The 47,823-nt window shown below is 70.3% G+C and carries 41 protein-coding genes and 1 pseudogene; 25 read left to right on the top strand and 17 right to left on the bottom strand.

Annotated features, from left to right (window positions below):
• Positions 1-125: 125 nt before the first annotated feature.
• The 4 genes from AB0J64_RS43440 to AB0J64_RS43425 all read right to left on the bottom strand — a co-directional run bounded on the left by AB0J64_RS43440 (position 126) and on the right by AB0J64_RS43425 (position 2,290).
• A complete protein-coding gene (locus AB0J64_RS43440) occupies positions 126-326 on the bottom strand; it encodes a hypothetical protein (protein ID WP_364041362.1) in 201 nt (66 codons plus the stop codon).
• Complete coding sequence (locus tag AB0J64_RS43435) at positions 323-931, bottom strand: hypothetical protein (protein WP_364041360.1); 609 nt, start codon at positions 929-931, stop codon at positions 323-325. The genes AB0J64_RS43440 and AB0J64_RS43435 overlap by 4 nt, the downstream gene beginning before the upstream one ends.
• An 84-nt stretch (positions 932-1,015) precedes the next feature.
• The gene (locus AB0J64_RS43430) at positions 1,016-1,735 is read right to left on the bottom strand and encodes a GntR family transcriptional regulator (protein ID WP_364041358.1); all 720 of its coding nucleotides are present in this window, start codon (positions 1,733-1,735) and stop codon (positions 1,016-1,018) included.
• 3 nt (positions 1,736-1,738) lie between these two features.
• A complete protein-coding gene (locus AB0J64_RS43425; protein WP_364041356.1) occupies positions 1,739-2,290 on the bottom strand; it encodes a UTRA domain-containing protein in 552 nt (183 codons plus the stop codon).
• Positions 2,291-2,462: 172 nt separating this feature from the next.
• Here AB0J64_RS43425 and AB0J64_RS43420 point away from each other — a divergent pair, with 172 nt between their 5' ends.
• On the top strand, positions 2,463-2,861 hold the full coding sequence (locus tag AB0J64_RS43420; RefSeq protein ID WP_364041354.1) for a hypothetical protein: 399 nt from the start codon (positions 2,463-2,465) through the stop codon (positions 2,859-2,861).
• A gap of 634 nt (positions 2,862-3,495) precedes the next feature.
• On the opposite strand, the gene trpS is transcribed toward AB0J64_RS43420, so the two are convergent.
• Positions 3,496-4,500, bottom strand: coding sequence for a tryptophan--tRNA ligase (gene trpS, locus AB0J64_RS43415; RefSeq protein ID WP_364041352.1), 1,005 nt, complete (start codon positions 4,498-4,500; stop codon positions 3,496-3,498).
• 14 nt (positions 4,501-4,514) lie between these two features.
• Positions 4,515-5,828, bottom strand: a complete 1,314-nt coding sequence (locus AB0J64_RS43410) for a hemolysin family protein (protein WP_364041350.1) — start codon at positions 5,826-5,828, stop codon at positions 4,515-4,517.
• 86 nt (positions 5,829-5,914) lie between these two features.
• Between AB0J64_RS43410 and galE the strand changes: the two genes are divergently transcribed.
• Together galE and AB0J64_RS43400 are read left to right on the top strand one after the other, a co-directional pair.
• Positions 5,915-6,865, top strand: a complete 951-nt coding sequence (gene galE, locus AB0J64_RS43405) for a UDP-glucose 4-epimerase GalE (protein ID WP_364041348.1) — start codon at positions 5,915-5,917, stop codon at positions 6,863-6,865.
• Positions 6,866-6,899: 34 nt separating this feature from the next.
• Positions 6,900-7,040, top strand: a complete 141-nt coding sequence (locus AB0J64_RS43400; RefSeq protein ID WP_364041346.1) for a hypothetical protein — start codon at positions 6,900-6,902, stop codon at positions 7,038-7,040.
• Positions 7,041-7,076: 36 nt separating this feature from the next.
• Here the strand turns inward: AB0J64_RS43400 and AB0J64_RS43395 are convergent, their stop codons facing one another.
• Together AB0J64_RS43395 and AB0J64_RS43390 are read right to left on the bottom strand one after the other, a co-directional pair.
• Positions 7,077-8,048, bottom strand: a complete 972-nt coding sequence (locus tag AB0J64_RS43395) for a malate dehydrogenase (RefSeq protein ID WP_364041344.1) — start codon at positions 8,046-8,048, stop codon at positions 7,077-7,079.
• 58 nt (positions 8,049-8,106) lie between these two features.
• Positions 8,107-10,113, bottom strand: coding sequence for a transporter substrate-binding domain-containing protein (locus tag AB0J64_RS43390; RefSeq protein ID WP_364041342.1), 2,007 nt, complete (start codon positions 10,111-10,113; stop codon positions 8,107-8,109).
• A gap of 262 nt (positions 10,114-10,375) precedes the next feature.
• On the opposite strand from AB0J64_RS43390, the gene AB0J64_RS43385 reads away from it, so the two are divergent.
• Complete coding sequence (locus AB0J64_RS43385; RefSeq protein ID WP_364041340.1) at positions 10,376-11,521, top strand: saccharopine dehydrogenase NADP-binding domain-containing protein; 1,146 nt, start codon at positions 10,376-10,378, stop codon at positions 11,519-11,521.
• Here AB0J64_RS43385 and AB0J64_RS43380 read toward each other — a convergent pair.
• From AB0J64_RS43380 to AB0J64_RS43370, 3 genes are all read right to left on the bottom strand, one after another.
• Positions 11,515-12,546 carry a polysaccharide deacetylase family protein gene (locus tag AB0J64_RS43380; protein ID WP_364041338.1) on the bottom strand — a complete coding sequence of 344 codons (1,032 nt, stop codon included), beginning with the start codon at positions 12,544-12,546 and terminating at the stop codon, positions 11,515-11,517. The two genes, AB0J64_RS43385 and AB0J64_RS43380, sit on opposite strands and share 7 nt — an antisense overlap.
• Positions 12,547-12,625: 79 nt before the next feature.
• Positions 12,626-13,750, bottom strand: coding sequence for an alcohol dehydrogenase catalytic domain-containing protein (locus tag AB0J64_RS43375; RefSeq protein ID WP_364041366.1), 1,125 nt, complete (start codon positions 13,748-13,750; stop codon positions 12,626-12,628).
• A gap of 2 nt (positions 13,751-13,752) precedes the next feature.
• Complete coding sequence (locus AB0J64_RS43370; RefSeq protein WP_364041336.1) at positions 13,753-14,463, bottom strand: GntR family transcriptional regulator; 711 nt, start codon at positions 14,461-14,463, stop codon at positions 13,753-13,755.
• A gap of 239 nt (positions 14,464-14,702) precedes the next feature.
• Between AB0J64_RS43370 and AB0J64_RS43365 the strand changes: the two genes are divergently transcribed.
• Genes AB0J64_RS43365 through acnA form a run of 9 tightly spaced genes read left to right on the top strand, consistent with a single transcriptional unit; the run spans position 14,703 to position 25,894 of the window.
• Positions 14,703-15,845: an extracellular solute-binding protein gene (locus tag AB0J64_RS43365; protein WP_364041334.1), complete on the top strand. Its 1,143-nt coding sequence runs from the start codon at positions 14,703-14,705 to the stop codon at positions 15,843-15,845.
• 10 nt (positions 15,846-15,855) lie between these two features.
• On the top strand, positions 15,856-17,604 hold the full coding sequence (locus AB0J64_RS43360) for an iron ABC transporter permease (RefSeq protein ID WP_364041332.1): 1,749 nt from the start codon (positions 15,856-15,858) through the stop codon (positions 17,602-17,604).
• Positions 17,597-18,706, top strand: coding sequence for an ABC transporter ATP-binding protein (locus AB0J64_RS43355; protein WP_364041330.1), 1,110 nt, complete (start codon positions 17,597-17,599; stop codon positions 18,704-18,706). The genes AB0J64_RS43360 and AB0J64_RS43355 overlap by 8 nt, the downstream gene beginning before the upstream one ends.
• Positions 18,707-18,711: 5 nt before the next feature.
• Entirely contained in the window at positions 18,712-19,782 is a 1,071-nt protein-coding gene (locus tag AB0J64_RS43350; protein ID WP_364041328.1) for an isocitrate/isopropylmalate dehydrogenase family protein, read from the top strand.
• Entirely contained in the window at positions 19,779-20,426 is a 648-nt protein-coding gene (locus tag AB0J64_RS43345) for an aspartate/glutamate racemase family protein (protein ID WP_364041326.1), read from the top strand. Before AB0J64_RS43350 ends, AB0J64_RS43345 begins: the two co-directional genes overlap by 4 nt.
• Positions 20,423-21,655 (top strand): 3-oxo-tetronate kinase, encoded by a 1,233-nt coding sequence (otnK, locus tag AB0J64_RS43340; RefSeq protein ID WP_364041324.1) that lies wholly within the window; start codon positions 20,423-20,425, stop codon positions 21,653-21,655. The genes AB0J64_RS43345 and otnK overlap by 4 nt, the downstream gene beginning before the upstream one ends.
• Positions 21,652-22,248, top strand: coding sequence for a 3-oxo-tetronate 4-phosphate decarboxylase (gene otnC / locus AB0J64_RS43335; protein WP_364041322.1), 597 nt, complete (start codon positions 21,652-21,654; stop codon positions 22,246-22,248). Before otnK ends, otnC begins: the two co-directional genes overlap by 4 nt.
• Positions 22,245-23,288 carry an Ldh family oxidoreductase gene (locus tag AB0J64_RS43330; RefSeq protein WP_364041320.1) on the top strand — a complete coding sequence of 348 codons (1,044 nt, stop codon included), beginning with the start codon at positions 22,245-22,247 and terminating at the stop codon, positions 23,286-23,288. The genes otnC and AB0J64_RS43330 overlap by 4 nt, the downstream gene beginning before the upstream one ends.
• A 50-nt stretch (positions 23,289-23,338) precedes the next feature.
• Positions 23,339-25,894, top strand: coding sequence for an aconitate hydratase AcnA (gene acnA, locus AB0J64_RS43325; protein WP_364041364.1), 2,556 nt, complete (start codon positions 23,339-23,341; stop codon positions 25,892-25,894).
• A 57-nt stretch (positions 25,895-25,951) separates the two neighbouring features.
• On the opposite strand, the gene AB0J64_RS43320 is transcribed toward acnA, so the two are convergent.
• Genes AB0J64_RS43320 through AB0J64_RS43310 form a run of 3 tightly spaced genes read right to left on the bottom strand, consistent with a single transcriptional unit; the run spans position 25,952 to position 28,656 of the window.
• A complete protein-coding gene (locus tag AB0J64_RS43320; protein WP_364041318.1) occupies positions 25,952-27,169 on the bottom strand; it encodes an NADP-dependent isocitrate dehydrogenase in 1,218 nt (405 codons plus the stop codon).
• Positions 27,170-27,222: 53 nt separating this feature from the next.
• The gene (locus tag AB0J64_RS43315; protein ID WP_364041316.1) at positions 27,223-27,525 is read right to left on the bottom strand and encodes a DUF3017 domain-containing protein; all 303 of its coding nucleotides are present in this window, start codon (positions 27,523-27,525) and stop codon (positions 27,223-27,225) included.
• 9 nt (positions 27,526-27,534) lie between these two features.
• Positions 27,535-28,656, bottom strand: a complete 1,122-nt coding sequence (locus tag AB0J64_RS43310) for a citrate/2-methylcitrate synthase (protein WP_364041314.1) — start codon at positions 28,654-28,656, stop codon at positions 27,535-27,537.
• Between the two features lie 237 nt (positions 28,657-28,893).
• Between AB0J64_RS43310 and AB0J64_RS43305 the strand changes: the two genes are divergently transcribed.
• Entirely contained in the window at positions 28,894-29,541 is a 648-nt protein-coding gene (locus tag AB0J64_RS43305) for an FHA domain-containing protein (RefSeq protein WP_106236302.1), read from the top strand.
• A 197-nt stretch (positions 29,542-29,738) separates the two neighbouring features.
• Here AB0J64_RS43305 and AB0J64_RS43300 read toward each other — a convergent pair whose 3' ends face one another.
• On the bottom strand, positions 29,739-31,271 hold the full coding sequence (locus AB0J64_RS43300) for a family 10 glycosylhydrolase (RefSeq protein WP_364041311.1): 1,533 nt from the start codon (positions 31,269-31,271) through the stop codon (positions 29,739-29,741).
• Between the two features lie 88 nt (positions 31,272-31,359).
• On the opposite strand from AB0J64_RS43300, the gene AB0J64_RS43295 reads away from it, so the two are divergent.
• The 5 genes and pseudogenes from AB0J64_RS43295 (at position 31,360) to AB0J64_RS43275 (ending at position 37,055) form a co-directional block, all read left to right on the top strand.
• A complete protein-coding gene (locus AB0J64_RS43295; protein ID WP_364041309.1) occupies positions 31,360-32,796 on the top strand; it encodes a glycoside hydrolase family 3 N-terminal domain-containing protein in 1,437 nt (478 codons plus the stop codon).
• Positions 32,781-33,653 (top strand): MurR/RpiR family transcriptional regulator, encoded by an 873-nt coding sequence (locus tag AB0J64_RS43290; protein WP_364041307.1) that lies wholly within the window; start codon positions 32,781-32,783, stop codon positions 33,651-33,653. Before AB0J64_RS43295 ends, AB0J64_RS43290 begins: the two co-directional genes overlap by 16 nt.
• Before the next feature lie 210 nt (positions 33,654-33,863).
• Positions 33,864-33,974 (top strand): annotated as a pseudogene (locus tag AB0J64_RS43285) (ABC transporter ATP-binding protein); the annotation flags it as partial.
• Positions 33,971-35,584, top strand: coding sequence for a thiamine pyrophosphate-dependent enzyme (locus AB0J64_RS43280; protein ID WP_364041305.1), 1,614 nt, complete (start codon positions 33,971-33,973; stop codon positions 35,582-35,584). The pseudogene AB0J64_RS43285 and the gene AB0J64_RS43280, both read left to right, overlap by 4 nt.
• Before the next feature lie 10 nt (positions 35,585-35,594).
• Positions 35,595-37,055, top strand: coding sequence for a benzaldehyde dehydrogenase (locus AB0J64_RS43275; protein WP_364041303.1), 1,461 nt, complete (start codon positions 35,595-35,597; stop codon positions 37,053-37,055).
• An 89-nt stretch (positions 37,056-37,144) separates the two neighbouring features.
• Here AB0J64_RS43275 and AB0J64_RS43270 read toward each other — a convergent pair whose 3' ends face one another.
• Positions 37,145-37,993: a bifunctional methylenetetrahydrofolate dehydrogenase/methenyltetrahydrofolate cyclohydrolase gene (locus AB0J64_RS43270; protein WP_357616695.1), complete on the bottom strand. Its 849-nt coding sequence runs from the start codon at positions 37,991-37,993 to the stop codon at positions 37,145-37,147.
• A gap of 222 nt (positions 37,994-38,215) precedes the next feature.
• On the opposite strand from AB0J64_RS43270, the gene AB0J64_RS43265 reads away from it, so the two are divergent.
• From AB0J64_RS43265 to AB0J64_RS43240, 6 genes are all read left to right on the top strand, one after another.
• On the top strand, positions 38,216-42,484 hold the full coding sequence (locus tag AB0J64_RS43265; protein WP_364041298.1) for an NEW3 domain-containing protein: 4,269 nt from the start codon (positions 38,216-38,218) through the stop codon (positions 42,482-42,484).
• Positions 42,481-43,482 carry a hypothetical protein gene (locus tag AB0J64_RS43260; protein WP_364041296.1) on the top strand — a complete coding sequence of 334 codons (1,002 nt, stop codon included), beginning with the start codon at positions 42,481-42,483 and terminating at the stop codon, positions 43,480-43,482. Before AB0J64_RS43265 ends, AB0J64_RS43260 begins: the two co-directional genes overlap by 4 nt.
• A complete protein-coding gene (locus AB0J64_RS43255) occupies positions 43,482-44,405 on the top strand; it encodes an ROK family protein (protein ID WP_364041294.1) in 924 nt (307 codons plus the stop codon). The genes AB0J64_RS43260 and AB0J64_RS43255 overlap by 1 nt, the downstream gene beginning before the upstream one ends.
• Before the next feature lie 90 nt (positions 44,406-44,495).
• On the top strand, positions 44,496-44,768 hold the full coding sequence (locus AB0J64_RS43250) for a DUF4190 domain-containing protein (RefSeq protein ID WP_364041292.1): 273 nt from the start codon (positions 44,496-44,498) through the stop codon (positions 44,766-44,768).
• A 136-nt stretch (positions 44,769-44,904) separates the two neighbouring features.
• Complete coding sequence (locus AB0J64_RS43245) at positions 44,905-46,002, top strand: ThiF family adenylyltransferase (protein ID WP_364041290.1); 1,098 nt, start codon at positions 44,905-44,907, stop codon at positions 46,000-46,002.
• Positions 46,003-46,169: 167 nt separating this feature from the next.
• Positions 46,170-47,360, top strand: a complete 1,191-nt coding sequence (locus AB0J64_RS43240) for a hypothetical protein (RefSeq protein ID WP_364041288.1) — start codon at positions 46,170-46,172, stop codon at positions 47,358-47,360.
• 18 nt (positions 47,361-47,378) lie between these two features.
• Here the strand turns inward: AB0J64_RS43240 and AB0J64_RS43235 are convergent, their stop codons facing one another.
• Positions 47,379-47,555 carry a hypothetical protein gene (locus tag AB0J64_RS43235; protein WP_364041286.1) on the bottom strand — a complete coding sequence of 59 codons (177 nt, stop codon included), beginning with the start codon at positions 47,553-47,555 and terminating at the stop codon, positions 47,379-47,381.
• Between the last annotated feature and the right edge of the window lie 268 nt (positions 47,556-47,823).

Raw genomic sequence — 47,823 nt, 5'->3', positions numbered from 1 at the left:
CCGAAGCCGCGCTCCCCGCTACAACCTGGGGAAAGTCAACAAGCGGCCCACGTCCCTGACCACCAAACGCGATCTCGGACCTTAAAGAACAAGCTGAGGCAAATCTCCTGGCTAAGGCAGCGCGGCTACTGATCGTCTGGTGGTGGCTCCTCTGCGGTTCGCAGGCATGCCGCGTCCTGGTATGCCCGCGTCACGGCAGCGATCATGGCGAGCAGCGCAACGGCGGGCGCGATGAGCAACACCGTCTCCCCGGGGATGTACCAGGCGGGAATCAATTGCGCCACGGCCAGGAAGATCCAGAAGCCGGACGTTCCGGGAACTCTCAAAACCGGCTCTCCCATATGTACCAAGGACCTCGGATGTGGGTGTACCCGGTGTGGGACTCGTCCGACGGCTCGCCGCCAGGGCTCCACGCGAAGCCGTAGTGGTCAAGGAACCCGGTGTCGCTCACCAGGAACCGCGCCCCGCCTTCAATCCGCTCGATCGATGTCAGCGGGTAGAGCCCTGCCCATTGATCGTCATACTCGGTGGACTCGTCCCCCGAGGCGACCGTGCGGGCGACCTGCTCCAGGCTCGACTCCGAGAGCGCGAACCGGGCGGTGAAGGGCAGATCCGCAAATACGATGCCAACTACGGCTACCCCCATGACCGGCGCGCACGCCCAGCGCACCCAGTGCCGGCGCAGCCCGGAGCGGCCGTCCGAACGCAGCAGGCCCACGACGAACCGGGCGGTCCAGACGACGACTGTGGCGAGCCCCAGCATCAAGCCCGTCACCATCAGCGAGAGGGAACCGCCGCCCGGCAGGCTCCAGTAGTTCAAGATGATCAGCGCGAGCAGAGCGACAAGGGGAAGCAGCACCTTTCCGGGCGGACCGATCAGAATCCGGGTGAGCTCCGGTAACGGAGGTTGCGCGGTGGCATTGTCGGACATGCCGCGAGCGTATCGCGGCGTGCCCGCTACAACGTAGGAGGAATTGCCGGCCCGCGTCGAAATGCGTGAGCCCGCCATCGGGAGCTAACGGTCGGCGGCCTGGTGGTACGAAAGCTCATAGAGGTGTCCGCCTTTGATGAGAATCGAAACCTCCACCGGTCGTTGGGAGTCGCTGTAGATGACCCGGAATTGCCGGAACACCGGCACATCGGCCGGCAGGTCCAGGCCTTCTGCTTCGTGCACGGTGGGTTGCCGGACAGAGATGCGATCATCGAAATACCGCTCAGGAAACCCGAGGTCCGCCAGGACCCGCGGTGCGCCGCCACGGATCTTTTTGCGGCTTGCCAGAGGGCTCCCAACAGCGATGTCCACCGGATAGAACGACCACGAGAGCTCAACGGGGTCGCCGTCACGCAGCAACAGCCGATGGCGCATGATGACGCTGCCACCGGGAGACATCGCGAATGCCGCGGCGACATCGTTGGGCGGCTCCACCTCGCCGACGTCGAGCAGTTCATAACTGTAGCCACGCGGGCCCGGGGACTTGTACGTGGTGGCTTCGACCACGAATTGCCGACCCTCTCGGACGAACACCCCTTTACCAGCATGGCCGCGTACGAATCCCTCGTCCTTCAGTGATTGAAGGGCGCGTTGAATCGTCGCGTTGGCCGCCTCGAAACGCGCAACCATCTGGGGCGTCGAAGGAAGTTGCTCGCCCGGCTTCAGCGCGCCGGACATGATCTCGGCTCGCAACTCCGCAGCGATCTGCTGGTGACGAGGACGTGGGTCCGGGCGCCTTGCCAAGTGTCAGGTCCCCTCGTTGATGATCATTCTGTAGCGTAGCTCACGCCCGTCGGCGACCATCGTCATGACGGTGGCCTCGATCGGCCTTCCAGTGTCCGTGCGCAACACTCTAGTGAGGACCAGCACCCAGTCTTCGGGGCGGATATCAAGCGCATCCTGTTCAGGCATGGTCGAAGGCCGGGCCGTTACGGACTCCTCGGCGCTATGGGGCAGGTAACCGAGTTCGGCCAGAGCGGTGAGGGCCCCGCCTGAGATCTTGCGCTCTTCGGCCAGCCGCGTGTCGTGGGCGATCGACGACGGGTAATAGGAGTCGGCCAATTCCGTCGGCCGCCCGTCGAGGAGTACCAGCCTGCGCCGGACGACCGCTGTCCCCTCTGGACCGAGGTCGAGCACATCAGCCACCTCTTGGGGAGGGCGCACCTCTTCCACGCCGCACAGCCGGTTCGTACCGACATGACCATGCGCGGCCGCCTCCTCTGTCCAGGCATCCGCTTCGCCGGGCCGCCGCGGCCTTACGTAAGGGGTGGAGACGCTGGCCCAGCCTGTGTCTGGCATGTGCTCCTCCATCGAGACGAAAGGGACCACTAGCACGCCACTGTCCGGGTTCGTACGTGACGCCTGGATCAAAGCCTACTCAGGTCACTTCCATAAAGCCTTGATGCCTTTCGGGAATGGCATTAAGGTTTGAGTGGATAGACGGCAGGCAGACGACCGGAAGGCTGAAGCGATGACGGGCACCGAACTGGACGGCCTCATTCCTGTGGCCGCTCAGGACATGCGCCAAGTCGTAGCGCAGGCGGCGCTCCTACAGGACTGGGCAGGCCGCCAGCTTTCGACATTGCGAAACACTTATCCGGCGTGGGACATCGAACGCGAGCGTGATGCCTCCGGCCAGATGTGGTGGACCGCCAGGCTGCGCCAGCAGCTCAATCTCGACATGGTGGCGGCCGGGGTGTTGCAGACCGTCCGGCAGCCGGACGCCATCGCGCTCGCTGCAGCACTGGCCTGGCAGACGGCTTTCTTGCAGAACGCCCGGACCCGTGTCGGAACGTGGCGAGCATGCCAGTCCGAGGAATCCAACCAAAGACCCGGCCTTATGGAAGGAAGCCATCCCGCGACCTCATAGGTCCGGCAAGGAGAGATCCATACGGGCTCTATAAGTCGGAGCCCAGGCGCCATGAGCAGGCGGGCGGTGTTTCCCTTCGACCGGTCCCATCGCCACGCCACGAGATGTCCGGCAGTGCTCCGGAGTCCTGCCGGTGGCCCCGCCGTCCGGGTCGGGCGGGGCCACCCTTCTACCGCCGTGCGACGGACTTAGCCTGCGGAATCACACCGTTGGCCCCCGACTAAGCCCTGGGACGGTGCCTCACACCTCGGGCCCCACGGAAGCGATGCATCATGTACCGCTGGAACCAGCACATCCCTCACAGCCCACAACTCCGTGTACGCCAAACGTCCTGTTGCGGCGAATACGAACTTGCCTCCGAGGGAGGCCAGTTCTTCGTCCTCCGGCCGACCATGGACGGCGGTTACGAGGAGACCGCAAGAGGCCTGTTCGCTCTCGCTGCACGGGTGTTCACCGAACTCGCCTCACTGCACCGATGCCGCCGATGCCCTTGAGCGGGTCAGCGCAGCCCGAACATGAGCAGGGTCCCAGCCGGACGTGCGCCGGACGGCTGCACCATCACGACCCGCCCACTGCCGAAGGCTGCCCTAGGGAGAGCAGCTTGTAATTGGGCAACAGGTGGGGGGTGGGTGACCTACAGCGTGGGGAGGAAGCCGACCTTGTCGCGGACGTCGGCCATGGTCTGCCTGGCCACCGCCGACGCGCGTTCCGCGCCGATCGCGAGCAGGCGGTCGAGCTCCGCCTCGTCCGACAGCAGCTTCTCCGTGCGCTCCCTGATGGGCGTGAACGTGTCGGCCACCGCCTCCGCCACGTCCTTCTTGAACGTGCCGTACCCCTGCCCCTCATAGCGGGCCACCAGCTCGGGGATGGGGGTGCCGGTCAGCGCGGACTGGATGCGGAGCAGGTTGGAGATGCCGGGCTTGTTCTCCTCGTCGAAGAGCACCTCGGAGCCGGTGTCCGTGACCGCCCGCATGACCTTCTTGCGCAGCGGGCCGGGCTGCTCCAGGACGTCGAGGATGCCGGCGGGGCTCGAGGAGCTCTTCGACATCTTCGCCGTCGGGTCCTGGAGGTCGGTGATCTTCTCGACCTCCTTGAGGATGTACGGCTCCGGCAGCGTGAACGTCTCGCCGAAGCGGTGGTTGAAGCGCTGGCCCAGGTCGCGGGTGAGCTCCAGGTGCTGCTTCTGGTCGGCTCCCACGGGGACGCGGTCGGCCTGGTAGAGCAGGATGTCGGCGGCCTGCAGGATCGGGTACGTGAAGAGGCCGACGCTGGCCGCGCTCTCGCCGAACTTGGCCGACTTGTCCTTGAACTGGGTCATCCGGCCCGCCTCGCCCATGCCGGTGAGGCAGATCAGGATCCACGCGAGCTCGGTGTGCTCGCGTACGTGCGACTGCACGAAGACGGTGGACCGCTCGGGGTCGAGGCCGGCGGCGAAGAGCTGGGCGGCGGCCACGCGGCTGCGGCGGCGCAGCGCGGCGGGCTCGGTCGGCACCGTGATCGCGTGGAGGTCGACCACGCAGTAGAAGGCGTCGTGGGTCTCCTGCAGCGTGACCCACTGGCGGACCGCACCCAGGTAATTGCCCAGGTGGAAGGAGTCCGCTGTGGGCTGGATGCCGGAGAGAACACGAGGTCTGGCCATAGCAGCCAATTGTGTCAGGAATCCCGCTCAGGCGGCGACTCGGTCACGGAACGTCGTTTTACTCTAACCCTGGAGATACGGCGCCCGTCCAGCTCGGTTACTGTCATCTCAAATCCCGTTATTTCCACCTTTTCCCCGACGGCTGGCACATGCCCCAGCATCGCCATGACGAATCCGGCCAGCGTCTCGTACGGGCCGTCGGGCAGCCGGAGGCCAGTCTCACCGGCGAAGTCGTTGAGGTTCGTGAGGCCGTCGATCTCGATCTCCCCGGCGGGCAGGATCACGACATCCTCCTCGACGTCGTACTCGTCCCTGATGTCCCCGATCAGCTCCTCGACCAGGTCCTCCATGGTCACGATGCCCGCAGTGCCGCCGTACTCGTCCACCACGATCGCCAGGTGCTGCCCCTCGTCGCGCATCTCGTTCAGGGTGCTGAGCAGCCGCTTGGACGCGGGCACGAACTTCGCCGGCCGGATCGGCACCACCGCGCTGATCGGCTCGGTCCGCCCGTTGAGCTCGGGGTCCAGCAGATCCCGTACGTGCACGAATCCGATGACCTCGTCGTACGTGTCCCGGTAGACGGGGAAGCGCGAGTGCGGGAGCCCGGCGGCCAGGCGGGCCGCATCGTCCAGCGGCGTGTCGGCGTCCATGAACTCCACCTCGGTACGCGGCAGCATCACCTCCCTGAGCTGCCGTTTCCCAGCCGCGAACACCTCGCCGATCAGCTTGCGCTCGTCGGCGGTGAGATCGGTGTGCCCGACCACCATGTCGCGCAGCTCCTCGGTGGTGACCTCCTCCCGGCCGGCCTCCGGGTTGCCGCCGAGCAACCGGACCACGAGGTCGGTGGACTTCGACAGCATCCAGATGATCGGCCGCGACAGGGACGCGATCCGGTCGAGGAACGGGGCCACGTACAGCGACAGGCCCTCGGCCCGCTGCAGCGCCAGGCGCTTGGGCGCCAGCTCGCCCAGCACCAGCGACGTGTACGAGATCGCCAGCGTCACCAGCACGAGCGCGAGCACGGGGGCGACGGCCGCGGGCACCCGCCACTGCTCGAGCAGCGGCACCAGTTGCCCGGAGAGCCGGTCGGCGCCGAACGCGGCCGACAGCATGGTGGCCACGGTGACGCCGATCTGGACGGCGGACAGGAAGCGGTTGGGGTCACGGGCGAGCTTGGCCACCCGCTCGCCCCGTCGGCCCCGCTGCGAGAGCTTGCGAACCTGGCTGTCCCGGAGGGAGACCATCGCGATCTCGGCGGCGGCGAAGAAGCCCCCGATCAGGATGAACAGCAGAACCAGGGCGATGTTGGCCGCGACGGTGTCAAACATGGTGGTTGGCAGCGTACTCGGCGACTTTCCCGCGTATGCTGAACGGCAAGCCGTACAAAATCAAACATATTTGAACAGGAGCGCACATGAGGCTACTGGTCACCGGAGGTGCCGGATACGTCGGCAGTGTCGTCGCGGCACAGCTCATCGAGGCAGGGCACGACGTGACCGTACTCGACGACCTGTCAACGGGACATCAGGACGCGGTGCCGGAAGGTGCCAGATTTGTCCAAGAAAGCATCACGGAGGCGCATGACGCGCTCGACGGCATGGACGCGGTGCTGCACTTCGCGGCCAAGTCGCTGGTGGGCGAGTCGGTGGAGAAGCCGGGGCTCTACTGGTCCAACAACCTCGGCGGCACGCTGGCCCTGCTCGACGCCATGCGCGACAAGGGGGTGGGCAGGATCGTGTTCTCCTCGACGGCGGCCACGTACGGCGAGCCCGAGCGCTCCCCGATCGAGGAGGACGACCCGACGCGCCCGACCAACCCCTACGGCGCCTCCAAGCTGGCCGTGGACACCGCGCTGAGCGCGTTCGCGGGGATCCGGGGCCTGGGCGCGGTGAGCCTGCGGTACTTCAACGTGGCCGGCGCCTACGGCCGCTACCGCGAGCGGCACACGATCGAGACCCACCTCATCCCGAACGTCCTGAAGGTCGCGACCGGCGAGCGCGAGTCCGTGAGCGTCTTCGGCACCGACTACGCGACGCCCGACGGCACCTGCGTGCGCGACTACATCCACGTGGCCGACCTCGCGCGGGCGCACCTGCTGGCGCTGGAGGCGATCGTGCCCGGCCGGCACCAGATCTACAACCTGGGCAGCGGCAGCGGGTTCAGCGTGCAGGAGGTGATCTCCGTCTGCCGCGAGGTCACCGGGCACGAGATCCCGGCCGTCGTCGCGGACCGCCGCCCCGGAGATCCGGCCGTGCTGGTCGCGTCGTCCGCGAGGATCCAGCGCGAGCTGGGCTGGAAGGCCGAGCGGCCGTCGCTTCGCGACATCGTGTCCGACGCGTGGGACGCGCTTTCCGCAAATGCGTGATACGGCACCCAGAAATGTGCTGTGATACCGAAATGTGAGGAACTTTTCACCAAGGGTCACGAAGCTGCTCTTCGGTGTCCTCATCGTGACCGGTAGCCTGCTGGCCGCCGCGGGCGTGGTCTTCGCCACACCGCAGGCCGCACCCGCCGAGCAGCGCGTGTCCTGTCCGCCCTGACGCCCCCCGCTCTCCGCACGGGGGGCGGGCCGGGCATCAGATCAGGCCGAGTTCCTTCACCGCGTCGCGCTCCTCCGCCAGCTCGCGCACGCTGGCGTCGATCCTGTCGCGGGAGAACGCGTCGATCTCGAGCCCCTGGATGATCTCGAACGTGCCGTTCGCCGCGCGGACGGGGAACGACGAGATGAGCCCCTCAGGGACCCCGTAGGAGCCGTCGGAGACGACGGCGGCGGAGGTCCAGTCGGTGCCGTTGACCCAGTCGTGGACGTGGTCCACGGCGGCGTTGGCGGCCGAGGCGGCCGAGGAGGCGCCGCGGGCCTCGATGATGGCGGCGCCGCGCTTGGCGACCGTCGGGATGAACGTCTCGCGCAGCCACTCGGGGTCGACCTGCTCGGCCGCGATCTTGCCGCCGACCTCGGCGTGGAACAGGTCGGGGTACTGCGTCGCGGAGTGGTTGCCCCAGATCGTCATCTTCTTGATCTCGGTGACCGGGACCTGCAGCTTGGCGGCCAGCTGGGACAGCGCGCGGTTGTGGTCGAGCCTGGTCATCGCGGTGAAGCGGTCAGCGGGCACGTCGGGCGCGCTCTGCTGGGCGATGAGGGCGTTGGTGTTGGCCGGGTTGCCCACGACCAGGACCTTGATGTCGTCGGCGGCGTGGTCGTTGATCGCCTTGCCCTGGGGGCCGAAGATGCCGCCGTTGGCGCCGAGGAGGTCGCCGCGCTCCATGCCGGCCTTGCGCGGCATGGCGCCGACCAGCAGGGCGACGTTGGCGCCGTCGAAGGCGACGTTGGGGTCGTCGGTGATCTCGATGCCGGACAGCAGCGGGAACGCGCAGTCGTCGAGCTCCATGGCGGTGCCCTCAGCGGCCTTCACCGCCTGCGGGATCTCCAGCAGGCTGAGCTTGACCGGGACGTCGGCACCGAGCAGCTGCCCCGACGCGATGCGGAACAGCAGTGCGTAGCCGATCTGGCCGGCTGCTCCGGTGACGGTCACCTTGACGGGCCCCATGGCCTTCCCCTCACTCGCGGGATATTCGCTGACGCTTTGGGATGTTACCCGCTTGTCATCAGCAGGTTTCCATCGCGGGCACCTTCAGCTCGGGTTTGAAGTCGACCCTGGCGAAATGCCTGGTGAGGAGCTGCTTCATGAAGCCCGTACGGTAGAGGTCGACGATCACGGCCTTGACCGCCTTGCAGGTCTTCACGTCACCGTTCCTGATGCCGACGGCGTAGCGCTCGTTGTTGAGCCTGGCGCCGAGGATCTTGTAACGCATGTTCTCGCGGGCGGCGAACCCGGCCAGGATCAGGTCGTCGCCGGGGATCGCGTCCACTTCGCCGCTCCTGAGCCGGTCCATACAGAGGGCGTAGTTGCCGGCGCTGACGGGCTCGACCTTCACCTTGTCCTGCACCTCGCCGACGGACGGGCTGTCGGGCGCGCAGAGCTTCTTGCCCGCCAGGTCGTCGAGGGAGTCGATGCCGCTGCCCGCGCGGACGAGGACGTCGTGGTGCGCCAGGTAGTACGGGCCGGCGAACTGCGTCTCGCTGTTGTCGACCGAGTACGTGGCCACGACCAGGTCGACCTCGCCGTCGGCCAGGGCACTGGCCCGGGTGTCCCTGCTGACCTGGACGAACTCAGGATCCTTCGCCCCTAACTCCGCGGCGATGCGCCTGGCGACCTCGACGTCGAAGCCCTCGAAGCCGCCGCCGTCCTGCAGACCGACGCCGGGCAGGTCGCCTTTGACGCCGATCACGACCTTCCCGGTCTGCGCCACCTTGTCCACGACTGTGGCGAACGTGCCGGGGAGCTCCTGATTGGCCGTCTCGCTCGGCTCCGGCTGCTCGCCGAACGCCAGGGGCCAGCCCTTCATCGCCAGCGCGGCGCCCGCCGCGGCGAGCAGGACGACCGCGGTGGCCAGCGCGATCCACACCTTCGCGCGGCGCGACCGCGCGGGCGTGGCGGGCTCGGTCAGCTGGTACGGCGCGGCCTCCGGCGGCGTCGTCACGGCCGCCTCGTTACGCACGGGCTCGTTACGCACGGGCTCGTTACGTGCCGGCTCGTTACGTGCCGGCTCGTTCGGGGCGGGTTGGTTACGTGCGGGCTCGTTCGGGGCGGGTTGGTTGCGGGAGGGCGGCGCCGCCGGGGCGGCGTCCTTCCGGGAGGGCAGGTCCGTGATCGACCCGGCCGACACCCTGCTGAACGGCGTGGTGTCGTCACTGGCGACCTGCACGCCCCGGGTGAGCACCGCCGTGGACGCCCCCACCGTGGACGGCTGGCCGAGCAGCCGCAGCAGGATCTGGTCGGCGGAGGGCCGGTCGGCCGGCGACTTGGCCAGCGCGGAGCGCACCACACCCTGCAGCGGCTCCGGCATCATGCCGACATCGACCTGGTGGTTGAGGATACGGTTGAGCACCACCGCGATGGAGTTGCCCTCGAACGCCTGCTTCCCGGTGGCCGCGAACGCGATGGTGGCGCCCCACGAGAACACGTCCGTATACGGCCCCACGTCGTCGCCGGCGATCTGCTCCGGCGCCATGTAGGCGGGCGTGCCGATGGCCCGGCTGGTGATCGTGCCGGTGGAGTCGATGATCCGGGCGATGCCGAAGTCCACCACGCGCGGCCCGTCGGCGGCGATCAGCACGTTGTCGGGCTTGAAGTCCCGGTGGACGATCGCGGCGTGGTGGATCGCGGTGAGCGCGGTGGCGGTGCCGATGGCCAAGCGGTCGAGCACGGTGCCGGTGAGCGGCCCGTCGGTCTCGACGATCTCCCTGAGCGGCAGGCCGTCGATGTACTCGCTCGCGATGTACGGCGTGTTGCCGTCGAGATCGGCCTCTATCACCCGGGCCGTGCAGAACGACGCCACCCGCTGCGCCGCCTTGAGCTCCCTCGCGAAACGCGACCTGGCGATCGTGTCACCGCTGAACTTCACGTGCAGGAGCTTGATCGCGGCGCGCTCCCCCTTGTCGTTGACGCCCAGGTAAACGATGCCCTGACCGCCTTCTCCGATCCGTCCGGACAACCGGAAGGACCCCAGATGGGCGGGATCGCCGGTGACCAGCGGCGAGATTTGCGGCATTCGTCATCCCCACGTGTGCTGAACCCCAATCACGCAAACTTTACGACGGTCAGCAACTTCTCAGGGATCCGTTAACCGTTCGTGACGTCACGGTTTTACTCGCCCGCGAGGGAGCGCCGTCGCCTGGACTGAGGAGCGTCGGGAGCGCAGCGACCAGAGCGACGAGGGAAGGCGACGGCTCAAAAGCGACCGAGCACGCCTCCACGGAGTGGAGGCCATGAAAGCTGAGTGTCCGGCCTGTCTGCGTGGGAGGGTGAGGATCATGGATCGCCCGTACGACATCGTGCTCTTCGGAGCGAGCGGCTTCACCGGCGCGCTCACCGCCGCCTACCTGGCCGGCGCCGCGGGCCCCGGCACGCGGTGGGCGCTGGCCGGGCGCGACCGCGCCAAGCTGGAGCGGCTCGGACTCGACGTGCCGATCCTGCTCGCCGACGCCACGGATCCGGCCTCGGTGGCCGGGCTCGCCCGTCAGACGCGCGTCCTGGCCACCACGGTCGGCCCCTACGTCACGTACGGCGAGCCGCTGGTGGCGGCCTGCGCCGAGGCCGGCACGCATTACCTGGACCTGACGGGCGAGCCCGAGTTCGTGGACCTGGTCTACGTCCGCTACGGCGACAGGGCGGCCAGGAGCGGCGCCAAGCTCGTGCACGCCTGCGGCTTCGACTCCATCCCGTTCGACCTGGGCGTGCTCCACACCGTCGGCCACCTGCCCGAAGGCGTCCCGCTCAAGGTGCGGGGCTTCCTGCGGGCGCGGATGAGCCCGTCGGGCGGCACGCTGGCCACCATGGCGTCCATCGTCGGCCGCGCCCAGCAGGCGGTGGAGCAGGGCACACAGCGCCGCTCCGCCGAGCCCAGGCCCGCCGGCCGCAAGGTGAGCTCCCTGCCCGGCGGCGTCCGTTACGTGGGCGGCTGGGCGCTTCCGATGCCGACCGTGGACCCGTTCATCGTCGGCTACTCCGCCCGCCTCCTCGACCGCTACGGCCCGGACTTCACTTATCGCCAGCACTACGCCGTCAGGACACTCCCCGCGGCCCTGGCCACGGCGGCCGGCGCGGGCGCCTTCGCCGCGCTCGCCCAGATCCCGCCCGTACGCGGCTGGATCCAGAGCCGCGTACGGCCCGGCGACGGCCCTTCGGCCGAGCAGCGCGCGCGGAACTGGTTCAAGGTCACGTTCCTGGGCGAGGGCGGCGGCGAGCGCGTGGTGACGGAGGTCGCGGGCGGCGACCCCGGCTACGGCGACACGGCGAAGATGTTCGCCGAGTCGGCCCTGTGCCTGGCCTTCGACGACCTGCCGGACCGGGCGGGCCCGCTCACGACGGCCTCGGCCATGGGGCAGCCGCTCATCGACCGGCTGCGCGCGGCGGGCATCACGTTCACCATGCTCCGGAACGCGCGCGTCCGTCAGTAGGGCAGGCCCCACTTCACGAACGTCTTGCGCAGATACGGCGTCTTGAACTTCGGGTACGCCACCGTGGTCACGTCCCCGTCCGACGTGTACCGCATGTCCGGGTTGCTCTTGAGCCAGTCCAGCCAGGCCTCCGAGCAGAACTGCTTGCAGTCGCCCTTCTTCTCCATGACCTTGATCCGCGGGATCGCCACCGGGTCGAACGCCTTGCTGAAGGGCGACGCGGCGGGCGTGTACCCCGCCAGGAACGCGCCCTGGTGGTTGTACTCCTTGCCGCCGTGCATGGCCCACTCCCTCTGGGTCGGCGCGTTGCCGTACGGCAGGGCGATCGTGGTCGGGTTGATGCCGGTCAGGGAGTTGATCTGCTTGGCGATCGAGCCGATCTGCTCCTCGACCTCCTTGTGCGAGCGTCCGCGCAGGTTGATGTGGTCACGGGTGTGGTTGCCGATGTCGAAGCCGTTCTCCTTGAGCCAGCCCAGCGTCTCGGCCTGCTCCTCGCGCACGGTCTTGCCGAACATGTCGCGGGTCACGTAGAACGTCGCCTTCGGGCGGAACCCTGGGTTCTTGGCGGCCACGTCCTTCAGGATCGCGACGGCCGTGTTGGGTGCGGGGACGCCCACCTCGTTGAGGGTGAGCTGCGAGGGAGACGAGTCATCAAATGTCAGGACCACGGGGTGCTTGCCGGCCGGGATGTCGATCTTGCCGGTCACCATCTCGGTGGCCGTGATCGGCACGTACCCCTCCCGGGCCAGCCGCTCCAGGTCCGCGCGGAACTGCTGCGGCGTCCTGTCGTCCGTCGTGGACGGCTTGTCGATGATCCGGTGGAACATGAGCACGGGGATCTGCCCCAGCTCGTTCGCCTTGACCTTGGCGGCGAACTGCGCCTTGGCAACCTTGGCCGCCTTGAGCTTGGCCGCCGCGTCGACCTTGGTGTCGGCCATCTTGACGGTGCTGGGCTGCGAGTCGCACCCGGTCAGGCTCGCCGCGGCGGCCAGCAGGCCCAGTCCACTGAGAATACGCAGTCGCATCCGAACCCCCCGAGACACGTACGACTGTTGCTGTGGGGGCTCTTACCCAGCTGATCAACTACGGCACGCCGTGTCACCGTCAAGAGATGGTCTGGGAAGCACGAAGGGGTGGGAGGGGGTCGCGGGCCAGGATGAGTTTGGTGGTCTTCGCGGCATATGCGGTCGGGGCGTCCTCCCAGTCGGCGGTCAGGGTGGTGACGTGCTCGGCGGGGAAGCCGGTGCGGTGGACGAAGTCGAGCAGGGCGGGCAGGTTCGCGCGGGCGTGGGAGACGCCGACGCGGAGGGTGGCGTCGGTGGCGTACATGCGCATGAGCGGCAGCCGGGTGCCGGTCGCCAGGTAGTAGCCGACCGCGGTGCAGGTCCCGCCGGGCGCCAGCGAGCGCAGCGCCGTCCGGAGCCCGCCGGCCCGTGAGGTCGCCTCCACGACGACGTCATACGCCCGGCGCGGCCGGCTGCCGGCGTGGGCCCGCGCGCCGAAGGACTCGGCGATGCGCCGTCGCGCGGGGTGGTCGTCGAAGTAGTCGACGAGGTCCGCGCCGAGGGCGACGGCCAGCCCCGCGGCGTACAGGCCGATGCTCTTGGCGCCGCCGCCCAGGATCAGCACCGTGCCACCGTCCCGGGTCAAGGGGGCGACGGCCCGCCAGGCGTCGGCGAGGTTGTCGCTGGCCGCGGCGACGCGTTCGACGGGGATGCCGTCGGGGACCGGGACGAGCATGTGGTCGGCGAACGGGACGCGGATCCGGTCGGCGACCATGCCGCCCCAGGGGCCGCTGGCCGGTCCGAACCCGAACGCCGCCAGCACATCGCCCCCGGCGCTGGTGGCGCATTTGGAGGTCAGACCGCGCACGCACGCTGGGCATGAGCCGCAGGAGACCGCCCACGGAACGACCACCGTCTGCCCGACGCGCACCTGGCTGACCTGCGGCCCGACGGCCGTGACCTGGGCGACGCATTCGTGACCGATCGCGAACGGCCCCCGGAAGGGGACCCTTCCGCAGATGCGCCCGACGACCGGGTCGATGAGGCCGAGCGCCATGCCCGCCTGCATGGCGCGGGAGACCGGCCGGTGGATCGGCACGGTGTCACCGTCGCAGCGCCCGGCCAGGAACGGGCGGACGATCGCGTCGCCGGGATCGACCGGCTCCGGAGCAGGGAGTTCGGCCCAGGCGAGCGTGCCGCTCCGGATGAACCGCAGCTCTCGCATCGTCAAAGCACGCCTCCCGGATCAGTGGAGTCCGATTCGGCGTGGTGCTTACGGAGGCGCCAGGCGGCCTGGGCGCCCAGGCTGGTGTCGATGTGCTCACGCATGACGGCGGCGGCCGATTCGGCGTCGCCCGCGATCACGTACTCCAGGAGTGCCTCGTGCTCGGTGGCCTTGCGGTCGCGGGCGTCCTGGCCGCGCTCGACCTCCAGGGCGAGGCGGCGGTAGCGGTCGGCCTTGTCCCACAGGCCGTCGAGGGTCTGGATGAGCAGATCGTTGTGCGAGGCGGAGTAGAGGGCGGTGTGGAACTTGCGGTGGGCGACGAGTTGCTCGTAGGCGGGGTTGCCGGGCAGTGGCCTGAGGCCGTCGTGGGCGGCACGCATGGCGGCGATGTCGGCCTTGGTGCGGCGTTCGGCGGCCAGCGCGACGGCCAGGGGGTCGAGGGAGCGGCGCAGCTCCAGCAGGTCGCGGGCCTCCTCGGCGGCCAGGGGCGCGACGCGGGCGTCGCGGTGGGCGTCGAGCTCGACCAGCCCCTCGCTCTTGAGCCGGCGCAGGGCCTCGCGCAGGGGGGTGGTGCTGATGCCGATGTCGCGGGCCAGCTGCGCCTGCGCGATGACGGAGCCGGGGAGCAGCGTCCCTGACAGGATCAGCTCCTTGACGCGCAGATAGGCGAAGTCCGCCTTCGTCGTGTAGAGGTCGGCCGCTGATTCGCTCATCGCTGTCCTGTCTCTTCGGTGACGGTTATAACCTACACCGCTGCCCTACCGAGTCGGCAAGAAACCCGACTCTCTGCCGCCCTGCCACGAGGCCGGATCGCCGCAGATATAAGCCGTTCACCACGCTGGTCGCGTTACATTCCAGAAACGAAGGGTTGACGTCATAGGTTATAACGAAGCAGAGTGTGCGGCATCGCAGGCGACGGCTGGTCGGTCTCGCCTGGTCTAGGAGGAAGCACATGACCACCTTCCACTCCACCTTCCGCGCCTTCGGCGTCGCCGTACTCGCACTCGGCCTGCTCACGGCCTGTGGCGGAGGTGGTGAGGCGAAGAAAGAGCCGCCGCCGAACGCGATCGCGACGGGGCAGGCCCCGTCGTACTACCCGGGCGAGTACTCGCAGCTGATCGAGGCGTCCAAGAAGGAGGGCGGCACCCTCACCATCTACTCCAACACCGACCAGGAGAACTGGGCGCCGATCTTCCGCGACTTCCAGAAGAAGTACCCCTGGGTGACGAAGATCGCGGCCAACAACCTGGACAGCGACGAGGTGTTCCAGCGAGTGCTCAGCGAGCAGGCCACCGGGAGTTCACCGGCCGACCTGGTCGTGTCGAACGCCGCCCAGGGCTGGGCCGACTTCGCCGGCCGCCAGGGCACGCTGATGGAGTACGCCTCACCGGAGAAGGGCAAGCTGCCCGACTTCGGCGAGCTGATGCCCAACGTGTACGCCATGTCGGTCGATCCGTTGTCGATCGCTTATAACACCTCGCTACTGCCCGAGAAGCCGACCGGGCTGAAGAGCCTGGCGGCGATCCTGGCCAAGGACCCCGCCCAGTACAAGGGCAAGATCACCACACGGGACGTGGGCGGGGCGTTCGGCTTCACCGTCTCGCACGCCTTCGCCGCCGCCCGTCCGGCCGCCTGGACCTCGCTGCAGTCGGTGCTGCCGCTGGCCAGGCCGGAGACGTCGTCCGGCACGCAGCTGGAGAAGATCACCTCGGGCGAGTACGTGGCGGGCTTCTTCGTCAGCGCCGCCCCGGCGTACCCGGTGGTGGACAAGAGCGGCGGCCTGCTGGCGATCTCCTTCCTCGACGACGGCACGGTCGTGCTGCCGCGCGGCATCGGCATCGCCGCCAAGGCGCCGCACCCGGCGACCTCGAAGCTGTTCGTGGACTTCGTGCTGTCGCAGGAGGGCCAGCGGGCAGTGGCCGAGGGCGGGCTCACCTCCTACCGGGACGGTGTCGCCGGCGACGGGCTGCATACCTACCAGGAGCTGGTGAAGGCCGTGGGCCAGGCCAACGTGATCTTCGCCAAGTACGCGAAGGTCCCCGACGCCGAGGTCAAGTCCTTCATCACCAAGTGGAACGGCCTGCTCGGCCGCTGAGAGGAACGCGATGACCACCCTGTCCCCGCCGCGTCCACCCGCGCATCCGCCACCGCGCTACCGCAGGCCGCTGGGGCTGGCCCGGGAGAGCTGGCTGCAGTACGCGGTGCTGCTCCTGCTGGCCGTCCTGGTGCTGGCGCCGGTCGTCCCGACGCTCTACCAGTCCTTCCTCGACCGCCCCCTGTACGAGGCGGGCGGCGTGCTCGGCGCCGGCAACTACGTGCGGCTGTTCACCGAGGCGGGGTTCGGCCGCGTCGTGCTCAACACGGCGCGCTTCGCCGGGCTGACCACCATGCTCAGCCTGCTCATCGCGGTGCCGATGGCCGTGGTCGTGGTGCGCACCAAGCTGCCGGGCGGCCGGATCTTCGCCGCCGCCATGCAGTGGCCGTTCTTCATCTCCTCGCTCATCCTCGGCTTCGGCTGGATCACCATGTACGGCCCGGCCGGGTTCGTCAGCGTCGAGGTACGCCGGTTCCTCGGCTTCCTGCCGTGGAACCTGTACTCCATCCCCGGCATGGCCCTGACCGAGGCGGTGGCGCTGGCGCCCATCGCCTACACCTTCTGCGCCAACGCGCTGCGCCAGAGCGACGCCTCGCTGGAGGCCGCCGCCCAGGTGTGCGGGGCCGGGCCGCTGCGGGTGCTCCGGTCGGTGATCCTGCCGCTGCTGCGCCCGCCCGTCGTCTACAGCTCGATCCTGGTGATCAGCATGTCGGTGGAGACGCTGAGCGTGCCGCTGCTGTTCGGCCAGCCGGTCGGCATCGACGTCTTCTCGACGTTCCTGTACCGCAACGGCCTGCAGTCCATCCATCCGGACTACGGGGTGCTCGGCGCGGCGTCGGCGATCATCCTGCTGGTCACCGTCGGCCTGGTCGCGCTGCAGGCCAAGCTGCTGAAGAACGCCCAGCGGTTCGTCTCGGTGCGCGGCAAGGCCACCCGTCCGCGTCCCCTGGACCTCGGCTGGCTGAAGTGGGTGAGCGTGGCCGCCATCGCCTTCTACGTGGTGATGGGCGCCCTGGTGCCCATCGGCGGGCTGGTCTTCCGTTCCTTCACACAGGTGTTCACGCCGCTGCAGTCGCCGTTCAGGACCCTCACCGGCGACAACTACGAGCGGATCTTCACCTACCCCGTGTACGTGCAGTCCATCGTCAACAGCCTGCTGGTGGCCGCGATCGGCGCGGTCCTGGTCAGCGTCCTGTCGCTGGTGGCGGTCATGGTGGCCAGGCGCTCGACCTTCCGCTTCGCCCGCGCGGTGGAATATCTGGCGCTCGCCCCGCAGGCGATGCCCGGCATCATCGTCGGCATCGGCCTGTTCTGGGCGCTGGCCTTCGCGCCCTTCGGGCTGGGCGGCCTGATTCAGGGCACGCTGTGGGCGCTGATCATCGGATTCGGGCTGCGCGCGCTGCCCAGCGGATTCGGCTCCATCTCGCCGTCGGTCATGCAGATCGGCCGGGAGCTCGACAGCGCCGCCCGGGTGTCCGGGGCCGACTGGGTACGCACGTTCACCCGTGTCCTGGCGGCGCTGCTGCGGCCGGCCTTCGCCGGGGCGCTGATCCTGACGTTCGTGACGCTGCTCAAGGAGTACTCCCCCGCGGTGTTCCTGGCCTCGGCCGACTCCAACATCATCGGCACGACCATGCTGGAGCTGTGGGTGCAGGGCAACACGGGCTCCGTGGCCGCGCTGGCCGGCCTGCAGATCGCCATCACGGCGACCTTCGTCGGGCTCGCCGGACTACTTCTCAGAGGACGTAACGATGCCTGAGGTCAAGGTCGCCAACCTGTCCAAGCAGTTCGGGGAGAACGCCGTCCTGCACGACATCACCTTCACCATCGCCGACGGCGAGTTCTTCACCCTGCTCGGCCCCAGCGGCTGCGGCAAGTCCACCACCCTGGCCTGCATCGCCGGCCTGGAACGGCCGACCGGCGGCAGTATCGCGGTCGGGTCCACCACCTTCGTCGGCTCCGGCACGTTCGTGCCGCCCGAGGGGCGCAACCTCGGGATGGTGTTCCAGTCGTACGCGCTGTGGCCGCACATGACCGTCGCCCAGAACCTGGCCATGCCACTCAAGATCCGCAGAGTCGACCGGCGCGAGCAGGACGAGCTCATCACCGAGGCGCTCGGCAAGGTGGGCCTGGCCGAGCTGAAGGACCGCTACCCGCACCAGCTCTCCGGCGGCCAGCAGCAGCGCGTCGCGCTCGCCCGCGCCCTGGTCTACTCCCCCAGCGTGCTGCTGCTGGACGAGCCGCTGTCCAACCTCGACGCGCAACTGCGCGAGCAGGCCCGCGCCTGGCTCAAGCGGCTGCAGACCGAGCTCGGCATCACCACCGTGTACGTCACCCACGACCAGGAAGAGGCCCTGGCCCTGAGCGACCGCATCGCGGTGATGTCCAAGGGCGACATGGTGCAGATCGGCACCCCGAAAGACATCTACGAGACGCCCGCCACCGCCGAGGTCGCGGCATTCGTCGGCCGCTGCAACTTCCTCACCGGCACGATGACCGGCCCCTCGGAGGTGCGGCTGGACTGCACCGGACAGACCATCACCGTTCCGGACGCCGCGTCCCGCCGTCTTTCGGGCCGGCGCGTCACGGTGGCCGTCCGACCCGAACGGCTGGAGATCCTCCCGCCCGGACGCACCGCTCCCGCCGACGTGAACGTGCTCACGGCCGAGGTGCTCACCAGCTCCTACGTCGGCTCGCGCTACGAGTACGACCTGCGCCTCGGCGACCACGTCATCCAGGCCGAGACCACGCGTCCCGGGCTGACCGGCGAGGTCACGATCATCGTCGAGCCCGCCGCCTGCCTGCTCTACCCGACCACCGACGCCCTGCCCGAGGACGTCGAAGCACTCGTAAGGACGTAAATTTCATGACTTCCTACAGTCTTGGCGTACTCGAAGGCGACGGAATCGGCCCCGAGATCGTCCCCGCGTCCGTCGTGGTCGTGGACGCCGCACTCGCCGCCGCCGGCGCCGCCCCCGTGGAATGGGTGGAGCTGCCGCTGGGCGCCTCGGCCATCGACACCCACGGCGACGCCCTGCCGGAATCGACACTGACCGCTCTGGAGGGGCTGGACGCCTGGCTGCTCGGCCCGCACGACAGCGCCGCCTATCCCGAGCCGCACCGCTCCAAGCTCAACCCCAGCGGCACCATCCGCAAGCGCTTCGACCTGTTCGCCAACATCCGCCCGGCCAAGTCCTTCGAGGGCGCCGACGCCGTCGTCCCCGGCACCGACCTGGTCATCGTCCGGGAGAACACCCAGGGCTTCTACGCCGACCGCAGCACCTACCAGGGCACCGGCGAGTTCATGCCCACCCCTGACGTGGCCATCGCCATGGGCATCATCACCCGGCCCGCCGTCGAGCGGATCGCCGTCGAGGCGTTCGAGCTCGCCTCCCGCAGGCGCGGCAAGGTCACGATCGTCCACAAGGCCAACGTGCTGCGGCTGACCACCGGCATGTTCCGCGACGTCTGCCGCGAGGTCGCCACCCGCTACCCGCAGGTGGCCGTGGACGACTTCCACATCGACGCGATGACCGTTCACCTGGTGCGGCGGGCGAACGACTTCGACGTGATCGTCACCGAGAACATGTTCGGCGACATCCTGTCCGACCTGGCCGGCGAGATCGCCGGCTCGCTCGGCATCGCCCCGTCCATCAACGCCTCCCACGAGCGCGCCATGGCCCAGGCCGCCCACGGCTCCGCCCCCGACATCGCCGGACAGGACCTGGCCAACCCCATCGCGATGATCCTCTCCAGCGCCATGCTGCTCGACTGGCTCGGCGCCCGCCACCAGGACCCCGCCCTGGCCCAGGCCGCCACGCTCATCGAGGCGGCGGTCGCCGACACCGTCCGGGCCGGCACCCGTACCCGTGACATGGGCGGCACGGCAGGAACCCGCGCGTTCGCCGAGGCAGTCGCCGCCGGTGTGAAGCAATGAGCTTCACGGTCGCGGTCGTCCATGCCACACCCGCCTCACTCCAGCCCGCCACCGACGGCCTCGGTGAGGGATTTCCGCAGGCCGTGCCCTGGCACCTGCTGGACGACCGGCTCGCGGCCGAGGCCGACGCGGCCGGCGGCATGACACCCGAGCTGACGCGCCGGATGCTCACTCTCATCGACTACGCCGTCCGCGGCGGCGCCGACGCCGTGCTGCTGGCCTGCTCGATGTACGGCCCGGTCGCCACGCTCGCCCGGCGGCTGCACGAGGTGCCGGTCACGGGCTCCGACGAGGCGATGTTCGCCGACGTCGCCCGGCGGCACCCGGGCAGGGTCCTGGTGCTCGGCTCGCTCGACTCCGCCGCGGCGGACTCCGCCCGGCGCCTCCGGCTCGTGGCCGAGGGCGTCGAGGTGAAGGCGGTCGCGGCGCCCGGGGCCGCCGCCGCGGCCGCCGCAGGCGACTGGCCGGACCTGACCGACGCGCTGGCGCGGGCCGCCGAACCCGGCATCGACGGAGCCGAGCTGATCGTGCTCGGGCAGTACTCGATCAGCCCCGTGCACGCCGAGCTGGCCCAGCGGCTCAGCAGGCCCGTTCTCAGCCCTCCCCTCATGGCGGCACGGGCGCTGCGCGAGGCGTCGGTATGAGCGCCGTGCTCGGCTGCGTCGCCGACGACTACACCGGCGGCACCGACGTCGCCGCGGCCCTGCGCCGCTCGGGTCTGCGCACGGTCCTGCTGTTCGGCCCGCCGCGGCCGGCGACGGCCGTTCCGGACTGCGACGCGGTCGTGGTGGCGCTCAAGACCCGCTCGGTCCCGGCCCAGGAGGCGGTCACCGCCTCCTGGGCCGCGCGCGACTGGCTCGTCCGGCAGGGCATCGGACGCGTCTACTTCAAGTACTGCTCCACCTTCGACTCCACCGACCAGGGCAACATCGGCCCGGTCGCCGACCTGCTGACCGACGCGGCCGGAGGGCGGCCGGCCGTCGTCTGCCCGGCCGCGCCCGAGCACGGCCGCACCGTCTACCAGGGGCACCTGTTCGTCGGCGACCGGCTGCTGTCGGACTCGGCCATGCGCCACCACCCGCTCACCCCCATGACCGACCCCGACCTGGTCCGCGTCCTCGCCCGCCAGACCCCGCACCTGGTGGCGCTGATCCCGCACGGGACCGTGGAACGCGGCCCGGACGCGGTACGGGGTGCGCTGGAGGAGCTGGAGGCGCGCGGCGTCCGCTACGCCGTCGCCGACGCCATCGGCGACCGCGACCTCGACGTCATCGCTCGCGCCACCGAGCACCTGCCCGTCATCACGGGCGCGGCCGGACTGGCCCGTGCGGTGGGCGCCCTGGCGGCCGGCTCCGACATGAGGATCGATCCGAACGGCATGCAGACGCTCCCGCCGGGACCCGCGGTGGTGCTCGCGGGCAGCTGCTCGGCGGCCACCCTGGAGCAGGTGGCGCTGGCCCGCCGCACGATGCCCTCCTACCGGCTGCACGCCGAGAAGGACGGCCTCGTCCTCGTCGAGGAGGCTCTTGCCTGGCTGGAGGCGCATTTCGGCGCGGAGCACGGCGTCCTGGTCTACTCCTCCGCCCCGCCCGGGGAACGCTCACCCGGCTCTGCCGAGCTGATGGAGCAGGCGCTGGCCGCCGTCGCCGCCCGCGCCGCCGAGCTCGGCGCCCGCCGCTTCGTCGTGGCCGGTGGCGAGACCTCCGGCGCCGTGGTCAACGCGCTCGGGGTGACCGACGTGGTCGTGGGCGCCGAGGCAGACCGGGGCGTCCCCTGGCTGCTCACCACCGATCAGCGGCGTCTGGCACTGCTTCTCAAGTCCGGCAACTTCGGCCGCCCCGACCTCCTCACCCGAGCCGTGGAAGCGACATGACCGACCTGACACTGCAGATCGCCGACCTCGGCGCATCCCTGTTCCAGCGGCGGCTGACGCACGGCCGCACCGGCAACATCAGCGCCCGCGCCGGCGACGGCTTCCTGATCACACCCACCGGCGGCTCGCTCGGCGACGTGTCACCCGGCGGCCTCTCCCTCGTGAGCCTGGTAGGGGAGCACCTGGAGGGGCCCCGACCGTCGAAGGAGGCGTTCCTGCACGCCGCCCTCTACCGCGCCCGCCCGGACGCCGGCGCCGTCGTCCACCTGCACAGCACCCACGCCGTCGCCGTGTCCTGCCTCGACGGCCTGAACCCCGACGACGTGCTGCCGCCGCTGACCGCCTACTACGTGATGCGCGTCGGCCGGCTGCCCCTGCTGCCCTACCACGCGCCCGGCGACCCGGCACTCGGACCGATCGCCGAACGAGCCGCCCGCACCGCGCACGCCCTGCTGCTGGCCAACCACGGCCCGGTCGTCGCCGGGCCCGACCTGGCCTCGGCCGCGGACGCGGTGGAGGAGCTCGAGGAGACGGCGCGGCTGTGGCTGCTGCTGCGCGACCGCCCCATCCGACCCGTCCGGAGAGTCACATGATCGATCCGTCCGAGCTGATCTCCTTCGGGACCGCGGTCCTGACCTCGCTCGGCGTCCCCGAGCAGGACGCGCGGCTCGTGGCCGACAGCCTGGTCACGGCCGACATGCAGGGGCATCCCTCGCACGGCATGCTCCGCCTGGAGTGGTACGCCGACCGGCTGCGCTCCGGCGCCATGCGCGCGGTGACCGACGTGGCGACCGTCATGGACGGCGGCGCCGTCGCCGTCCTGGACGGCCGGGACGGCATCGGCCAGGTCGTCACCGCGTACGCGGCTCGCGACGCCGTACGCCGCGCCGGCGAGCACGGGGTCGGCGTGGTCGCGGTCCGCAACAGCAACCACTTCGGGACCGCCGCCTACTTCACCCGCATGATCGCCGCCGAGGGCTGCGTCGCCCTGCTGACCACCAACGGCAGCCCCGCCATGGCCCCGTGGGGCGGCCGGGAGAAGAGCGTGGGCGCCAACCCGTGGTCCATCGCGGTCCCCGGCGGCCCGCACGGTCCGGTCGTGCTCGACATCGCCAACACCACGGTCGCCCGCGGCAAGATCTACGCCGCCCTGGAACGCGGGGAGCCCATCGCCGAAGGCTGGGCCCAGACCGCCGACGGCGCCCTCACCACCGACCCATGGCAGGCCATAGACGGGCTCATCCTGCCCATGGCGGGACACAAGGGATATGGCATCTCGTTCATGATGGACGTGCTGTCCGGCGTGCTCACCGGCAGCTCCTACGCCACCGACGTGACCGGCCCCTACGTGCCCGACCGGCGCAGCGGCTGCGGCCACCTGCTGCTGGCGCTCCGCCTCGACGCGGTGGCCGACCCCGCCGCCTACGCCCGCCGCCTCGGCGATCTCATCGACCGCACCAAGGCCGTGCCGCTCGCACCCGGCTTCGAGGAGATCTTCTATCCCGGCGAGATCGAGGACCGCAACGCGGCCAAGGCCGCCCTCACCGGGGTGGAGTTGCCCGGCAAGACCCTGCGCGGCCTGCGACGGCTGGCCCAGCAGTGCTCGATCCCCGCGCCGGAGTGGATGACGTGATCACGAACCAGGAACCGGCAAGGGCAGGACACGTGACTGACTACCTCACGGTGGGACCCCGCCGTTACCGCATCCACGCCATCGACGCACCCGCGCGCCTGCCGTACAGCCTGCGCATCATGCTGGAGAACCTGCTGCGGCACGGCGCCCCCGCCGAGCAGGTGCGGGCCGTGGCCGGATGGGAGCCGCGCGCCGACCGTACCGCGGCCGTGGACCTGCACCCCGCCCGGGTGTTCCTGCACGACACCAACGGCGTGCCCGCGCTCGCCGACCTGGCCGCCATGCGCGACGCGATGACGGCCCTGGGCGGCGACCCCGGACGCGTCAACCCCGCCATCCCCGCCGAGCTGGTCGTCGACCACTCCATCATCGCCGACGTCTTCGGCCGCCCCGACGCCCTCGCGCGCAACGCCGAGCTGGAGTACGAGCGCAACGCCGAGCGCTACCGCTTCCTGCGCTGGGGGCAGGCGTCGCTGCGCGGCTTCACCGTGGTGCCGCCCGGCAAGGGCATCATGCATCAGATCAACGTGGAACACCTGGCCCGCGTGGTGATGCGCCGAGGCGACGAGGCGTACCCGGACCTGTGCCTGGGCACCGACTCCCACACCACCATGGTCAACGGGCTCGGCACGCTCGGCTGGGGCATCGGCGGCATCGAGGCCGAGGCGGCCATGCTGGGCCAGTCGGTGTCCATCCTCGTACCCGACGTGATCGGGGTGCGCCTGCACGGCGAGCTCCCGGTCGCCGCGACCGCGACCGACCTCGTGCTGACCCTCACCGAACGGCTGCGCGACCACGGCGTGGTCGGCAAGATCGTCGAGTTCCACGGGCCCGGCGTCACCGCCCTGCCGGTCACCGACCGGGTGACGATCTCCAACATGAGCCCCGAGTTCGGCTCCACCGCCGCGCTGTTCCCCATCGACGCCGAGACCGTCCGCTACCTGCGCTTCACCGGCCGCGCCGACGACCACGCCGACCTCGTCGAGGCCTACGCCAAGGCGCAGGGCCTCTGGCACGACCCCGCCGCGCCGCCCGCCTACACCGCCGACCTCGACCTCGACCTGGCCACCGTCGTCCCGTCCATCGCGGGCCCCCGCCGCCCGCAGGACCGCATCCCCCTGGAGGGTGTGAAAGCCGCCTTCCGCGCGCAGGAGCGGCCGCCCGTCGAGGCGGACGGGGAGATCACGCACGGAACCGTCGCCATCGCCGCCATCACCTCCTGCACCAACACCTCCAACCCCTCGGTCATGGTCGCCGCCGGGCTGCTCGCCAAGAAGGCCGCCGAGCGCGGGCTGCGCGCCAAGCCGTGGGTGAAGACCACTCTGTCTCCCGGCTCGCGCGTCGTCATGGACTACTACGGCGAAGCGGGCCTGACGCCGTACCTGGAACGGCTCGGCTTCACCCTGGCCGGGTTCGGCTGCATGACCTGCATCGGCGCCTCCGGCCCGCTGGTGGAGGAGGTGTCGCGCGCCGTGGCCGAGCACGATCTCGACGTCGCGGCGGTCCTGTCCGGCAACCGCAACTTCGAGGGCCGCATCCAGCCCGAGGTCCGCTCCAACTACCTGGCCTCACCGCCACTCGTCATCGCGTACGCCATCGCCGGCACGATGGACCTCGACCTCACCACCGAACCTCTCGGCACCGATCCCAGCGGTCAACCTGTCTACCTGCGTGACCTGTGGCCTGCTCCGGAAGAGGTGCGCGACGTCATCGAGCGGGTGATCCGCCCGGACATGTTCGCCCGCGCCTACGCCGACGTCCTCGACGGCGACGCACGCTGGCAGCGCCTGGACGCTCCCGCCTCGGCCACCTACCCCTGGGACCCCGGCTCCACCTACGTGCGCCGCGCCCCCTACCTCGACGCCATGCCCCCCGAACCGCCGCCCGTCACCGACATCACCGGCGCCCGCGTCCTGGTCAAACTGGGCGACTTCATCACCACGGACCACATCTCACCACCCGGCGCCATCCCGCCGTCCAGCCCCGCCGGCCGCTACCTCACCCAGCTCGGCGTCCCCCGCCACCAGCTCAACACCTACGCCTCCCGGCGCGGCAACCACGAGGTCATGATGCGCGGCGCCTTCGCCAACGTCCGCCTGCGCAACCACCTCGCCCCCGGCACCGAAGGCGGCCTGACCCCCAACCTCCTGGACGACGGCGCCATCACCACCGTGTACGAAGCCGCCCGCGCCTACCAGCAGGCCGCCGTACCGGCTGTGGTGCTGGCCGGGGAAGGCTACGGCGCCGGATCCTCCCGCGACTGGGCCGCCAAAGGACCCGCACTGCTCGGCGTCAGAGCCGTCCTCGCCAAGTCCTTCGAACGCATCCACCGCTCCAACCTGATCGGCATGGGCATCCTGCCACTGCAGTTCCTGCCCGGCCAGGGCCCGGACGAGCTCGGCCTCACCGGCCGGGAAGTCATCGGCATCACCGGCCTGGCCGCGCTCACGGGAACGCACATCCCGCCCACGCTGACCGTCACCGCCGACCACGTCACCTTCCAGGCCCGCCTCCGCCTCGACACCCCTCGCGAGGCCGACTACTACCGGCACGGCGGGATCATGCCCTACGTCCTGCGCGGCCTGCTCGCCGAGCCGGCCGGCTGACATGCGAAACGGCCCCTACCTTGCGGCGTAACCGCAGGCAGAGGCCGTTTTCGGCGTCTAGGCGGACATCTTCTTCTTGAGGTTCTCGTCCAGCGCCGCCAGGAAGTCCTGGGTGGTGAGCCACTTGGCGTCGCCGCCGACCAGGAGCGCCAGGTCCTTGGTCATCTGGCCGCCCTCGACGGTCTCGACGCAGACCTCCTCCAGCTTGTTCGCGAATTCGGTCACGGCGGGGGTGTTGTCGAGCTTGCCGCGGTGGGCAAGGCCGCGCGTCCACGCGAAGATCGAGGCGATCGGGTTGGTGGAGGTGGGGTTGCCCTTCTGGTGCTCGCGGTAGTGGCGGGTCACGGTGCCGTGCGCGGCCTCGGCCTCGACGGTCTGGCCGTCGGGCGTCATCAGGACCGAGGTCATCAGGCCGAGCGAGCCGAAGCCCTGGGCCACCGTGTCGGACTGCACGTCGCCGTCGTAGTTCTTCGCGGCCCAGACGTAGCCGCCCTCCCACTTCAGCGCCGCGGCGACCATGTCGTCGATGAGGCGGTGCTCGTACGTGAGACCGGCCTTCTCGAAGTCGGCCTTGAACTCGGTCTCGAAGACCTCGGCGAAGATGTCCTTGAAGCGGCCGTCGTACGCCTTGAGGATCGTGTTCTTCGTGGAGAGGTAGACCGGGTAGTTGCGGGCCAGGCCGTAGCGCATCGACGCGCGGGCGAAGTCGCGGATCGACTCGTCCAGGTTGTACATCGCCATCGCGATGCCGCTGCCGGGGAAGTCGTACACGTCGAGCTCGATCGGCTCGGAGCCGTCCTTCGGCGTGAACGTCAGGGTCAGCTTGCCCTCGCCCGGGATCTTCAGGTCGGTGGCGCGGTACTGGTCGCCGAACGCGTGACGGCCGACGACGATCGGCTTGGTCCAGCCGGGCACGAGGCGCGGCACGTTGGACATGATGATCGGCTCACGGAAGATCACGCCGCCGAGGATGTTGCGGATGGTCCCGTTGGGGGACTTCCACATCTTCTTGAGACCGAACTCCTCGACCCGCGCCTCGTCCGGGGTGATGGTGGCGCATTTCACACCGACGCCGTACTTCTTGATGGCGTTGGCGGCGTCGATGGTGACCTGGTCGTCCGTCGCGTCCCGGTGCTCGATGCCGAGGTCGTAGTACTTCAGATCGACGTCGAGGTAGGGCAGGATCAGCTGGTCCTTGATGAACTGCCAGATGATCCGGGTCATCTCGTCGCCGTCAAGCTCGACGACCGGACCCTCCACCTTGATCTTGGGCATGCGAATGGTTCCCCTTCAATGAATCGATGCGTTGAGGCTATCGGACCGTCCGGTCAACGGGCGAAAAGGGACAGGATCAGCGCCTTGAGCTCGTTGTTGTAAAGCAAGAGTGACGTCAGGACCAACACGAACCCGAACCCCGCAAGGGTGATGACGTCGGCCCTCTTGCTGCGTACCGACAGCGGCCCGCCGAAGCCGGCGAAGCGGAGGGCGGCGGCCGTCATGATCACGCCGCCCAGCGCGAACCCGCCCCAGTTCAGGTCCACAAGAAGGATCACGAGCACGCCGATGGCCGCACCCGCCAGTATCAGCGGGTACGGTCCCCAGCTCTCGCGCTCAGTCCGATGATCGCTCAACGCTCACGCTCATCGCTCGTCGATCGGCTTCCACTTCTGGTCGGTCTCCCCGATGTACTCACTGTCGGGCCGGATCAGCCTGTTGTCCGCGTGCTGCTCGATGACGTGGGCCGTCCAGCCGGACATCCGGCTGACCGAGAAGACCGGGGTGAACAGGTCGGTCGGGATGCCGAGATAGTGGTAGACCGAAGCCGCGTAGAAGTCGACGTTCGGATAGAGGCCCTTGGTCTCGAAGACGACCTCCTCCATTTCCTTGGACATCCGATAGTAGGTGTCGTCGCCGCTCGCCTCAGCCAGTTCGGCGGACATCCTGCGCAGGTGGGTAGCGCGCGGGTCCTCGGTCTTGTAGACGCGGTGACCGAAGCCCATGATCTTCTCGTGGGCCGCGAGCTTGTCGCGTACGGTCTGCGCCACCTGGCCGGACGGGATCGACTCCAGCGTCTTCATGACCTGCTCGTTGGCGCCGCCGTGCAGGGGGCCCTTGAGGGTGCCGATGGCCGCGACGATCGCGGAGTGCATGTCGGAGAGGGTCGCGGCACAGACTCGGGCGGCGAACGTGGAGGCGTTCATGGTGTGGTCGGCGTGGAGCACCAGGCACTCGTCGAAGATCTCGACCTCACGGGGGTCGGGAACGCGGCCGGTGATCTCGTGCAGGAAGTTCGCGGCGATGCTCAGGGACGGGTCCGGCTCGGGGACGCTGGCGCCGGTGCGGGCGGCGTGGTAGCGGGCCACCAGGAGGGGTTGCTGCGCGGTCAGCCGGGCCGCCTTGCGCAGGTTGGCCTCGGGGGCGATGGAGTCCTTGTCGGGGTCGTCCGCGCCAGAGAGCGACACCAGCGAGCGCAGCGCCTCCATCGGTTTCTGCTTCTCGGCGATCTCGGCGATGTTCGCGGAGACGAGGGCGCCCAGCTCCCGGCCCTGCGCCAGCTCCTCGCCGTAGGCGTCGAGCTCGGACCGGTTGGGCAGCTTGCCACGCTGGAGCAGGTGTGCGGTCTCCTCGAACGTCGCACGTCCGGCCAGCTCGTGGATGTCGTATCCACGGTAGAAGAGCCGGCCGGCCTTTCCGTCAATGTCGCTCAGCGCGGTGGACGCCGCTACGACATCGGCCAGACCTTTCGTGGGCTTGTCCGCCATGAGTGTTTCCTCCGCTTATCTTCGTCCGAAGTCTACCCGTGAGCAGGCAAAACCGTCCGCAAAGGTCCAGACCAATTTCACGCCGGATTCTCCTTTCGGCAAAGGCGATTCCGCATCCCCTCGTTTGGGTAAGCCGGAGCTGTAGTAATAGTTACGGCGGGCTACCTGGGGAGGAACTGCCGTGCCCAGGAGGAGGCGTGCCGTTCATACGCTGCCTCACAAGGGGAGGAACCGCCAGTGGAGGGGCCGTTCATACGCATCGAGGACACTGGCGAGGTGGTCCCGTTGCGCCCCGAGATCACGACGGTCGGGAGGGGCCGGGGAGTCGACATCCGGCTCACCGATCCCAGCGTGTCCCGGCTCCATGCCGAGTTCGTCAGACGAGGACCCTACCTGTACGTCGTCGACCTGGGCCTGTCCAGGAACGGCACGCGGGTGAACGGCAGGCCGATCGCCCGGAGGGTCCTTGACGACGGCGACGTCGTCTCGTTCGGCGCGGCGCGGGGTCGCATCGGTGGAGTCCCCCGTGAGGACTTCACCCCTGAGGTCGAGCTGCGCAGGGCGGCAGCGCCCGAGCTGACCAGACGCGAGGTCGACGTGCTCACCTCGCTCTGCAGGCCGGCGCTGTCGGACGAGGCGTTCGTCGCCCCGGCGACCGCACGCGAGATCGCCGACGACCTGGTCGTGACCGAGGCCGCGGTCAAGCAGCATCTGCTGCGGCTCTACCAGAAGTTCAGGATCCCCGAGGGCACCAACCGGCGCACGCGCCTCGCCAACGAGGTCGTCGCACTCGGTCTGGTACGCCCGACCCCCGTGGTGCCACCACAGCGGTCGTCGGGCGCCTCGACCGAGCAGCCATCGGCAGCTGGGCGAAGGGCGTCTTGAGTACGGGCTACTTCAGGGACGGTTCTTAGGGACCGGGTCGCGACCGGGGCTTCGGCGAGGGGTTCCGGCAGCGTCGGAACCCCTGGTGCAACCGTGCCCGCGCGAAAAGTCACGGGCGGCGGGCAGTCGCCGGCCGGGAAACCGGCCGGCGACGCGAGCAGGCGTAGCGCGCGCTCAGATCAAGGCGTAGCGCGCTCTCAGATCACCCTGAAGCCGTTGCTCGGCTTGCTGGTCCGGTTGGCCCGGTCCACCGCCACCACGTAGTAGTGGTCGCCGCGCTTCCCGTCGGGGTCCGTCCAGCGGACCTGACGGTCGCCGGGCACGATCGCGACGAGGTTGCGCGCGTCGGCGAACGCCTCCGGGGAGGCGTGCCCGTCGAAGCGGAAGATCGCGAACAGGAACGGCTCCTTCCTGCCGGTGGCCACGGCCCGCACCTCGACGCCGCCGGAGCGGCGCAGCGCGTACGCCAGCACGGGCCGGTGCGGCGGCTCGCCGTCCGCCAGCCTGTGCAGCACGGGAGCGAGCGCCGGCCGCTGGTAGTGGTCGTTGACGGCGGTCGTGATGGAGCCGATCCTGTCGACCTTGACGTCGTTGGCGTTGTACCAGATGTCGCCGCCGACCTCGGGGTGGTCCCTGTTGAGGGTCAGATGGCCGGACAGCTCGCCGGGGGCCTGCCACTGGGCCGCCTGCGCCGGGTCGCCCGCCTTGTAGGCGGCCTGGCCGATCCAGAGCTGGGTGTTCGTGCCGCTCGCCACGTCCGACCACCAGGGGACGAGCTTGGAGTAGTCGGCCGGCGGCTGCCCGATGTACCAGTAGAGCTGGGGCGCGATGTAGTCGAGCCAGCCCTTCTTGACCCAGCCGCGGGTGTCGGCGTGCAGGCCGTCGTACGACTGGCCGCCGCTGGTCTCGGAGCCGAGCGGGTCGCTGGCCTTGTTGCGCCAGATGCCCGACGGGCTGATGCCCCACGCGATGTCCGGCTTGGCCTGGAGGACCCGCTGCTGCATCTCCTGCACCATGAGGTCGACGTTGTTGCGCCGCCAGGAGGCCAGGTCGGGGAAGCCGGCGCCGTACTTGGCGAACGCGGCGCTGTCGTCGAAGGCCGTGGTGTTGGTCGGGTAGAAGTAGTCGTCGAAGTGCAGGCCGTCGATGTCGTAGCGGGTGACCGCGTCCATCATCGCGTCCTGGCAGAACTTCCGCACCTCCGGCAGGCCCGGGTTGTAGTAGAGCTTGCCGCCGAACGGCAGGATCCAGTCGGGGTGCTTGCGCCCGGGGTGGTCGGGGTGCAGCTTGGCGGGGTCGGCCTGCATCGAGACGCGGTACGGGTTGAACCAGGCGTGGAAGGCCAGGCCGCGCTTGTGCGTCTCCTCCACGGCGAACCCGAGCGGGTCGTAGCCGGGGTCCTGCCCCTGGGTGCCGGTCAGGTACTGTGACCAGGGCTCGAACGGCGACGGCCAGAACGCGTCCGCGGTCGGCCTGATCTGCACGAACACCGAGTTGAGCTTGCGCTGCTGAGCCACGTCCAGCCAGGCGAGATACTCGGCTTTCTGCTGCTCCGCGGTCAGCCCCGGCTTCGAGGGCCAGTTGATGTTGACCACGGAGGCGATCCACATGCCGCGCATCTGGTGCAGCGGCGGAACGTAGTCCGCCGCCTCTGCTAACGCGGGCAGCGGTACGGCGACGGAGGCGGCGGCGAGGGCGAGACCCTTGAGGAGAGTCCTTCTGCTGGGCATTGGGGGGTGGCCTCTCGAAAGTGGTTGTATCGAAGGCGACGATGACAGAAAATTACCTTCAGATCAACAACCGTGAAGGAAAATGCCGATGAGCGGTGACCTGTCCAGACTGGCGATGACCGTGCTGCAACCAGGGTACGAGGGGATCTCCACTCCCGACTGGCTGCGGCGCGCCCTGGGCGAAGGTCTCGGCGGGGTGGTCCTGTTCGCCCGCAACGCCATCGACGCACAGCTCGTACGGCAGATGCGCGCCGAGAATCCGGCGGTCGTCATCGCCATCGACGAGGAGGGCGGCACGGTCACCCGCCTGGAGGTCCAGAACGGCAGCTCCTTTCCCGGCAACAGGGCGCTGGGCGTGGTGGACGACGTGGCGCTCACCGAGCGGGTGGGCCGCCAGATCGGCAGGATGCTCGCGGAGCTGGACATCACGCTCAATTACGCGCCCGACGCCGACGTGAACTCCAACCCGGCCAACCCGGTCATCGGCGTCCGTTCGTTCGGCCCCTCCCCCGAGCTGGTCTCCCGCCACACGGTCGCGTACGTGAACGGCGTGCAGGGCGCGGGCGTGGCCGCGTGCGCCAAGCACTTCCCCGGCCACGGGGACACGGTCACCGACTCCCACCTGGCGCTGCCGACCGTGCACGCCTCCCGCGAGGTGCTCTTCTCGCGCGATCTCCCGCCGTTCCGGGCCGCGATCGGCGCGGGGGTGCGCGCTGTCATGTCGGGCCACCTGCTCATTCCCGCTCTCGACCCGTCGATGCCGGCGACGCTGAGCCGTACCGCGATGACCGAGCTCCTGAGGGGCGAGCTCGGCTTCGACGGGATGCTCGTCACCGACTCGATCGACATGCAGGCGGTGGCCGCCATGTTCGGCCACGGCGAGATCGCGGTCAGAGCCCTGAACGCGGGCGCGGACGCCATCTGCGTGGGGCAGGGCAGCGAGGAGATCGTGTACGAGATGCGCGACGCGATCGTCGCCGCCGTGCGCGCCGGAGAGCTGCCGGAGGAGCGGCTCGCCGAGGCGGCCGCGCGAGTGCTCGCACTCTCCGAGTGGTACGGCGCGCAGGCGGCGCTGCGCGACAAGGCCAGGAGCGACGTGGACGAAGGCGTGGGCCTGGCTGCCGCCAGGGCGGCGCTGACCACCTCGGGCACCGCCACCCTGGACCGGGCGCCGCTGGTGGTCGAGGTCAACACCCGCTTCAGCAAGGCCGTCGACGCCGCCACGCCGACCGGCATCACGGCGGCGCTCACCGCCCTGCTGCCGAACACCGCACGCCTGCAGCTGGACGCCTCGGGAGAGCTGCCGGATCTCGCGAGCGACGAACGGCCGGTCGTGCTGGTGGTGCACGACGCCGCCCGGCACGACTGGGTGCGCTCGACGGTGACCAGGGCCCTGGCGATGCGGCCCGACGCGATCGTGGTGGACACCGGTGTGCCCGCGCCCCCGGGTGCGGCCGTACACGTGGCCACTCACGGGATCTCCCGCGTGTCCGCGCAGGCCGCGGCCGAATGGCTGACTCAGTGACCGCCGAATCCGCCAACCCGGTCGCCGCCGTACGCGCCGTGCTGCCGTCGCTCACGCCGGCGGCGCAGGGCATCGCCCGCATCATCCTGGACGATCCCGGGCTGGTGGTGCGGAGCACGATCACCGAGTTCAGCGCGGTCTCCGGGACCAGCGAGGCCACCATCGTCAGGACCGCCCGCGCGCTGGGCTTCACGGGGTACTCGCAGATGCGCTTCGCGCTGGCGGCGGCCGTGGCCAAGGAGCCGGAGCGGCTCGTGCCCGGCGACCTCGCGCCCGACGACCCGCTGACGGACGTGATCGCCAAGGTGGCCCGGGCCGAGTCCGAGGCGCTGGCCGACACCGCGGCCCAGCTCGATCCCGATCAGCTGGGCGAGGTGGTCAAGGCGATCTCGCTGGCGCGGCGGGTGGACGTGTACGGGGTCGCGGCCTCGGGGCTGGTGGCGGCGGACATGTCACAGAAGCTGCTGCGGATCGGGCTGTCGAGCCATCCGTTCAGCGACGCGCACCTGGCGCTGACCAGCGCCGCGCTGCTCCGGGAAGGGGACGTGGCCGTCGCGATCAGCTGCAGCGGGGAGACGCCTGACGTGCTGGTGCCCGCCCGGACGGCCGCCGAGACCGGGGCGCTGATCGTGGCGATCACCAACAACCCGCGCTCCTCGCTGGCCGAGCTGGCGGACCACACGCTGGTGTCGGCGGGCCGGGAGACGGCCTTCCGGCCGGGGGCGCTGGCCAGCCGGATCAGCCAGCTGCTGATCGTGGACTGCATCTTCGTGGGGCTGGCGCAGCGGACGTACGACTCGGCCGACGCCGCCATCCGCGCGACCCGCGAGGCCACGGACCGCTACCGCAACCGCTGATCCCCGCACCTCTTCCCGCCGACCCCGATGTGACCGCAGTCAGTGGTTGCGGTCCTCAGGAGGGAGAGGGCGAGAGGTGGCGCCAGCGATTGCACGTGATCAGCCATGGTGATCCGCTTGACATGGGCGGGTGAAGGCGTAGGTTCCGCGGTACGGGGCTGTTCGGTCAGAGAATACATGTGCGCATCGCAAGCAAATGGAGCCTCAAAGGTGGCCCTGCCCCCTGAACGCGATCAGCTCACGACCCGCTCGCTGCCCCGCTTCGCGGAGCTGCGCGGTCATGTCTACCGGCAGATCCAGCGGACGAGGGGCGAGCGATGACGACGGTCAGGGGCGCCACGTTCGACGTGCTCAGGCGGTACGGGCTGACCACGGTCTTCGGCAACCCCGGCTCGACCGAGGTGACGCTGCTGACCGGGCTGCCGGACGACCTGCGTTTCGTGCTCGCCCTCCACGAGGGTTCGGTCGTGGGCATGGCCACGGGATGGGCCATCGGACAGGAGGCGCCCGCGCTGGCCGTCCTGCACACCACGGCGGGGCTGGGTAACGCGGTGGGGGCCATCGCCACCGCCCGGGTGAACCGGGTGCCGCTCGTCATCCTCGTCGGGCAGCAGGATCGGCGGCATCTGGCGCTGGAGCCGTTCCTGACCGGGCGGATCCACGGGCTGGCCGGGGATTATCCGGTCTGGGTGGATCAGCCGGTACGGGCGCAGGACGTGCCGGGGGCGGTGGCGCGGGCCTTCCACGAGGCGACGACCTTCCACGGGCCCGCGCTGGTGGTGGTGCCGATGGACGACTGGGAGGCGCCCTTCTCCGGTTCGTCCGGTTCATCCGGTTCGTCCGGGGAGCCGGTGGCGGCGGCCGTTCGGGTGGTGCGGCCCGTCGCCGTCTCGGACGGGGACCTGGCACCGCTGGTGGAGCTGCTGTCCGGGGCCCGGTCCCCGGCGATCGTCGCGGGGGCGAGAGCGGAATGGGAGTCGCTGGTCCTGCTGGCCGAGCGGCTGGGGTGTCCGGTGTTCCAGGAGTCGTTCGGCGGTCGTGCCGGGTTCCCGCAGGACCATCCGCAGTACGCCGGGGTGCTGCCGGCCGACCGGGGCCGGCTGCGGGAGGCGCTGGCCCCGCATGACGTGGTGCTGGCCGTGGGGGCGCCGGTGTTCCGGCAGTACCCGTACGCGCCCGGTCCCCTGGTGATGCCGGGGACGTCGGTCGCGGTGGTCACGGACGACCCGGCCGAGGCGCATCGGAGCCCGGCCGCCCTGTCCTACCTCGCCTCGCCGTCGGCCGTCTGCGCTCGCCTGGCCGCTCTGCTTCCCGCTCGGCCTCCGGTCGCGCGGCGTTCTGACGTACCCGACATTCCCGAAGTGCCGGCGGAAGGGCGGCCGTTGCGGGCGGCGCACGTGCTGCGGGAGCTGGCGCTGCGGCTGCCCGCCGACACCGCGCTGATCGAGGAGACCCCGTCCTCCCGCCCCGACCTGCACCGGCTCGTACCCGCCAGGACCCCGCTCGGCTTCCTGTCGGCGGCCATGGGCGGGCTGGGGTTCGCCGTGCCGGCCGCGGTCGGCCTGCGGATGGCGCTGCCCGAGCGTCCCGTGGTCGCGGTCGTGGGCGACGGGTCGGCGCTCTACGGCGTGCACGCGCTCTGGAGCGCCGCGCACTACCGGGTGGGCGCGCTGTTCGTGGTGCTCGCCAACGGCCGGTACGCGGTCATGGACCGGCTGGCCGACAAGCAGGGCGGCAAGGCGCCGTGGCCGCCGTTCACCGAGGTGGACATGCGCGGCCTGGCGAGGTCGCTGGGCTGCCCGGCCAGGCGGGTGGACACCTACGACGAGCTGACGGCGGCGCTGGACGAGGTGCTGCCGACGCTCTCCACCCGCGACGAACCCCTGCTGCTCGACGTGACCGTGACCGTGGACCCGGATTTCCAGCCTTAGGAGGCTCACCATGACGTTCCTCGACCCCAAGATCTGGACGGGGTCCGTCTTCGACGGCGGATGGACGGCCTCGCGGGGCGGCGACGCCCCGGTCATCGAGCCCGCGACCGGCAACGAACTCGGGCGCGCGGGCACGGCCGGCGCCGATGACGTGGCGGCGGCGGCCGTACGGGCTCGGGAGGAGCAGCGGGCGTGGGCCGCGACGCCGTACGAGGAGCGGGCGGCGCTGCTGCGGCGGGCCGGGCGGCTGTTCGAGGAGCACGCGCAGGAGATCCAGGAGTGGATCGTCCGCGAGTCCGGCGGCGTGCCGGGCAAGGGCGGGTTCGAGACGCACGTGGCGGCGCAGGAGTGCTACGAGGCGGCGGCGCTGGCCTCGCAGCCGCTCGGCGAGGTGCTGCCGACGGCCCGCAAGCGGCTCAGCTTCGCGCGGCGGGTGCCGGTCGGGGTGGTGGGGGTGATCGCGCCGTTCAACTTCCCGCTGATCCTGGGCATCCGGTCGGTCGCTCCGGCGCTCGCGCTGGGGAACGCGGTCGTGTTCAAGCCGGACCAGCGCACGGCCGTCTGCGGCGGGTTCGCGATCGCGCGGGTCTTCGAGGAGGCCGGACTGCCGGCCGGGCTGCTGCACGTGCTGCCCGGCGGTCCCGAGGCCGGTCAGGCGCTGGTCGCCGACCCGAACATCCCCGTGATCTCCTTCACCGGCTCCACCGCCGCCGGGCGCAGGGTCGGCGAGGCCGCCGCGCGCCTGCTCAAGCGGGTCCACCTGGAGCTGGGCGGGAACTCGGCGCTGGTCGTGTTCGACGACGCCGACCTCGGCCCGGCCGCCTCCGCGGGCGCGTGGGCGTCGTTCTTCCACCAGGGGCAGATCTGCATGACCTCAGGGCGGCACCTCGTGCACGAGGCCGTGGCCGAGGAGTACGTCGAGCGCCTGGCCGCCAAGGCCGCGGACCTGCCGGTCGGCGACCCGGCCACCGGGCAGGTCGCGCTCGGGCCGCTCATCGACGCGGGGCAGCGCGACCGGGTGCACCGGCTGGTCACCTCCAGCGTGGAGGCCGGGGCCCGGCTCGCCGCCGGGGGGACGTACGAGGGGCTGTTCTACCGGCCCACCGTGCTGGCGGAGGTGCCGGTGACCGCGCCCGCGTACGCGGAGGAGGTGTTCGGGCCGGTGGCGCCGGTGACGACGTTCGCCACGCTGGAGGAGGCCGCGGCGCTGGCCGCGGACTCCGAGTACGGGCTCTCGCTGGGCATCCTCACCCGCGACGTGATGAAGGGGCTGGCGCTGGCCGACCTGGTGCCGACGGGGATCGTGCACATCAACGACCAGACCGTGGACGACGAGGCCGTGGCGCCGTTCGGCGGGGTGGGGGCCTCGGGGACAGGGGCCCGGTTCGGCGGCACCGGGGCGAACGTGGACGCCTTCACGGAGACGCAGTGGGTCACGATGCAAGGGGACATCGCCGCGTACCCGTTCTGAGTCCCACATCTGGGCGGGCGGCACCCGCGTCTTGTCGGCCAGGGGCGCGGGCGACGGGGTCCGCCGCCCGCGAAAAGGTGCCGCGTGGCTCAGTGGAGGCGCTCGGCGGCCTCGACCACGTTGGACAGGAGCAGGGCGCGGGTCATGGGGCCGACGCCGCCCGGGTTGGGGGTGAGGAAGCCCGCGACCTCGGCAACGTCCGGCGCCACGTCACCGGCGATCTTGCCGTCCACGCGGGAGACCCCCACGTCGAGGACGGCCGCGCCGGGCTTGACCATGTCGCGGGTGATCAGGCCGGGCACGCCTGCCGCCGCCACCACGATGTCCGCCCGGCGTACGTGGCCTGCCAGGTCCTGGGTGCCGGTGTGGCAGAGGGTCACGGTGGCGTTCTCGCTGCGGCGGGTCAGCAGGAGGCCGAGCGAGCGGCCCACCGTGATGCCGCGCCCGACCACGGCCACCTCCGCGCCCTTGATCGGCACGCCGTACTCCTGCAGGAGCAGCACGATGCCGTGCGGGGTGCACGGAAGCGGGGCGTCGACCATGTGGACGAGGCGGCCCAGGTTGACCGGGTGGAGGCCGTCGGCGTCCTTGGCCGGGTCCATGCGCTCGAGCAGGGCCATCGTGTCGAGGTGCTTGGGGAGGGGGAGCTGGACGATGTAGCCGGTGCACTCGGGTGAGGCGTTGAGCTCGTCGACGGCCGCCTCGACCTCGGCCTGGGTGGCGGTCGCCGGAAGGTCGACGCGGATGGAGGCGATGCCCACCTCGGCGCAGTCGCGGTGCTTGCCCGCGACGTAGATCTGGCTGCCGGGGTCGTCGCCCACCAGCACGGTGCCCAGGCCGGGAGTGATGCCGCGTTCCTTGAGCGCGGCCACCCGGGCCGTGAGGTCTGCCTTGATCTTGGCGGCGGTCGCCTTGCCGTCGAGTTTCACTGCGCTCATGCCGCAATCCTTCCATGTCCGCCGGCACCCTCGGCACGCCGCCCGACCCTGTCCGGCATTCGCATGCTCCAGATGTCCTGGCGAAGAGTTATCCACAGACGCCAGGCAGCTGAGTCGAGTTATCCACAGGCAATCGTTGACATCGTTGTCATTGATCTTGGAAGGGCTTAGTGTTGCGGGCGCCAGCAACATGCTCAGGAGGTTCCCTTGCCTTGCCGCCTGTTGTCCGCAGAGTCGACCGATCTGTTCGTGGGCTCCCACGACGCGCCCTGCCAGGTGCTGAGAGTCACCGTTGCCGAAGGAGAGCACGAGTCGTCGCTGGAGCTGCGCGGCGAAGGCGTGCGGCTGGCCGAGCCGGTGACCGTACCCGCGGCCGCCGCCGTCCTCGAGGTGCCCATGGCCGTGTCCGCGCCGCCTGGCAGCACCGTGCCCTGCGTGCTCACGCTGGGCGAGGATTCGCTGGCGGTCACGGTCACGGCCGAGGAGCCGGGCTGGACCATGTACATGGTGTCCCACTTCCACTACGACCCGGTGTGGTGGAACACGCAGGCGGCCTACACCAGCCCGTGGGAGCTGCTCTCCGGCGACGGCACCACCAGGCCGCTGTGGGAGCGAAACGCGTTCGCGCTGGTCGAGGCCCACATCGAGCTGGCGCTCCGCGACCCCGACTACCGTTTCGTGCTGGCCGAGGTCGACTATCTCAAGCCGTTCTTCGACACCCACCCCGAGCGGCGGGCCGACCTGCGTGCCCTCATGGCCGAGGGCAGGGTCGAGCTGATCGGCGGCACGTACAACGAGCCCAACACCAATCTGACCGGCGCCGAGACGACGATCCGCAACCTCGTCTACGGCATCGGCTACCAGCGCGACATCCTGGGCGGCGACCCGCGCACCGCGTGGCAGCTCGACGTGTTCGGCCACGACCCGCAGTTCCCCGGCTACCTGGCGGCGGCCGGGCTGACCGGCAGCGCATGGGCGCGCGGCCCCTTCCACCAGTGGGGCCCGATCAGCAAGAACTTCAAGCAGGCCAAGAACGACGCCGCGCTGATGCAGTTCCCGAGCGAGTTCGAGTGGATCTCGCCGTCCGGCCAGGGGGTGCTGACCCACTACATGCCCGGCCACTACTCCGCGGGCTGGTGGATGGACTCCTCGCCGTCCCTGGACGATGCCTGCCAGGCGGTCTACGACCTCTACCGCTCGCTCAAGCCGGTGGCCGCGACCAAGAACATCCTGCTCCCGGTCGGCACCGACTACACCCCGCCCAACAAGTGGGTCACCGACATCCACCGCACCTGGGCGAGCCGCTATGTCTGGCCCAGGTTCGTCTGCGCCACTCCTCGAGACTTCCTCGACGCCGTCCGCGCCGACCTGTCGTCGTTCAGCCCCCAGACCCGCGACATGAACCCCGTCTACACCGGCAAGGACGTGTCGTACATCGACACCAAGCAGGCCCAGCGCGCCGCCGAGGTGGCCGCCCTGGACGCCGAGCGGCTGTCGACGTTCGCGAGCCTGCTCGGGCTCGGCCGTTATCCGCACACGGCGCTCGACAAGGTGTGGCGCCAGCTGGCCTACGGCGCGCACCACGACGCGATCACCGGCTCGGAGTCCGACCAGGTCTACATCGACCTGCTGACCGGCTGGCGAGAGGCGTACGACCTGGCCACGACCGCCCGGGACAACGCCCTGAGCGCGTTGACAGGCCGGATCGGCGTGGACGCGGCAAGCGTGGTGGTGACCAACACGCTCCCCTTCGCCCGCGACGGCCTGGTCCGCGTGCCCCTGCCGGCCGGGCAGACCGTGGCCGATCCCTCGGGCGCCCATGTCCCCGCCGTCCGGGAGCACGGCACGCTGACGTTCCTGGCCCGCGATGTTCCTTCCATGGGCTGGCGTACGTACCGGATCGTGAACGGCTCCCCAGCCACCTGGCACCCGACCGACGCCGAAGTCCTCACCACCCTCACGTCCGACGGGGCTCCGACCACCGACCCGAGCAGCGGCCCCATCATCGGCCCGACCACCGACCCGATCACCATCCAGAACGACCGATGGCAGGTCACGGCCGATCCTGCCCGAGGCGGCGCGCTCACCTCGATCCTCGACCGATCCACGGGCCGCGAACTCCTCACCGGGCCAGGCAACGAGCTCCGCCTGTACGACGAATACCCCCAGCACCCGGACATGGGCGAGGGCCCCTGGCACCTCATCCCCACGGGCCGGGTCGTGGGCTCCGCAGACACGCACGCCGCGACCGCACGCGCCGACACCAGCCCGATAGGCCGGCGCCTGACCGTCACCGGCCAGGTCGGCGAGATCACCTACGAGCAGACCGTCACCTTGCCGACCGGCTCCGACCGGATCGAGTTCACCACCTGCGTGCTCGACCACACCGGCGCCGACCGCCTGCTCCGCGTCCGCTTCCCGGCCCATGTCGAAGGCGCGCTCCCGGTGTCCGACGTCTCGGGCGCCGTGGTGGGGCGCGGCTTCGCACTCCCCGACGTGGACTCGGCCGAGCACCCGTGGACGCTCGACAACCCGGCCAACACCTGGTTCGGCCTGTCGGCCACGGCCAAGGTCGACCTCGGCGAGGCGGGCGCCAGGGCGTTGGGCGTGGCCGAGGTCGTGGTGCCCACCTTGGAGGACGCCCCGGAGGCCCGGGACCTGGTGGTGGCCCTGGCCCGCGTGGGCGTGACCGCCACCACGTCCTCCGCCCCGGGCACGAGGTACGGCTGGCTCGACGTCGACTCGAACCTCCCGGACGTACGCATCGTCCTGGGCGGCCCCGACACCAACCCGCTGGCCGCCGAGATCCTCTCCCGGGCGGACCCGGCCTACCTGGACGCCCTGAAGTCCGGCGAGTCCCGGGTGTGGATCCCGGCCGAACGCCCGCTCCCGGCAGTCTGGCAACCGAGCGCCGACCTCCGTGACGTACGCGCCCTCCCGGCCCTGATCGTCGCAGGCCCGATCGCCGACCTCGTGACGGACCTGGAGGACGCGACGATCGAAGCGGTGTGCCCTCTGGGCACGGAGCGCCTCGACAACCGCACGGTCGCTCTGCTCGCCTACGGCCTGCCCGGTTTCGCGGTCGACCCGTCGGGCGCGCTGCACCTGTCGTTGATGCGCTCCTGCACGGGCTGGCCGTCCGGCATCTGGCTGGACCCACCTCACCGCACGACGCCGGACGGCTCGGGCTTCCAGCTCCAGCACTGGACGCACGAGTTCTCGTACGCCCTGGTCGGCGGCGAGGGCGACTGGCGAGCCCAGCGGCTCCCCGCCAAGGCTCAGGAGCACATCACTCCGCTGCTCCCCCGCACCCTCACAGCGCCCCAGGCCGGCGACCTCCCCCAGACCCACTCCCTCCTGACCCTCGCCCCCGCCCTGGACGTCCTCCTGGGCACCCTCAAAGCCACCGGCAACCCCCACGCCCACGGCCACACCACCGGGCCTGACCAAGGCGTGACGATCCGCCTGGTCGAAGCCACCGGCCTGGGCTCCACAGCGGAGATCAGCTCTCCGCTCCTCCCTCTGCACTCCCTGACGCACTCCGACCTCCTGGAGCACCCCGGCGCCCCGGTCACGACCACGAGCCTCCCTCTGACCGGCTCCGAGATCGCCACCTACTTGACCCCCACAGACCGGGGCACTCCGATGGAATCCGGCACCGTGCCTCCCGAGCTCGGCCCCACCGCGGAGCAGGCCCAGCCGGTCTTCACCCGCTACTGGCTCCACAACAAGGGCCCGGCTCCGCTCGGCTACCTGCCGATCTCTCTTGCGATCAGCCCCGGCCTGGTCACGCCGTCGGGCGGCGAGCCCTTCGAGGTGGACGTGGTGCTCTCCTCCCACCTGACGAACGAGGCCCACGAGGGCCTGGTCACCCTCCACGTTCCCGAAGGCTGGACCGCCTCCCCGGCCCAACGCGCCTTCCGCCTCCCGCCGGGCGGCCACCTCCGCTTCCCGGTCACGGTGACTCCGTCCGCCTCCTCCGAGAGCGGTGGACGCACTCACCCCGCCACGGGCCTGCACTTCGTCTCCGCCCGGACCTCGGTAGGCGGCCAGTTCATCGAAGACGTCACCACCGTGGCCCTCAACCCCACCCCCGAGCTCCCGAGCCAGGGCACACCCCATGCCTCCACCAGGGCCGACCGCGGCACCACGTCCGCCGAGGGCCGCCCCACAGGGCTGTCCGTCTCCCCCATCACCGACGCCCTCGCTCTCCGTCCCGGCACCAGCACCTCCCTCGTCCTGAGGCTCACCAACACCACCTCCGGCGAGATCCGCGGTGAGTCCCAGCTCGCCTCCCCCTGGGGGACGTGGCACCTGCTCCCCGAGGTCATCCAGGGCTTCACGGTCGCAGCAGGCGAAACGGTGGACGTGTCATTCCGGGTGGAGGTCCCCGAGGACGCGCCCGAAGGCCACGCCTGGGCCCTGGCCAAGGTCATGTGGTTCGGCCGCTGCCAGTACAGCCCGGCGATCCGGCTGGAGGTGACCCGGTGACGACCCGTATGCAGCAGCCGGCAGGCGGCCGGGCTGGAGGCGGCCCGGTGGCGGAGGACGTGCGTCCGGCCGCCACCGCGGAGGGCGTGCGTCCGGCCACCCCTGCGGAAGGCGTGCGCCTGGCCGCCCCTGCGGAAGGCGTGCGTCCGGCTGCCACTGGGGCGGCCTCGGCGCCTGGCATCGGGGCGGTGGCCGGGTGGGTCGACGGCCGTCCGATCCCCCGCGAACGGCTCGAACGACGCCTCGCCGACCTGCGCAACGGTCCCTTCCGCGCGACGCTGCCCGTGCCAGGAAGCTCGGAAGACCGCCAACTCGCCAGATGGCTGACCCAGGTCATCCTCACGGAGGCGCTGTGCGAAGCGGTGGCAGCGGATCTGGGGCTCGATCCGGTGGAGGCCGAGCCGTTCGAGGGCGTGGCGGCCGTCGAACTGGGCTCCATCAACACCGCCGCGTACAACGGCAATCCGTGGGTGCGTGCCGTGTTCGAGCACGTCACCGCCACTATGGAAGCCCCACCGGAATGGCGGTCCCCCGCCCGCGCCGAGCGCCCCCCGCAGTACCTCATCCGGCACCGCCTCTTCCCGGACCACTCGAGCGCCCACCGCGCGACACCCGACGCCCTCGACTCGCTCGGCCCGGCGGCATCGCTCGACTCGCTGCCTGCGGCGATAGCCGAAGCACTTCAGCGCCATCCACACGGCACTCTGGTAGGCCCCGTACAGGATGCCTTGGGGTGGCATGTCGCCATCGTCACCCCCTTCACAGAGCGAGGAGCCGCCCTTCGGCCGCCACCAACCGCATGCGACGCGCCCACCTCAGCGGAGCAGGCCACCATCCCACCCCGACAAGACCGGAGTGGAGCGACGCTGCTGGATGCCGCGCGGCGGAGGACCTTCGCGCGCCGGCTGGATGACCTGCGCGCCAAGAAGGTCGAACTCGTGCCCGGACTCGAACACCCTGGCGATCCCCGCCAGCCCGACAACCACCACAAACATTGATGAACTACGTACTTGCCATAGACATCGGAGGAACCAAGCTCGCCGCCGCACTGGTGGACGAAGCGGGTTCCGTGTTGCGTTCCGGTACGCGGCCCACGCCACGTACGGACGTCATGTCCGCCCTGGCCGCGCTCATCGCGGAAGTGACCGACGACGGCCCGCCACCGGAGGCCGTCGGGATCGGCTGCGCCGGACCACTGGATCTGGCCGCCGGGACGGTGAGCCCGGTGAACATGCCCAGTTGGCGCGGGTTCCCCCTGCGCGAGGAGGTGCGGAGGCTGACGGGACTGCCCACCGTCCTCGCGGGCGACGCGCAGTGCTTCGCGCTCGGGGAGCACTGGCTGGGGGCTGGGCGAGACAGCAGCTCGCTGCTCGGCATCGTGGTGTCCACCGGGATCGGCGGCGGGCTGGTGATCGACGGCAGGCCGCTGCTGGGGACGAGCGGGAACGCGGGCCACGTCGGTCACATGTCCATCGATCCCGGTGGCGAGCGGTGCGAGTGTGGCGGCCGGGGCTGCGTCGAACGCTACTCCAGCGGACCCAACCTCGCCCGCTGGGCGCTGGACAACGGCTGGTCGCCCTCCTCAGGCCAAGCGGATGAGAAGGCGGACGCGCGAGCACTCGCCAGAGACGCCGCGGCAGGCGATCCGATCGCGGTGGCGGCGTTCGAACGCGGCGCGCGGGCGCTGGCCGGGATGATCGCCTCCACGGCGGCCGCAGTCGAGATCACCACGGTGGTCGTCGGTGGTGGCGTGTCGGCGGCGGGAAGAGTGCTGTTCGACCCGCTGGAGCGCATGCTTGACGACGTGGCAGGGCTGGCGTTCGTCCGGGCGGTACGCGTCCACCAGAGCACGCTGGGCGTGCAGGCGGCCCTGGCGGGGGCGGCCCGGTTAGCCTGGCAGCGCACGCCGGCGGCCCCATAGTGGGGTGACCGGACGGCGGGGCCTGCGACCTCGTGCACAGCCGATTCCGGCCCTTGTCCCACAACGAGAAGTGGAGGATCCTGGCGGCTGGTGAGCCTAACCAGCCTCATCTTCGGGATCATCGGACTCTTCGGGAGCTGGTGCCTGTTCGGCATCCCGTCCATCGTGGCCGTTGTCCTGGGCCATGTGGCCACCACGAAGACCAGACGTGGCCTCAGGTCCGGGCACGGCCTGGCAGTGGGCGGACTCGTCCTCGGCTACATCGTGCTCGTTCCGGCGCTCATCGTCTCCGGGGTCATCATCACGCACCCGGAGACGCCGGCCCAAGGGCTCAACGACGTCTTCGATGGTTTGTCTGGCTGATGAGCCCTAGGGAGCCTTTCGGCCACCGCTACTCGCGCTCGAGGGCCTGAGCTCCCATACGGGATCCATGCAGGATCCATGCGCACGGCTGTCACGCTGCTGCCAAGTCCCTCCTCAGAGATTGGCTGATGCGGCGATGAGGCCACGACTCAAAGGCATCGCCTGGGAGCGGGTCGGGGATGTGCTGCGGTTGGTGTACGACCCACGCGACCAGCTGATTCTGACCGACCCCGACGGGACGGTGGAGAAGCTCATAGGTCTCCTCAGCGAGGGCGGCAGGACCGTCGCCGAGCTCGCGAAGGAGCTGTCGCTGGACGAGGCCGACGTACGGGACGCCGTCGCGGCGCTCGACGCCGAGCGGCTGCTGGAGGACGGCGACCGCCTCGACCGGTTGGAGCCTGCCGACGCCGAACGGTATTTCAGCAACCTGGCCTTCTTCGAGTCGTTCAGCACCCTCGACCGCAGCCGCGAGGACCTGCAGCGCCGCCTCCGCGAATCACACGTCCTGGTGCTCGGCACCGGGGGCCTCAACTCCAACACCATCCCGCACCTCGCCGGGCTCGGCGTCGGCGCGATGACGCTGCTCGACCGGGACGCCGTGGAGCTGCGCAACTTCGCCCGGCAGTACCTCTACCGCACCGACGACATCGGCGCCCGCAAGGTCGAGCGCGCCGCGGCCTGGGTGCGGGCCTTCGACCCGGCCGTCCAGGTCGAGTGGGTCGAGGCCGACATCTCTGGACCGGAGCAGCTCGTCGAGCTCATCCGCCGGGTCGGGCCCGACGTGGTGGCCTCGGGCATCGACCGGCCGAAGGGGATCGACCTCTGGGTGAACGAGGCGTGCGTACGCACTGGGGTGCCGTTCGTCCGTGGCGGCATGTCGGTCACCACCGGCACGGTCTGGTCGGTGAACCCGGGCGTCAGCGCGTGTCGCGCCTGCGTACCGGCCGACCCCTCGAACCCGGCGCACTTCCCCGACCCCGACGATCCGGCCATCGCCAGTGCCATCGCCGCCACTCGCCTCTTCGTCAGCAGGCCACAGCCCAACCGCGGGATCGGGCCGGTCGCCGGCCTGCTGGGGGCATTCGGCGCCTTCGAGGTGCTGCGCTACCTGACCGGTTTCGAGCCACCGGCGTACGCCGGTCGGCCACTTGACATCGACTTCGCGCACGGCTGTGCGACGAGTCGGGCCGAGTGGCCACGTGATCCCTCATGCGCGGTATGCGGAGGGAGGTGATCACTGTGAAGATCGAGATCGTGCGAGTCGAGAACACCCGACTCACGCAGAACGGCACCGATTCCTGAGAATCGGCCAAGGGGCCGCACTCCTGCCTGATCGGGGTGCGGCCCCTTTTCCGCTTCCTGCCGACCGTGGAGAGAAGATCCCAGGAGAGAAGAATGGCCATGTCCCTGGATGAGGAGCTGCGCGAACGGGCCGCCCGGCTGACGGTCGCCTTCGACGGCGAGGCATGGATTCTCGGCCGCCCCGAACTGGGCATTTTCGTCGCGGTGCCAGAGCCGGGTGCGGTCTTCGTCACGACGCTGCAGGAGACCGGCTCGCTCGACGAGGCCGCCGCGCGGGCCGGCGAGGTCGCGGGCGAGCAGGTGGACGGCCCCGACTTCGTCGACGGGCTCACCGCCGCGGGACTGCTCGATCCGCCGGCCGAGGCCGGCGGAGCGCGCGGGCAGATCAAGTGGATCGAAGGGGTCAGTCCCCGATCGGCGGCCCGACTGTTCGGGCCCGCCGCCTGGACGTTTTACGCGGCCGCCGTGATCTTCGCCGTCTCCCTCTTTCTGATCAGGCCCGATCTGCGCCCCTCCTGGGACGACGCCTGGTGGCTGCCCAGCCCTGGCCTGTCCGCGTTGAGCTGGCTGCTGTTCGGCATCGCGTTCGGCGCCGTGCACGAGGCGTGGCACTGGCTCGCGGGACGGGCGCTCGGCGTGCCGGCGGTCTTCCGGGTCAGCTATCGGGGCATATACATCGTCTTCGAGACCGATCTCACCCAGATCGTCACGGTGCCGCGCCACCGTCGCCACGGGGTCTACCTGGCCGGAATGGCCATCGACACCGTGGTCCTGGCCGTCACGCTGGGACTGCGGCTGCTCGACCCGCCCGGCGTTCTCGACGATCTCCTCGCCGTCGTGGCGCTCTCCCAGACTTTCGGCATCATCTGGCAGTGGGCCGCCCTGCCACTGCGCAGCGACTCGTACGCCTTGCTCGCGAACGCGCTGCGCTGCCACAACCTCTACCGGACGACCTGGCTGACCGCCAAGGCCAAGCTGTTCCGGCTCACCGAGGACGAGACGAATGAGCTGTCCGGGATGAGCGCGCGTGATCTCCAGGTCGCCCGATGGTTCGTGGTGCCGTACATCGCCGGGATCGCCGGCATGGTCTGGATACTCTTCACGGGCGTGCTGCCGCTGGTCGTCTCGCTGGGGAGCTGGGGCCTGGCCCAGCTGGCCGGCGGCCCGATCGGCTCGTCGGGCTTCTGGGAGGCGCTCGCCGTGGCCGTGTACATAGCCGTACAGGTCGGCCTGCCGCCGCTGCTCGCCCTCCGCGAGCGCCGCCTGCGCCGGGCCGGCGGACTCCTCTGAGGGTGCGGCCCCGGTAAGTTACTCGCGCTCGAGAGCCTGGGCTTCGCGGCGCTCGATGATCCGGCGGGTGAACGGGATGATCTCGACGACGCGGCTGCCGAGATAGGCACCGATGAAGGCGAGCACCAGGAGAACGACGGGGCTGGTGGCGAAGCCGTTCATGGTGACGAATGCGCGCAGGATCGCCTCGAGCAAGGGGAACTCCGTGAGGATCGGCAAGATGGGGGAGCATCAGGCTAACCGCATCTCGCCGATGCTCGGCCCCAAAACCGGACACGGCATGCCCGGGGTGGCCGCGTCCCGTGGTCCAAGTCCACGCCGACGGGCCACCCGTCCGCAGGCGGCCTCCATAGCGGGCAGCCCGACCTCAGGCGGCCTCCATAGCGGGCAGCCCGACCTCAGGCGGCCTCCATAGCGGGCAGCCCGACCTCAGGCGGCCTCCATAGCGGGCAGCCCGACCTCA

Origin of the sequence: Nonomuraea sp. NPDC049695 (assembly GCF_040674955.1) — a bacterium.
In the GTDB taxonomy this organism is placed as follows: Bacteria; Actinomycetota; Actinomycetes; order Streptosporangiales; family Streptosporangiaceae; genus Nonomuraea; species Nonomuraea helvata.
Note: the sequence above shows the minus strand (reverse complement) of the source record. Positions and strands in the feature narration are given on the sequence as shown.

Coding starts and splice junctions, on each gene's coding strand:
- AB0J64_RS43390 (WP_364041342.1), bottom strand. CDS start 10,113: ATGCCGCAAATCTCGCCGCTGGTCACCGGCGATCCCGCCCATCTGGGG.
- otnC (WP_364041322.1), top strand. CDS start 21,652: ATGACCGACCTGACACTGCAGATCGCCGACCTCGGCGCATCCCTGTTC.
- otnK (WP_364041324.1), top strand. CDS start 20,423: ATGAGCGCCGTGCTCGGCTGCGTCGCCGACGACTACACCGGCGGCACC.
- AB0J64_RS43275 (WP_364041303.1), top strand. CDS start 35,595: ATGACGTTCCTCGACCCCAAGATCTGGACGGGGTCCGTCTTCGACGGC.
- trpS (WP_364041352.1), bottom strand. CDS start 4,500: ATGGCCAGACCTCGTGTTCTCTCCGGCATCCAGCCCACAGCGGACTCC.
- AB0J64_RS43330 (WP_364041320.1), top strand. CDS start 22,245: ATGATCGATCCGTCCGAGCTGATCTCCTTCGGGACCGCGGTCCTGACC.
- AB0J64_RS43280 (WP_364041305.1), top strand. CDS start 33,971: ATGACGACGGTCAGGGGCGCCACGTTCGACGTGCTCAGGCGGTACGGG.
- AB0J64_RS43420 (WP_364041354.1), top strand. CDS start 2,463: ATGACGGGCACCGAACTGGACGGCCTCATTCCTGTGGCCGCTCAGGAC.
- AB0J64_RS43255 (WP_364041294.1), top strand. CDS start 43,482: ATGAACTACGTACTTGCCATAGACATCGGAGGAACCAAGCTCGCCGCC.
- AB0J64_RS43355 (WP_364041330.1), top strand. CDS start 17,597: ATGCCTGAGGTCAAGGTCGCCAACCTGTCCAAGCAGTTCGGGGAGAAC.
- AB0J64_RS43365 (WP_364041334.1), top strand. CDS start 14,703: ATGACCACCTTCCACTCCACCTTCCGCGCCTTCGGCGTCGCCGTACTC.
- AB0J64_RS43385 (WP_364041340.1), top strand. CDS start 10,376: ATGGATCGCCCGTACGACATCGTGCTCTTCGGAGCGAGCGGCTTCACC.
- AB0J64_RS43270 (WP_357616695.1), bottom strand. CDS start 37,993: ATGAGCGCAGTGAAACTCGACGGCAAGGCGACCGCCGCCAAGATCAAG.
- AB0J64_RS43290 (WP_364041307.1), top strand. CDS start 32,781: ATGGCTGACTCAGTGACCGCCGAATCCGCCAACCCGGTCGCCGCCGTA.
- AB0J64_RS43350 (WP_364041328.1), top strand. CDS start 18,712: ATGACTTCCTACAGTCTTGGCGTACTCGAAGGCGACGGAATCGGCCCC.
- galE (WP_364041348.1), top strand. CDS start 5,915: ATGAGGCTACTGGTCACCGGAGGTGCCGGATACGTCGGCAGTGTCGTC.
- AB0J64_RS43375 (WP_364041366.1), bottom strand. CDS start 13,750: ATGCGAGAGCTGCGGTTCATCCGGAGCGGCACGCTCGCCTGGGCCGAA.
- AB0J64_RS43300 (WP_364041311.1), bottom strand. CDS start 31,271: ATGCCCAGCAGAAGGACTCTCCTCAAGGGTCTCGCCCTCGCCGCCGCC.
- AB0J64_RS43360 (WP_364041332.1), top strand. CDS start 15,856: ATGACCACCCTGTCCCCGCCGCGTCCACCCGCGCATCCGCCACCGCGC.
- AB0J64_RS43310 (WP_364041314.1), bottom strand. CDS start 28,656: ATGGCGGACAAGCCCACGAAAGGTCTGGCCGATGTCGTAGCGGCGTCC.
- AB0J64_RS43295 (WP_364041309.1), top strand. CDS start 31,360: ATGAGCGGTGACCTGTCCAGACTGGCGATGACCGTGCTGCAACCAGGG.
- AB0J64_RS43380 (WP_364041338.1), bottom strand. CDS start 12,546: ATGCGACTGCGTATTCTCAGTGGACTGGGCCTGCTGGCCGCCGCGGCG.
- AB0J64_RS43240 (WP_364041288.1), top strand. CDS start 46,170: ATGTCCCTGGATGAGGAGCTGCGCGAACGGGCCGCCCGGCTGACGGTC.
- AB0J64_RS43245 (WP_364041290.1), top strand. CDS start 44,905: ATGAGGCCACGACTCAAAGGCATCGCCTGGGAGCGGGTCGGGGATGTG.
- AB0J64_RS43320 (WP_364041318.1), bottom strand. CDS start 27,169: ATGCCCAAGATCAAGGTGGAGGGTCCGGTCGTCGAGCTTGACGGCGAC.
- AB0J64_RS43435 (WP_364041360.1), bottom strand. CDS start 931: ATGTCCGACAATGCCACCGCGCAACCTCCGTTACCGGAGCTCACCCGG.
- AB0J64_RS43395 (WP_364041344.1), bottom strand. CDS start 8,048: ATGGGGCCCGTCAAGGTGACCGTCACCGGAGCAGCCGGCCAGATCGGC.
- AB0J64_RS43370 (WP_364041336.1), bottom strand. CDS start 14,463: ATGAGCGAATCAGCGGCCGACCTCTACACGACGAAGGCGGACTTCGCC.
- AB0J64_RS43345 (WP_364041326.1), top strand. CDS start 19,779: ATGAGCTTCACGGTCGCGGTCGTCCATGCCACACCCGCCTCACTCCAG.
- AB0J64_RS43425 (WP_364041356.1), bottom strand. CDS start 2,290: ATGCCAGACACAGGCTGGGCCAGCGTCTCCACCCCTTACGTAAGGCCG.
- AB0J64_RS43410 (WP_364041350.1), bottom strand. CDS start 5,828: ATGTTTGACACCGTCGCGGCCAACATCGCCCTGGTTCTGCTGTTCATC.